The organism is Streptomyces sp. NPDC046759, assembly GCF_040645475.1.
Classification (GTDB): Bacteria; Actinomycetota; Actinomycetes; order Streptomycetales; family Streptomycetaceae; genus Streptomyces.
Map to the genome: position 1 here is coordinate 56,689 of NZ_JBEYYJ010000036.1, position 50,112 is coordinate 106,800.

43 protein-coding genes (1 of these 43 only partly in view) are annotated in these 50,112 nt (G+C 71.5%); 25 read left to right on the forward strand and 18 right to left on the reverse strand.

The window, feature by feature from the left end; translation table 11 throughout:
- On the forward strand, positions 1-552 hold the 3' portion of the coding sequence (gene htpX / locus ABZ919_RS35555; protein ID WP_361256411.1) for a zinc metalloprotease HtpX. Its footprint begins 369 nt before the window's first position; the window shows 552 of its 921 coding nt (coding positions 370-921); the start codon falls outside the window, past its left edge; it ends in the stop codon at positions 550-552.
- Between the two features lie 3 nt (positions 553-555).
- Positions 556-1,176: a hypothetical protein gene (locus ABZ919_RS35560; protein ID WP_361256414.1), complete on the forward strand. Its 621-nt coding sequence runs from the start codon at positions 556-558 to the stop codon at positions 1,174-1,176.
- 16 nt (positions 1,177-1,192) lie between these two features.
- Here ABZ919_RS35560 and ABZ919_RS35565 read toward each other — a convergent pair whose 3' ends face one another.
- A complete protein-coding gene (locus tag ABZ919_RS35565) occupies positions 1,193-1,471 on the reverse strand; it encodes a hypothetical protein (RefSeq protein WP_361256417.1) in 279 nt (92 codons plus the stop codon).
- Positions 1,472-1,606: 135 nt separating this feature from the next.
- On the opposite strand from ABZ919_RS35565, the gene ABZ919_RS35570 reads away from it, so the two are divergent.
- On the forward strand, positions 1,607-3,247 hold the full coding sequence (locus tag ABZ919_RS35570; RefSeq protein ID WP_361256420.1) for a phosphotransferase: 1,641 nt from the start codon (positions 1,607-1,609) through the stop codon (positions 3,245-3,247).
- Positions 3,248-3,315: 68 nt separating this feature from the next.
- Here ABZ919_RS35570 and ABZ919_RS35575 read toward each other — a convergent pair whose 3' ends face one another.
- The gene (locus tag ABZ919_RS35575; RefSeq protein ID WP_361256423.1) at positions 3,316-3,630 is read right to left on the reverse strand and encodes a hypothetical protein; all 315 of its coding nucleotides are present in this window, start codon (positions 3,628-3,630) and stop codon (positions 3,316-3,318) included.
- 221 nt (positions 3,631-3,851) lie between these two features.
- On the opposite strand from ABZ919_RS35575, the gene ABZ919_RS35580 reads away from it, so the two are divergent.
- Together ABZ919_RS35580 and ABZ919_RS35585 are read left to right on the forward strand one after the other, a co-directional pair.
- Positions 3,852-4,220 carry an ArsC/Spx/MgsR family protein gene (locus ABZ919_RS35580; RefSeq protein WP_361256426.1) on the forward strand — a complete coding sequence of 123 codons (369 nt, stop codon included), beginning with the start codon at positions 3,852-3,854 and terminating at the stop codon, positions 4,218-4,220.
- Positions 4,221-4,339: 119 nt separating this feature from the next.
- Positions 4,340-5,068, forward strand: a complete 729-nt coding sequence (locus tag ABZ919_RS35585; protein ID WP_361256430.1) for a hypothetical protein — start codon at positions 4,340-4,342, stop codon at positions 5,066-5,068.
- A 3-nt stretch (positions 5,069-5,071) separates the two neighbouring features.
- Here ABZ919_RS35585 and ABZ919_RS35590 read toward each other — a convergent pair whose 3' ends face one another.
- Positions 5,072-5,938: an alpha/beta hydrolase gene (locus ABZ919_RS35590; RefSeq protein ID WP_361256433.1), complete on the reverse strand. Its 867-nt coding sequence runs from the start codon at positions 5,936-5,938 to the stop codon at positions 5,072-5,074.
- A 69-nt stretch (positions 5,939-6,007) separates the two neighbouring features.
- Between ABZ919_RS35590 and ABZ919_RS35595 the strand changes: the two genes are divergently transcribed.
- The 8 genes from ABZ919_RS35595 (at position 6,008) to ABZ919_RS35630 (ending at position 14,049) form a co-directional block, all read left to right on the forward strand.
- Positions 6,008-6,484: a MarR family transcriptional regulator gene (locus tag ABZ919_RS35595; protein WP_361256436.1), complete on the forward strand. Its 477-nt coding sequence runs from the start codon at positions 6,008-6,010 to the stop codon at positions 6,482-6,484.
- 156 nt (positions 6,485-6,640) lie between these two features.
- Positions 6,641-7,672 carry a glutamine synthetase gene (gene glnII, locus ABZ919_RS35600; protein WP_361256439.1) on the forward strand — a complete coding sequence of 344 codons (1,032 nt, stop codon included), beginning with the start codon at positions 6,641-6,643 and terminating at the stop codon, positions 7,670-7,672.
- Positions 7,673-7,704: 32 nt separating this feature from the next.
- Positions 7,705-8,088: a hypothetical protein gene (locus tag ABZ919_RS35605; protein WP_361256442.1), complete on the forward strand. Its 384-nt coding sequence runs from the start codon at positions 7,705-7,707 to the stop codon at positions 8,086-8,088.
- A gap of 645 nt (positions 8,089-8,733) precedes the next feature.
- The gene (locus ABZ919_RS35610; protein ID WP_361256445.1) at positions 8,734-9,303 is read left to right on the forward strand and encodes a winged helix-turn-helix domain-containing protein; all 570 of its coding nucleotides are present in this window, start codon (positions 8,734-8,736) and stop codon (positions 9,301-9,303) included.
- 77 nt (positions 9,304-9,380) lie between these two features.
- Positions 9,381-10,445 (forward strand): NAD-dependent epimerase/dehydratase family protein, encoded by a 1,065-nt coding sequence (locus ABZ919_RS35615; protein WP_361256448.1) that lies wholly within the window; start codon positions 9,381-9,383, stop codon positions 10,443-10,445.
- Positions 10,446-10,476: 31 nt separating this feature from the next.
- On the forward strand, positions 10,477-11,739 hold the full coding sequence (locus tag ABZ919_RS35620; protein ID WP_361256451.1) for a sensor domain-containing protein: 1,263 nt from the start codon (positions 10,477-10,479) through the stop codon (positions 11,737-11,739).
- Positions 11,724-12,377, forward strand: a complete 654-nt coding sequence (locus ABZ919_RS35625) for a response regulator transcription factor (protein WP_361256454.1) — start codon at positions 11,724-11,726, stop codon at positions 12,375-12,377. Before ABZ919_RS35620 ends, ABZ919_RS35625 begins: the two co-directional genes overlap by 16 nt.
- A gap of 136 nt (positions 12,378-12,513) precedes the next feature.
- Entirely contained in the window at positions 12,514-14,049 is a 1,536-nt protein-coding gene (locus tag ABZ919_RS35630; protein ID WP_361256457.1) for a DUF1996 domain-containing protein, read from the forward strand.
- 105 nt (positions 14,050-14,154) lie between these two features.
- On the opposite strand, the gene ABZ919_RS35635 is transcribed toward ABZ919_RS35630, so the two are convergent.
- The gene (locus tag ABZ919_RS35635) at positions 14,155-14,547 is read right to left on the reverse strand and encodes a hypothetical protein (protein WP_361256460.1); all 393 of its coding nucleotides are present in this window, start codon (positions 14,545-14,547) and stop codon (positions 14,155-14,157) included.
- Positions 14,548-14,612: 65 nt separating this feature from the next.
- Between ABZ919_RS35635 and ABZ919_RS35640 the strand changes: the two genes are divergently transcribed.
- The 5 genes from ABZ919_RS35640 (at position 14,613) to ABZ919_RS35660 (ending at position 19,882) form a co-directional block, all read left to right on the forward strand.
- Positions 14,613-15,173: a tetratricopeptide repeat protein gene (locus ABZ919_RS35640; RefSeq protein ID WP_361256463.1), complete on the forward strand. Its 561-nt coding sequence runs from the start codon at positions 14,613-14,615 to the stop codon at positions 15,171-15,173.
- 50 nt (positions 15,174-15,223) lie between these two features.
- Entirely contained in the window at positions 15,224-17,146 is a 1,923-nt protein-coding gene (locus ABZ919_RS35645; protein WP_361256466.1) for a hypothetical protein, read from the forward strand.
- A 73-nt stretch (positions 17,147-17,219) separates the two neighbouring features.
- Positions 17,220-18,098 (forward strand): metal-dependent hydrolase, encoded by an 879-nt coding sequence (locus ABZ919_RS35650; protein ID WP_361256469.1) that lies wholly within the window; start codon positions 17,220-17,222, stop codon positions 18,096-18,098.
- Complete coding sequence (locus ABZ919_RS35655) at positions 18,098-19,156, forward strand: PDR/VanB family oxidoreductase (RefSeq protein WP_361256472.1); 1,059 nt, start codon at positions 18,098-18,100, stop codon at positions 19,154-19,156. Before ABZ919_RS35650 ends, ABZ919_RS35655 begins: the two co-directional genes overlap by 1 nt.
- 36 nt (positions 19,157-19,192) lie before the next feature.
- Positions 19,193-19,882, forward strand: coding sequence for a TetR/AcrR family transcriptional regulator (locus tag ABZ919_RS35660; protein WP_361256475.1), 690 nt, complete (start codon positions 19,193-19,195; stop codon positions 19,880-19,882).
- Between the two features lie 12 nt (positions 19,883-19,894).
- Here ABZ919_RS35660 and ABZ919_RS35665 read toward each other — a convergent pair whose 3' ends face one another.
- The 7 genes from ABZ919_RS35665 to ABZ919_RS35695 form a co-directional block, all read right to left on the reverse strand.
- Positions 19,895-20,254 (reverse strand): isomerase, encoded by a 360-nt coding sequence (locus tag ABZ919_RS35665; RefSeq protein WP_361256478.1) that lies wholly within the window; start codon positions 20,252-20,254, stop codon positions 19,895-19,897.
- Between the two features lie 32 nt (positions 20,255-20,286).
- Positions 20,287-25,659, reverse strand: coding sequence for a pullulanase-type alpha-1,6-glucosidase (gene pulA, locus ABZ919_RS35670; RefSeq protein ID WP_361256481.1), 5,373 nt, complete (start codon positions 25,657-25,659; stop codon positions 20,287-20,289).
- Between the two features lie 160 nt (positions 25,660-25,819).
- Positions 25,820-27,199: an alpha-amylase family protein gene (locus tag ABZ919_RS35675; RefSeq protein WP_361256484.1), complete on the reverse strand. Its 1,380-nt coding sequence runs from the start codon at positions 27,197-27,199 to the stop codon at positions 25,820-25,822.
- A 163-nt stretch (positions 27,200-27,362) separates the two neighbouring features.
- Entirely contained in the window at positions 27,363-29,045 is a 1,683-nt protein-coding gene (locus ABZ919_RS35680; protein WP_361256487.1) for a glycoside hydrolase family 13 protein, read from the reverse strand.
- Between the two features lie 166 nt (positions 29,046-29,211).
- The gene (locus ABZ919_RS35685; protein ID WP_361256490.1) at positions 29,212-30,132 is read right to left on the reverse strand and encodes an ABC transporter permease subunit; all 921 of its coding nucleotides are present in this window, start codon (positions 30,130-30,132) and stop codon (positions 29,212-29,214) included.
- A gap of 19 nt (positions 30,133-30,151) precedes the next feature.
- Positions 30,152-31,156: a sugar ABC transporter permease gene (locus ABZ919_RS35690; protein ID WP_361256493.1), complete on the reverse strand. Its 1,005-nt coding sequence runs from the start codon at positions 31,154-31,156 to the stop codon at positions 30,152-30,154.
- A gap of 107 nt (positions 31,157-31,263) precedes the next feature.
- Positions 31,264-32,535: an extracellular solute-binding protein gene (locus ABZ919_RS35695; RefSeq protein ID WP_361256496.1), complete on the reverse strand. Its 1,272-nt coding sequence runs from the start codon at positions 32,533-32,535 to the stop codon at positions 31,264-31,266.
- A gap of 378 nt (positions 32,536-32,913) precedes the next feature.
- Between ABZ919_RS35695 and ABZ919_RS35700 the strand changes: the two genes are divergently transcribed.
- Together ABZ919_RS35700 and ABZ919_RS35705 are read left to right on the forward strand one after the other, a co-directional pair.
- The gene (locus tag ABZ919_RS35700; RefSeq protein ID WP_361256500.1) at positions 32,914-33,948 is read left to right on the forward strand and encodes a LacI family DNA-binding transcriptional regulator; all 1,035 of its coding nucleotides are present in this window, start codon (positions 32,914-32,916) and stop codon (positions 33,946-33,948) included.
- Between the two features lie 108 nt (positions 33,949-34,056).
- Positions 34,057-34,926: a phosphatase PAP2 family protein gene (locus ABZ919_RS35705; protein ID WP_361256502.1), complete on the forward strand. Its 870-nt coding sequence runs from the start codon at positions 34,057-34,059 to the stop codon at positions 34,924-34,926.
- Here ABZ919_RS35705 and ABZ919_RS35710 read toward each other — a convergent pair.
- Together ABZ919_RS35710 and ABZ919_RS35715 are read right to left on the reverse strand one after the other, a co-directional pair.
- A complete protein-coding gene (locus ABZ919_RS35710; RefSeq protein ID WP_361256505.1) occupies positions 34,908-37,922 on the reverse strand; it encodes a bifunctional [glutamine synthetase] adenylyltransferase/[glutamine synthetase]-adenylyl-L-tyrosine phosphorylase in 3,015 nt (1,004 codons plus the stop codon). The two genes, ABZ919_RS35705 and ABZ919_RS35710, sit on opposite strands and share 19 nt — an antisense overlap.
- 855 nt (positions 37,923-38,777) lie before the next feature.
- Complete coding sequence (locus ABZ919_RS35715) at positions 38,778-39,665, reverse strand: DUF72 domain-containing protein (protein ID WP_361256508.1); 888 nt, start codon at positions 39,663-39,665, stop codon at positions 38,778-38,780.
- A gap of 130 nt (positions 39,666-39,795) precedes the next feature.
- On the opposite strand from ABZ919_RS35715, the gene ABZ919_RS35720 reads away from it, so the two are divergent.
- From ABZ919_RS35720 to ABZ919_RS35730, 3 genes are read left to right on the forward strand one after another with little or no spacing between them, the layout of a single operon-like run.
- Positions 39,796-40,683 (forward strand): alkaline phosphatase family protein, encoded by an 888-nt coding sequence (locus tag ABZ919_RS35720; protein ID WP_361256511.1) that lies wholly within the window; start codon positions 39,796-39,798, stop codon positions 40,681-40,683.
- A 1-nt stretch (position 40,684) separates the two neighbouring features.
- Positions 40,685-41,944, forward strand: coding sequence for an MFS transporter (locus tag ABZ919_RS35725; protein WP_361256514.1), 1,260 nt, complete (start codon positions 40,685-40,687; stop codon positions 41,942-41,944).
- A complete protein-coding gene (locus tag ABZ919_RS35730) occupies positions 41,941-42,960 on the forward strand; it encodes a TolB-like translocation protein (RefSeq protein WP_361256517.1) in 1,020 nt (339 codons plus the stop codon). Before ABZ919_RS35725 ends, ABZ919_RS35730 begins: the two co-directional genes overlap by 4 nt.
- A gap of 13 nt (positions 42,961-42,973) precedes the next feature.
- Here the strand turns inward: ABZ919_RS35730 and ABZ919_RS35735 are convergent, their stop codons facing one another.
- From ABZ919_RS35735 to ABZ919_RS35745, 3 genes are read right to left on the reverse strand one after another with little or no spacing between them, the layout of a single operon-like run.
- The gene (locus tag ABZ919_RS35735) at positions 42,974-43,948 is read right to left on the reverse strand and encodes an antibiotic biosynthesis monooxygenase (protein WP_361256520.1); all 975 of its coding nucleotides are present in this window, start codon (positions 43,946-43,948) and stop codon (positions 42,974-42,976) included.
- On the reverse strand, positions 43,945-46,671 hold the full coding sequence (locus ABZ919_RS35740; RefSeq protein ID WP_361256523.1) for a molybdopterin-dependent oxidoreductase: 2,727 nt from the start codon (positions 46,669-46,671) through the stop codon (positions 43,945-43,947). The genes ABZ919_RS35735 and ABZ919_RS35740 overlap by 4 nt, the downstream gene beginning before the upstream one ends.
- A complete protein-coding gene (locus tag ABZ919_RS35745; RefSeq protein WP_361256526.1) occupies positions 46,668-47,498 on the reverse strand; it encodes an FAD binding domain-containing protein in 831 nt (276 codons plus the stop codon). The genes ABZ919_RS35740 and ABZ919_RS35745 overlap by 4 nt, the downstream gene beginning before the upstream one ends.
- On the opposite strand from ABZ919_RS35745, the gene ABZ919_RS35750 reads away from it, so the two are divergent.
- Together ABZ919_RS35750 and ABZ919_RS35755 are read left to right on the forward strand one after the other, a co-directional pair.
- Complete coding sequence (locus ABZ919_RS35750) at positions 47,497-48,255, forward strand: hypothetical protein (protein WP_361256529.1); 759 nt, start codon at positions 47,497-47,499, stop codon at positions 48,253-48,255. The two genes, ABZ919_RS35745 and ABZ919_RS35750, sit on opposite strands and share 2 nt — an antisense overlap.
- 176 nt (positions 48,256-48,431) lie before the next feature.
- Positions 48,432-48,677, forward strand: coding sequence for a hypothetical protein (locus ABZ919_RS35755; protein ID WP_361256532.1), 246 nt, complete (start codon positions 48,432-48,434; stop codon positions 48,675-48,677).
- Positions 48,678-48,949: 272 nt separating this feature from the next.
- Here the strand turns inward: ABZ919_RS35755 and ABZ919_RS35760 are convergent, their stop codons facing one another.
- Together ABZ919_RS35760 and ABZ919_RS35765 are read right to left on the reverse strand one after the other, a co-directional pair.
- On the reverse strand, positions 48,950-49,690 hold the full coding sequence (locus ABZ919_RS35760; protein WP_361256535.1) for an alpha/beta hydrolase: 741 nt from the start codon (positions 49,688-49,690) through the stop codon (positions 48,950-48,952).
- A 207-nt stretch (positions 49,691-49,897) separates the two neighbouring features.
- Positions 49,898-50,112: transposase (locus tag ABZ919_RS35765; RefSeq protein ID WP_361256538.1), on the reverse strand; the 215-nt coding region annotated here is incomplete at its 5' end.

Sequence of the window (50,112 nt, forward strand, 5' to 3'; positions counted from 1 at the left end):
GGGCTGCTGCGGCGGCTGGAGCCGGCCGAGCTGGAGGGCGTGCTGGCGCACGAGCTGTCGCACGTGGCGCACAAGGACGTGGCCGTGATCACGATCGCGTCGTTCCTCGGTGTGCTGGCGGGCCTGATCGTGCGGTTCGCCTTCTACTCGCAGGTCTTCGGCGGAGGCCGCAGGGACCAGAACACCGCCGCCGTCTTCGCCGCGATCATGGGCGTCTCCGCGGCGGTGTACGCGATCAGCTTCCTGCTGATCCGGGCGCTGTCCCGCTACCGTGAGCTGGCGGCCGACCGGGCGGCGGCCCACCTGACCGGGCGGCCGTCGGCGCTGGCGTCGGCGCTCACCAAGGTCACCGGGGACATCGCCCGGATCCCGACCAAGGACCTGCGCACCGCCCAGGCCTTCAACGCCTTCTACTTCACCCCGGCCACCGGCAAGGAGCCCGGCATCGAGCGGTTCTTCTCCACGCATCCGACACTGGAGCAGCGACTGGACCAGCTGGGCCGGATCTCCGCGGAGCTGGGCGAGGCCACCGCCCCCGGGAAGGCGGGCTGAGCATTGGGGCTGCTGGACATCCTGCTGGGCCGTACGAAACCGGTCGCACCCGATCTCGACCAGCTCTTCGCGCTGCCGTCGGCGGCCGTGACCCTGCAGGTCGCGGCCGGTTTCACCGCGACCGGGACCGGCGCGGTGTGCTTCGCGACGGTGGAGGGCGCGGTCTTCGAGCAGACCCACCGGGAGGTGCAGGCGCTGCTCGACGCGGACACCGGGCGGGCGGGGGCCACCGGCTCGAGCGGAGCCGAGAGTGGGGGAAGCCCGCCGGTCGAGCTGCGCCGGGACGACTACGGCTACTCGTGGCTGGTGTCCCGGCGCCGCCCCGAGCAGCTGCCGGAGCTGGTCAACGACCTGCACGCGGTGAACAGCGCGATGGAGATCAACGGCTTCGGCCCGCAGCTGCTGTGCTCACTGGCCGGTTTCACGGACGACGGCGGCCGCAGGCTGGCGCTGGTCTACCTCTACAAGCGGGGCACGTTCTACCCGTTCGCTCCGCTGCCCGGCGCCGTCGAGCGGCGGGACAACGCACTGGAGCTCCAGGTGAAGGCGGCGCTCGTGAACGACCTGCGGATCGAGCAGGACCTGAGCCGCTGGTTCCCGGTGTGGGGCGCCCCCGGTCTGTGACCGGGGACGCCCTGGTTCACCTGCTCTTCTCACGCTCCTGCCGGCGCGCCTCGAAGGGGCGCTCCCGGCGGTAGCGGCGCTCCCACCGGGCCTGCCGGTCCCGGCGCTGGCGGTACGCGCGGTAGTTCTCCGGCGGGGACGGGGCGCCCACGCCGGCGGGTGGTGGCGTGCCGGGGGAACCACGTCCGTGCGTCGCGTACAGATACAGCAGCGCGACGGCGGCGAGCCACCACAGATGGTTTCCGATTCCGAGGATCACCAGGACGACGGTCCCGGACGCGACGATGCCACGCATGACGGACCTCCGTTGGGGTGAGGGCGACGGGGGTGGAGTGTGTCGGCTTCGTGCCGTTTGTTCAGCGTAGGGAGGGCGCCACCGCGCCCGCATCCCGTTTTCCGCGGGCCCGAGCCGCCGTGAGTGAATGGCCGCATGAGCGAACCGACCGTTTTCACCCAGGACTTCGACGGCGAGCGGCTCAACGGGGTGACCGCGGGTCCACCGGGGCGGGCGACGGCCGTGCTGCTGCACGGCGCGGGCAACGCCACCAAGGACCGCCTCCTGCCCCTGCTCACCGAGTTCACCGGGCACGGCTGCCACGCCCTGGCGTTCGACTTCTCGGGGCACGGCGAAAGCACCGGACTGCTCGGCGAGTCGAGCCTGCGCGGACGGTTCGAGCAGGCGATGGCGGTGATCGACGCCCACGCTCCCGCCGGCGCTCCGCTGGTGCTGGTCGGCTTCAGCATGAGCGGGCAGACCGTCGCCGATCTCGTACGGCACTACGGCCGCCGGGTGGCGGCCGTCGGCCTGTGCGCGCCCGCCGTCTACGCGCCCGGGGCCTGGGAAGTTCCGTTCGGGGACGGCCGGGGCCGGTTCACGCAGATCATCCGTACCCCGGACAGCTGGCGGGCCTCGCCCGCTCTGGAGGCGTTCCGGGCGTACGAGGGCCGGGCGGTGCTGGCGGTGCCGGGCACCGACGCGGTCGTCCCGCCGGCCGTGACCGAGGCCGTCCAGGACGCGCTGTCGGCGCGGGCGCAGTACAGCCGCTTCGACCTCCCGCGGGCGGAGCACCGGTTGGGCCTGTGGTTCCGCGACCACGGCGAGGACCGCCGGGAGTTCGTGACGGCGCTGGTGAGCGGGATCGACGGACGGCGCGGCTGGGCGGCGACGCGGACCTGGGTGGCCGAGCAGCTGCCCGCCGGCCGTACGGTCACCGGTGCCACGCCGCTGAAGGGCGGCTGGTCGTCGCAGATGCGCAGACTCACCCTCGACGACGGGCAGGAGCTGGTGCTGCGCAGCTTCGTGAAGCCGTTCTTCCGCCGTGCCGCGCCGGGGCTGCTGTCGCGGGAGGCGGCGGTCCTCGGCCTGCTCGCCGGGCAGGAGGGCATCGCGGTCCCGGCCCTGGTCGCGGTGGACGCCGTCGCCGAGCACTGCGACCACCCCTCCCTGCTGATGAGCAGGCTGCCCGGCCGGGTCCGGGTGGACGAGGAGGATCCGGCGGACCTGGACCGCCGGCTCGACCTCCTGGCGGCCCAGCTCGTCCGGATCCACATGGTGGACCCTGAGGACCGCCCGCGCACGTACGAGGCGTGGACGTCGGCGGACCGGGTGCGCACCCCGCACGGCGCGCCCTGGGAGCGTGCGGTGGAGGTGATCCGCCGGGACCCGCCACCGTACCGGGGCCGCTTCCTGCACCGGGACTACCACCCGGGGAACGTGCTCTTCACGGGCGTGGGCGACGGACTGCGGGTGGGTGGGGTCGTGGACTGGGTGGAGACGTCCTGGGGCCCGGCCGACCTGGACGTGGCCCACTGCTCGACGGCGCTGGCCCTGCTGCACGGTCCGGAGCACGGCTTGGCCTTCCGGGACCGCTACGAGCGGCAGGGCGGCCACGGCCTGGCCGACGGCCGGGACCACCTGTACTGGCGCCTGCTGGACGCGCTCGCCTACGCCCCCGACGCCGAGAAGCTGGCCGGGCCGTGGCGCACTCTGGGCCGCACCGACCTGACCTCCGAGGTGCTGTGCGCCCGCCTCGAGGCGTATGTGCGCGGGCTGCTGGAGCGCTACGGCTGAGCGGTGCGGCGCCCGTACCGGCGCCGGGTGCCCCGGCGGACCGGGGCGCCCGGCTCCGGTGGCGGGCGTCAGCGGCTGTAGCGCATGAACGCCCGGACCATGTGGCAGGTGGTGTCGGAGGGCGGGCGCATGCCGATGTCCTCCGCCGTGCTGCGGATCGTCTCGTCGCGGGCCTGGGCCGGTAGGTAGATGCCGGAGTCGAGCAGCGCTATGGCGAGGCGCATGGCCTTCAGGCGGCGGTTGTGGGTGACGTACCACTCGCGCGGCCGTCCGGCCGGCAGGGGCCGCTTCGTCATGGGCTCGTAGGGGGAGTCGAACAGTACCGGGTGCTGGGCGGTGGACTGGGTGGGCAACGGCTTCGGCTTCAGGGCGGCAGCGGGCACAGGCATCCTCCAGTCGCGGTCAGGGCAGCCTTCCGGGGTTCCGGCGACTGTCTCGAACACTGCTTCCAGTGTACCGGCGGCCACTGACAATGACAGGATCGCCGAGGCCGCCAAATGCCCAGGTGAACACGGCAATTGGAGCTGTGCGACAGGCGGTCACGGTGAGGCTGCCGGGGCGTCGGAAAAATCGAACAGAGCCGGTACCAAGTACCGTGTGCCGCATGGAAATCTGGATCAACCCGGCCTGCTCCAAGTGCCGTAGCGCCATCAGCCTGCTCGACGCCGAGGGGGCCGAGTACACCGTCCGCCGCTATCTGGAGGACGTGCCGGGCGAGGACGAGATCAGGGCCGTGCTGGAGCGGCTGAACCTCGAGCCCTGGGACATCACCCGCACCCAGGAGGCGGTCGCCAAGGAGCTGGGCCTGGCGGACTGGCCGCGTGAGGAAGGTGCCCGGGACCGGTGGATCGCCGTGCTCGCCGAGCATCCCGGGCTCATCCAGCGGCCGATCATCACCGCCGACGACGGAACGGCCCTGGTCGGCCGCTCCGAGGAGGCGGTCCGGGAGGCCCTCTCCCGCAGCGAGAGCTGAGCGGCGCTCAACTCACCTGTGACACAGCCCACTTCGATGACTCCTGCGACCGCTGAGTAACCTCGTTCGGTATCTCGTACATAGCGGCGTACGCTCCCCTACCTCTTCAGGAGGCGCGCATGTCGCGCAGGAGAACTCTCGGCACGAAGAAGAAGATCGCACTGCTCGTCAGTGCCGCGGCGGTGGCGGGCGGCGGGGCCTTCGCGCTGGCCACCACCTCCAACGCGGCCCAGCCCGCGCACAACGCGAAGACCCTGTCCGCCGGGGATTCCACGGTGTGCCAGGGGCTGGCCACGGCCCACGGCAACAACGACAAGTTCATCGCGGACCAGAAGGCCCATCCGGACGCCCAGTCGGCAGCCCGGATCGCCAACCGCGAGGCGGTCATCAAGCAGATCGAGGTCCAGCAGAAGGCGGCCGGCTGCACGGTTGGGGAGTCGGCTCAGGGCTCCCAGTCCGGTCAGCAGGCCGCCGGTCAGCAGGCCGCCGGACAGCAGGCCGCCGGACAGCAGGCGGGGCAGCAGGCGGGGCAGCAGAGCGCCCAGCCCTCGCAGAGCGCCGCCGGCGGCGGCAACGCCGGTGGTGCGGCGGCGGGTTCCGGCCAGCAGGTGTGCCAGGGCTCCACCGTCACGCTCTCCGGCGAGGGCGGCGCCCCGGCCGCCTCCAGCAACCAGTTCCCGGCGGGCACGTCCCTGAAGGTCACCAACCTGGACAACAACAAGTCCACGACGGTGAAGGTCACCTCCGTCTCCGGAAGCTGTGTGCTGCTCAACAACGCGGCCTTCGAGCAGGTCAGGGAACCGGGCAAGTTCCTCATCCGGCACGCCCGGATCGAGAAGGTGGGGTGAGGCTCAAGGACCGGACAGGAACGCGGTGAGGCGGCCGGCCAGATCGTCCGGCGCCGACTGGGGCAGCCCGTGGTGCGAGACGTCCGGCAGGACGGCGGTCTCCACGTGCGGCAGCAGCGCGCGGGCCCGGTCGGCCACCTCACGCGACGCATGGGTCCTGCTGTTCGCGGCCACGACCAGCAGGACCCGCGCCTCGAGCGCCCGCAGGGCGTCCGGTGCGGGGCGCGGGCCGGTCACCGGCCTCGCGGACGGGAAGCCCGCGGCCGCCTCCTGGAGGGCGAGCCAGTCCGGGTCCGGCGCCCCTCCCCCGCTCTCCCACTCCAGGAAGGCGCGCACCCGGCGGGGTGTGGGCCGCAGCAGCATCGGCAGGGCGCGCAGCAGATACGCCGCCTTGAACCCGGCGAAGCACTGGGTCGGGTCCAGGAGGAACAGGCGGCGTGTCCGCGCCGGCGCGCGCAGGGCGTAGTGCAGGGCGATCCAGCCGCCGTACGAGTGGCCGCCCAGGTCGGCCGAGGCGGCGCCCAGGCCGTCCAGGAGGGCGTCCAGCCAGAGCGTCAGGTCGGCGACCGTACGGGGGTGACGGTCGCCGGCCGGGACGCTCAGGCCCGGGGCGCCGGGCAGATCGACCGCGAGCACCCGGCGGACCCGGGCCAACTTCCCGGCCTGGGCGTACCAGGAGGCCGAGGTGGCCGCTCCGCCGCCCGGCAGCAGGAGCAGCGGGGGCGCGTCGCGCGGACCGCAGGCGTGGACGCGGGTGTCGCCGAAGGGCGTGGCGACCGTCAGCGCCTCCCGCCCGGCGGGCCATTTCGCCAGGACCCTGTCGTACGCAACCCGGAAGGCCTCACTGTCGTATCCGGTGTGTCCGGCCACGGGACCACCCCCTATTATCTCGCCGAGCAAGACATTCGCTGAGCGAGATGATAGCCCCGGAGGTCCCGCGTGCAGCCCGAACTGGAGACCGTCCACCTGCTGCGTGCCGTCGCCGTCGAACTCGGCCTGCACAGCGCCCGGTTCGCGCAGGCCAACGGCATGCACCCGACGGACGTGAGGGCCCTGATCGCGCTGATGGACGCGCGGCGCGCCGGCGAGGAACTGACCGCCGGGCGGCTCGGTGCCGCGCTCGGGCTCAACTCGGCGGGCACGACGGCGCTGGTCGACCGGCTGGAGCGGACCGGTCAGGTGCGCCGGGTGCGCGGGAGCACCGACCGGCGGAAGGTCGTCGTGGAGGTGACGGACGACGCCGTGGACCTGGGCCGGACGTTCTTCGGTCCGCTGATCGAGCGGTCGGTGGAGCTGCTGCGCGGCTACGACGCCCATCAGCGGGCCGCCATCCGGGACTTCCTCGACGGGGTGCGGCAGGCCGCCGCGGAGGGCGCCCATACCCCGCCCACCGGCACCTCACAACGTGAGGCCTGACACAGAACAACCAGGTAACACGGGGTTCACACACGAGCAACGGCCGGGAAACGGCCTGTTGACAGGCTGCCCGCCAGATCGACGCGGTGCCCCGGTGCCGCAGCGCCGCAGCACCCGCACCGAGCGCGCCCGACCCACCCCGAAGGATGTGGCCCCGTGACCTTCAAGGCTGAGTACATCTGGATCGACGGCACCGCGCCGACGGCCAAGCTCCGTTCGAAGACGAAGATCATCACGGGTGCTCCGGCCGGCCTCGAGGCGCTGCCGATCTGGGGCTTCGACGGCTCCTCCACCAACCAGGCCGAGGGCCACGCCTCGGACCGCGTGCTCAAGCCGGTCTTCACCTGCCCCGACCCGATCCGCGGCGGTGACGACATCCTGGTGCTGTGCGAGGTCCTCGACATCGACATGACCCCGCACCGGTCCAACACGCGGGCCGCGCTCGCCGAGGTCGCCGAGCGGTTCGCCGCGCAGGAGCCGATCTTCGGCATCGAGCAGGAGTACACCTTCTTCGACGGCTCCCGCCCGCTCGGCTTCCCCGAGAACGGCTTCCCGGCCCCGCAGGGCGGCTACTACTGCGGTGTCGGCGCCGACGAGATCTTCGGCCGTGAGGTCGTCGAGGCCCACCTGGACAACTGCCTGAAGGCCGGTCTCGGCATCTCCGGCATCAACGCCGAGGTCATGCCCGGCCAGTGGGAGTTCCAGGTCGGCCCGCTCGCCCCGCTGGAGGTCTCCGACCAGCTGTGGGTGGCCCGCTGGCTGCTGTACCGCACCGCCGAGGACTTCGGCATCTCCGCGACCCTGGACCCGAAGCCGGTCAAGGGCGACTGGAACGGCGCGGGCGCGCACACCAACTTCTCCACCAAGGCCATGCGCGAGGGCTACGACGCCATCATCACCGCCTGCGAGTCGCTGGGCGAGGGCTCCAAGCCGCTGGACCACGTGAAGAACTACGGCGCCGGCATCGACGAGCGTCTGACGGGCCTGCACGAGACCGCGCCCTGGGACAAGTACTCCTACGGCGTCTCCGACCGCGGGGCCTCCGTCCGCATCCCCTGGCAGGTCGAGAAGGACGGCAAGGGCTACATCGAGGACCGCCGCCCGAACGCCAACGTCGACCCGTACGTGGTGACCCGCCTGCTGGTGGACACCTGCTGCGCCGCACTGGAGAAGGCCGGCCAGGTCTGATCCGTCCGATGCCGAAAGGGGCGCCCACCGTCATGGTGGGTGCCCCCTTCGCGTGCCGTCGGCCGGTCGCGTCGTGTTCCCCGCGGCTGGTCGGGGTGCCGGCGGGGTGTCCCGAGGCGGCCGCGGAGGTGCTGGCCGAACTCGCCGCCCCGGTACGGGCGCATGCGGACCGGTACGACGGTGTCAACGTGCTCGGCCCGGCCGCCGGTGCCGTGAGCACGGAGGCACTGCGCGTGTCGGCGACCGGAGTCGCCGGCTCGGCGGGATCGCCGTCCGCCGCACCTGCGTACCACCGGGTGACCGGCGATCCGGGGCCCGCGCTCGCCTTCGTCGGCCGCCAACTCACCGGGGCGGCTTCGGAGCGGTGCGCCAACGCGGTGAACTCGCCTCCGGTGCCCGGCCGTTGCTGCCGCTGACCGAGCCCCTGCCGGACAAGGACCGCACGGTCGGCGGCCGGGGCCCGGCGGCACTGGCCGTGTGGCGCGTCGCGGCCGGACCGGGGACACGGTGGAGCCGCTCGCCCAGTAGCCGGTGGCTGGTGGGGCAGGGCTCCCGGTCCGGTTTCCGGCGTGCCCGCGGCACCGCCCGCGCCGACCGCGATCGGCCCGCTCCCCCGGTTCGCCGTGGACCCGTTGCGCGAGGCCGCCGAGTCCCACCGGCGGGTCTCCTCGACGTGTTCTTGGAGGACGGCCCTCACCCGGACTGTCCGCTGCCCTGCGTCGTACGGGAGTCGTGCCACGTCAACTTCACACCAAGGAAGCGTCCACGCAGTGAGAGGAGGCTCCTGTCCGGCGCCCGCGTCTGCTTCAATGGCTCCATGGCCAGCTTCCAGAAGTGCACCGCGACGGGTCGCCATGACCTCGAGCCCTTCTGGCCTTCCCGTCAGCACCACGACTTCGACCGGGTGTGTTGCCGCGCGAGGAACGCGCGGGCCCTCTAAAGCCGTAACTCCCGGCCTTCGGCCAGCGCGGAACGACGTACGTCCCCCCGGCGCGCCCCGACCACGAGTCGCGGCCGTCGCCTCGACCGACGAACCTCTCGCGCGAAAGAGCTGACCTCTCATGGCGACCACTCGTTCTGCCTCCTCCGTCCCCGCCCTCACCGCCCCGGCCCGGCACCGGCTGCGTGCCGTCGACCGGGACGAGGTGGTCGACGTCGCGGACTTCCTGCCGCCGGGCGCCACCTGGCTGCCCGCGCCGCCGCACACCCTGCCCACCCTCCCCGGCCGGCCGCCGATGGTCGGCTATCTGGTGCTGGTCCCGGCGGACCAGCACCCGCCGTTCCTGCCGGTCGCGGTGCCGGACGAGCCGGAGACGGCCGCCGAGGCGGGCGGCGGCGAGTCACTGGTGAGCATCGACCCCGTGCAGCGCGTCGCCAACGTCGACGGGCGCGAACTCGACCTGACCTACCTGGAGTTCGAGCTGCTGGCGCACCTGGTGGCCCATCCGCACCGGGTGCACACCCGCGACCAGCTGGTCACCACGGTGTGGGGCTACGGCCATGTCGGCGACGGCCGGACCGTCGACGTGCACATCGCCCGGCTGCGCCGCAAGCTGGGCGCCGAGCACCGCCGGACCATCCAGACGGTGCGCCGGGTCGGCTACAAGTACACCCCGCCGACCGGGCGCTGACCGGACGTCGGGAAGCCGGCTCTGCCCTCGGCAGAGACCCGTACCACCGCGCGCCCGGACCGGGCACGATCACCGGTATGAGACTTCTGGTGCTGGGCGGTACGGAGTTCGTGGGGCGGGCAGTCGTCGAGGCGGCGCAGGGGCGCGGCTGGGAGGTGACCGTCTTCCACCGGGGGCGGCACCGGCCCCCGTCCGGGGTGCGGTCGTTGCACGGCGACCGCACCGCGCCGGACGGCCTGGCCGCGCTCGCCGCCGCCGGCACCGGCACCGGCACCGGCACCTGGGACGCCGTGATCGACACCTGGTCGGGCGAGCCCCGTGCCGTGCTCGCGGCGGCCCGGCTGCTGCGGGACCGCGCCGCGCGGTACGCCTACGTCTCCAGCCGGTCCGTGTACGCCTGGCCCTGGCCGGCCCTCGGCGGAGGCGCCGAGGCGGGAGCGCTGGTGGAGGGCGCCGCCGACGCCGGGCCGAGCGACTACGCGCGAGACAAGCGGGGAGGCGAGCTGGCCGCCGTCGAGGCCTTCGGTGAAGCAAGGTCGCTGCTGGTGCGGGCCGGGCTGATCCTCGGCCCGCACGAGAACGTGGGCCGCCTGCCCTGGTGGCTGACCCGGATCGCCCGTGGCGGCCCGGTGCTGGCGCCCGGACCACGCGGTCTGCCGGTGCAGTTCATCGACGCCCGCGACCTGGCCGGCTGGCTCCTCGGCGCGCTGGAACAGCGGTTGAGCGGTCCGTACGACCTGGTCGGGCCGCCGGGCCACAGCACCATGGGCGAGCTGCTGGACCTGTGCGTCCGGGTCACCGGCGCGGACGCCGAACTGCGCTGGACCGACCCGGAGGTGATCCTGGCCGCCGGGATCGAGCCGTGGACCGAACTGCCGGTGTGGGTGCCGCCGGACAGCGAGCTGTACGGCTGCATCCACCGCACCGACGTGTCACGGGCGTTGGCCACCGGTCTGGTGTGCCGGCCGCCCGCGGAGACCGTCGCGGACACCTGGCGCCTGCTGACGGAGACCGGCGGGACGGCGCCGCTGCGCCCGGACCGGACGCCGCCGGGCGTCGATCCCGAGGTGGAGGCGAGGGTGCTGGCGGGGGGCGGGGGTGTACCTGGCACCACCCCCGAAGAGGCCACCTCGGACGACTGACGTGTGCACGGCCGTCGGCAAGACTGACGGCATGAACACCGACACGAAGAGCGACGGCTTCCGCGCGAAGGCCCGGGAGGCGCTGCTGGCCGCCGTGCAGGGGCTGGTGCTGGCCGTCGTGGTGCTGCCCTGCGCAGTGGCCTTCCTCGTCCTGACCCTCGTCTCCCTCGTACTCGTCCCGCTCGGGGTCGGGCTCTTCACGACTCCGGCGATCCTGACCGGCGTACGGGCGCTGGCGGACACCCGCAGGAGGCTCGCGGCGGAGTGGTGCGGAGTGCGGATTCCGTCGGTGTACCGGCCGCTGCCCGCGAGCGGCAACCCGTGGACGCGCACCTTCGCCCTGCTCCGGGACCCGCAGGTGCGGCGGGACGTGCTGTGGCTGCCCGTGGACTTCACCGCGGGCTTCTTCACCGCGCTGCTGCCGGCCGTGCTGGTGTTCTACCCGCTCGAGGGGTTCGCGGTGGCAGCGGGGATGTGGCGGGTGGAGGACGGGCCGTACTGGTATCTCTTCGTGCCGGTCGACGGCCCGCTGACCGCGCTGGCCGCCGCCGTGGTGGCCGCCGTGCTCCTGGTCGCCGCCTTCCGGTACACCCCCCGGGCGCTGACCGTGCACTTCCGGCTCACCCGGTCCGTGCTCGGCGGCGACGCGGAACTCGCCGAGCGCGTGAGGGTGCTGACCGAGACCCGGCGGGACGCCGTGGACACCTCCGCCGCCGAACTGCGCCGCATCGAGCGGGACCTGCACGACGGGGCGCAGGCCCGGCTGGTCGCCATGGGCATGGACCTCGGCACCATCGAGATGCTGGTGGAGCGGGACCCGGCCCGGGCCAGGCAGCTGCTCGCCCAGGCCCGCCGGAACTCCGCCGAGGCCCTGGAGGAGCTGCGCGACCTGGTGCGCGGCATCCATCCGCCGGTCCTCGCCGAACGCGGACTGGGCGACGCCGTACGGGCGTTGGCGCTGCGGCTGCCGCTGCCCACGGAGGTGACCGTGGAGCTGCCCGGCCGGGCGGACGCCCCGGTCGAGTCCGCGGCCTACTTCGCGGTCAGCGAGGTGCTCACCAACGCCGCCAAGCACTCCGGCGCCGACCGGGTCTGGGCGGACCTGCACCACACCGACGGCCGACTGCGGATCACGGTCACCGACAACGGCAGGGGCGGCGCGGCGATCGGCGCCGGGTCGGGTCTTGCCGGTGTCGAGCGCAGGCTCGGTACATTCGACGGCGTCCTCGCCGTCAGCAGCCCCGTGGGCGGCCCCACTCTGGTGACCATGGAGATTCCGTGCGCGTTGTCCTAGCCGAAGACCTCTTCCTGCTGCGCGACGGGCTGGTGCGGATGCTGGAGGCCTTCGGTTTCGAGGTCGCGGCCGCCGTCGAGTCCGGCCCCGAACTCGCGCGGGCGCTGGCCGAGCTGGAGCCGGACGTGGCCGTGGTCGACGTGCGTCTGCCGCCCACCCACACCGACGAGGGCCTGCAGTGCGCGCTCGCGGCCCGCGAGGCCCGGCCCGGGCTGCCGGTGCTGGTGCTCTCCCAGCACGTGGAGCAGCTGTACGCGCGCGAGCTGCTCGCGGACGGCAACGGCGGGATCGGCTATCTGCTGAAGGACCGGGTCTTCGACGCCGAGCAGTTCGTGGACGCCGTGCGCCGGGTCGCGGCGGGCGGTACGGCGATGGACCCGCAGGTGATCCGGCAGCTGCTGGCCCGGCGGACCGGCGACGACCGGCCGCTCGCCGGCCTCACCCCGCGCGAGCTGGAGGTGCTGGAGCTGATGGCGCAGGGCCGGTCGAACGTGGGCATCGCGGCCCAGCTGGTGGTGACGGAACGGGCCATCGCCAAGCACACCTCCAACATCTTCACCAAACTGGGCCTGGAGGTCTCGGACGACGACAACCGGCGGGTGCTGGCGGTCCTCGCCTATCTGGACCGGGATCGCTGACCAGCCAACTCCCCTGTTTCTGCGAGGAATTTGTGAGACCGGTGAACACCTCTGGGGCGGCGTCCGTATGGAAGGGCGCCGCTTCACTCCTGTCGGGCGCCTCGATGCTGCCCCGCAAGGAAGTCAGAGGAGTTCCATGGGACGCAACACACGAAAACGCCGTACGCCGCTGGCCGCCAAGGCGATAGCCGCATCGGCGGCCCTAGCGCTCGGTGGGGGCGGGCTGATCTGGGCGAACTTCTACGCCTCTGCGCATGAGTCGAACAACCAGTCGTGGGGGGGCAACCAGACGAAGGCCGCGACGGCGCAGGTCGCGACGATCTCCTGCCCGGACGTCGGCCAGAAGCTGACGAACGTGCCCTGGCGGGCCCGCCAGGGCGTGGCGACGGAGCTGGGCAACCTCGACCGGCAGATCACCGAGGCCTACAACCGGCTGGCCTCCACGCGCGACGCGCAGTCCAAGGATCCGAGCTTCGTGCAGAACTCGATCGTCGGTCCCCTCAAGGACAAGCGGTCGGCGACGATCGACCGGATCCGGATCGACATCCAGCGCGTCGGCGGCTCCTTCGACAACGCGCTCAAGCAGCTCGCCGCCTGTACGACGCAGACCGCCGATCAGACGACGTCCGGTGGTGGGGGGAACAACACCGGCCAGCAGCAGAACGGCGGCCAGCAGAACAACAACGGCAACACGGCCGCTCCCAGTGCGAGCGCGAGCGCGGGGCAGGCGCAGAACATCGGCGGGCAGGCCGGCAACGGCCCGGTCGCGGCGGACTTCGTCGACATCACGAAGGTCGCCCCGAACGTCCAGGGCAAGCCGGCCACGACCGGCAACGCCTCGACGGGCACGTTCACCACGCGCTGCGGTGTCAACGCCAACAAGAACCACAACACGGACAACGTGATCGTGGCGCCCGGTGTGACCAACGGCGCGCACCACCTGCACGACTACGTGGGCAACCAGAAGGTCAACGCCTTCTCCAGCAACCAGACGTTCCTGCAGGGCGGCACCAGCTGCCAGAACAGGAACGACCTGTCGGCGTACTACTGGCCGGTGGTCCGCGTCCAGGACGGCAGCCAGGACTTCGACCAGAACGCCGACGGCGGCGGCAAGGAAGGCAACGTCGGCAAGATCCTGACCCCGGTGCAGGCCCAGATCAAGTACGTGGGCAGCCCAGCCGCCAAGGTCGTCGCGATGCCGCAGTTCCTGCGCATCATCACCGGTGACGCCAAGACCACCACCAACGGTCTGGCCAACGCCAACGCGCACTGGAGCTGCACCGGCTTCGAGAACAAGGTCCAGCTGACGCAGCAGTACCCGATCTGCCCGCAGGGCAGCAAGGTGGTGCGCACGTTCGCCTTCCAGAGCTGCTGGGACGGGCAGAACATCGACAGCGCCAACCACCGCACGCACGTCGCCTTCGCCGACCCGGCGAGCGGTGTCTGCCCGAACGGCTTCAAGGCCATCCCGCAGCTGACGATGCGTCTGGTGTACAACATCACCCCGCCGACGATCCAGAACGGCCAGGTGAAGAACGCCTACGCGGTGGACGGCTTCCCGGAGCAGTTGCACAAGCCGGCCACCGACCACGACGACTTCATCAGCGTCACGACCGGCGGCCTGGCGAACCGGATCGCCAACTGCATCAACCGCGGCCAGAACTGCGCATGAGCGGCTGACCCGGGCCGTGCGCCCCGGCCCTGAGCGCCGGGCCATGAACGAGGCCGGTGACGGACCCCCCTCCCGTCACCGGCCTTCGCCGTGCGTGCGGCCGTCTCAGCCGTGGTGCGCGTGGTGGTCGACACCGATCTCCACGTCCCCGCCGAGGGTGCCGCGCAGCGCCTTGACGACCCCGTCGTCGCCGACGGCGACCCACTTGCGGCCGACGAGGTAGTACCCGCCGTAGTCCTTCGCGTCGTTGATCCACTCGCGCTGGCCGCGGTCGGTGGCGAAGGTCGCGAGGATGAACTTCCCGTCGCCGTTCGTGCAGATGGCCTGCCGGATCTCGTCGGCGTCGGTCTGCATGTTCGGCTTGCACTTCACCTCGGCGGCCAGGCTCTCCAGGCTGCCGGTCGCGGCGGGCGGGACCGACTTGGTCTCCCCGCCCGAACCGCAGCCCGCCAGCGCCAGTACGGCCGCGGCGGCCGGCAGCAGTCGTGTCACCCTCATCTGTTCCTCCGGTCCTGTGGGCCGAGCATGCCTCAGCTCCTTCGGATACGGCTCCCGGCCACCGGATGCTCAAAATCGCCGTGACGCTGCCGGAGCGCGTGTGCGAGGGTGACCCGGTGAACCAGAACTGGGAAGACCGTGTGGCCGCCGCCTGGGCCACCTTCGACGACTATCCGGAAGAACGCGCGCACGAGTTCCGCGCGCTGATCGACTCGCTGGTCGCCGAGCTGCCGGACGACAGCCCGCTGGGCGCCTTCGAGCAGGCCTGCGCCTGGGACTCGACCGGACACTCGGACAAGGCGGTGCCGCTGTACCGGGAGGCGCTGGCGCGCGGTCTGGGCGGGGTCAGCCAGTACAAGGGCCGCCGGGCCAAGATCCAGCTGTCCAGCTCGCTGCGGAACATCGGCGAGGCGGAGGAGGGCGTCAAGCTCCTCACGTCAGAACTGGACGCTCCGTCGGACGAGTTGGACGACGCGGTGCGGGCCTGTCTGGCGCTGTGCCTGTCCAGTCTCGGCCGGGACCGCGAGGGCCTGTCGCTGGTCCTCGGTGCCCTGGCCCCCCATCTGCCCCGCTACCAGCGGTCGATGGCCAACTACGCCCGGCTGCTGGTGGAGCCCGAGGACTGAGGACCACTCGTCCGGGGTGACCTCCCACCGGCTCGCTCGTTCTCCACGGCGTGCAGTCACAGGATGTAGCCCAGCGTCACGCAACCGCCTCCGCCCAGAGCGCCGGACCGGTGGACGTCGAGCAGGCCGAGGCCGTGCTCGTCGAGCACTATTCCCGGCTGGTCAGGATCGCCTACCTGGTGCTGCCGCCGGACCTCGGCCGCAGCCGCCGGGTGCTGACCGCACACGCCCTCGCCCAGCGCGCCCTGCCCACAGGCCGCCGCGGCGGGCAGCCCGCGATCCCGGCGCAGGCCTCGGCCGAGGAGGGCGACCCCGGATACGCCTTCCTGCGCGAGCGCGTGCTGCGCGCGGCCCTGGAGGCGGCCCGGCCCCACAAGGGCCTGCCACGGCTCTCCCAGCTGCCGCCGCTGCTGCCCCAGGTGTGGGGCCTGAGGCTGTTCCCGCGGTCGGGCGGCGCCGACGAGCTCGCCCTGGACCAACGGCTGTCCGCCCTGCCCGGCCCGGCCCGCGCCGCCTATGTGCTGCGCGGTCTGGAGAAGTTGTCCGACCCCGAGATCCGGGCGCTCCTGACAGCCGCCGGGGTGGCGGACGCGGGGGATGCGCTGGCCTCGGCGAACGGCGTCCCGACGCAGCCCGCGCTGCTCTCCTCCCCCGAGTTCGACCCCTGTCTGCTCCAGGCCCGGCCCACCGACCTGATGCGCCGCCGCCAGCACACCAAGGCCGCCCTCGCCGCCGCGGCGGCGCTCGCGGTGTGCGGGGCGCTGGTCGCCCTGCCCGGCGGCGGCTGGGGCCCGGACGGTGCCGCCGCGCCCGTGTACGCGGAGAACCCGGCCGCCGAGGCCGCCCTGGACCCGGCCCGGCTGGTCCGGGTCACCCCCACGGACTGGCGGTCCGCCGCACGCTCCGACTTCTCGGTGTGGCCCGCGCGCGGCACGCTCACCGAGGACTCGGCCCTGCTGCGCCGCGCCCTCGCCGTATGGGCCCGTCCCGGCCCGACGGTCCACGTCTCGGCGACCCCGGGCACGGAGACCGGCGGCCCCGCCGGCCCGCCCCAGCTGCTGTACGCGGGCCGGGTCGACAACGCCCGCGTGGTGATCCTCTACGACGGCCTGCGCATCGTCCGCTACGCCGAGCCGGCCGACGGAACCCAGGGCGCGGCCCTCGACCTCGCCCGGGTCGACGGCGCGACCGGCACCGAGGCGAGCGCGCTGGTGCTGGGCCGCTCCGACGGCAACGTGCGGTACCTGACCGCGCCCTGGGTGACGAAGGCGGCCTCGCGGGACCTGACGAAGCCGGACTCGGCCGCGACCCCGCTGAAGGTGACCGACGGCGTCACCGCTCCGCTGGCCGGCTCCGTGCTGCAGCCCGGCAGGTGCACGTCCTGGACCGTGCTGCAGCTGACCGGTTCCCCGGGGACCGAACTCGCCTCGGACCTGGGCGAGTTGGTGCCGGCTCACCTCACCGCCGGCCGGCCGGGCTCGGTCGGCGAGGCGTCCGGCAGTGAGGGGCTGCACGCCTGGGCGTCTTTCGCCTGCTCGCTGGCGGCGGAGCGCTCCGGCGGGGTGCGCAGCGTCAACGCATGGACGTTCGCCGACCAGCCGTTGCCCGACGGCAGCGGGTCCGCCTCGTGGGTGTGCGCCAGGGCCGAGACCTGGCGTGGCGACGGCACGGGTGCGCTGGCCCTGTTCGGCCTGCCGGGCCGGTCGGCCTCGGCGGTGGTCGCCAAGGGCACCGACGCACGGTCCTGTGGTCCGCGTGACCCCCACGCGCTCGCCGGGGTGCTGTGGAAGTCCTCGGCCGGGCACTGGTATCTGCTGGCGGCGGGTGACGAGGACACGGCGTCGATCCGCGCGACGGGCGGGGTCACCGCGTCCGGGCAGGGGCCGCTGCTGGTGGCCCGGGCCAAGCGGGGCGCGCGGGCCGACCTGAAGGGCACTCTGCAGGACGGGCGGACGGTCAGCGGTCTGCACTAGGTTGTTGACACCGGCGTAAACAAGGTGCGGCCCGGGGGTTCTCAGGCGGGCTACCCATCAGTACATTGACGCCATGTCTAACACGCAGGCCCGGGTGCCGCTCAAGGCACGCAAGGTGTCCTTCTCCTGGGACGGCACGCCGCTGCACTGGGTGCCGGGAGACCCGTTCACCACGCACACCATCAATGTGCTGCACCTGCTGCTGCCCGCCGGTGAGCGGTGGTTCGTGCACGTGTACAAGCAGGTACTGCCGTACATCCGCGACGAGCGGCTGCGCGAGGACGTGATCGGGTTCATCGGCCAGGAGGCCACGCACTCCCAGGCCCATGACGAGGTGCTGCCGCACCTGCGTGAGCAGGGGCTCGACCCGACGCCGTACACCGCGCAGGTCGACTGGTTCTTCGAGAAGCTGCTCGGCGACCGGACGCTGCCGCCGGGCAGGGCGCGCCGGTGGTGGCTGATGGAGCGGGTCGCGCTCATCGCGGCCATCGAGCACTACACCGCGTTCCTCGGCAACTGGGTGCTCAACGCCGGGGAACTGGACCGGCGCGGCGCCGACCCGACCATGCTGGACCTGCTGCGCTGGCACGGCGCCGAGGAGGTCGAGCACCGGTCCGTCGCCTTCGAGCTGTTCATGCACGTCGACGGCGGCTACGGCCGGCGGGTGCGGACCTGGGCCACGGCCTTCTCCGCGCTGGTGTTCCTGTGGCAGCGTGGGGCCCGCTTCTTCATGGAGAACGACCCGACCCTCATCGACGGCAAGGCCTCCATCAAGGACTTCTACGTCCGCGGCCGGCGCGGCCTGCTCCCGGAGACCGGGGACATGCTCAGGTCCATCCCCCGCTATCTGAGCCGCGACTACCACCCCTCGCAGGAGGGCGACACCGAGCAGGCCGTCGCGTATCTGGCCTCCTCCCCCGCGGCCACGGCGGCGGAGAAGAGGGCCGCCTGATGCCGAAGCTGCGTACGGTCGTGCTCGTCGCGGGCGCCGCCCTGCTGACCCGGCGGGCCCTGCGCCGCCGGGTCCAGGCCTCACCGCTGTGGCCGATGCCCGCGCTGGAGGAGCCCACCTCGGGCCGGCCGCGCTCGCGGGCCCTGCGGCTGTCGGTGACCTCGCACGAGACGGTGGCTGACGGGGTCGTCCAACTCCGGCTGGAGGGGAAGGACTTGCCGCGCTGGGAGCCCGGCGCACATCTCGATCTCGTTCTGCCGTCGGGACTCGTGCGGCAGTACTCGTTGTGCGGCGATCCCGAGGACACCTCCTCGTACACCGTCGCGACCCGGCTGGTCGAGCACGGGCGGGGCGGCTCGCGCGAGGTGCACGAGCAGGTGACGGAGGGCATGGAACTTCAGGTACGGGGGCCTCGGAACCGTTTTCCGCTGATCGATGCGCCGTCGTACGTCTTCGTCGCCGGGGGGATCGGGATCACCCCGCTGCTGGCGATGTTGCGGGCGCTTCCGGAGAACGCCGATTGGCAGTTGCTGTACGCGGGGCGCGGCAGGGCCTCGATGCCGTTCCTGGAGGAGGTCGAGAAGCTGGGCCGCATGGGGGTCCCCCCGGGCGGGCGAGGCCGGGCCCGGGGGAGGGTGACCATCGTGGAGGGCAGGCCGGATCTCGACGCGCTCGAGGTGTGCGAGGGAGCCGCCGTCTACTGTTGCGGCCCCGAGGGACTCATGACAGCCGTCGCGGCACGTTTCCCGGACGTCCGCCTCGAACGGTTCGCGCCACGCGCGTCGTCCGAGGGCAACGCGGACTTCGAGCTCGAACTGAGGCGCAGCGCACGGACGTTGACCGTACCAGCCGACTCCACCGTGCTGGCCGCCGTACGCCGGGAGCTGCCGGACACCGCCTACTCCTGCGAGCAGGGGTTCTGCGGCACCTGTCAACAGCGGGTGCTGGAAGGGGAGATCGACCACCGGGACGAGCTGCTGACGGACGAGGAGCGCGCCGACTCGATGCTGATCTGCGTCTCGCGGGCCAGAAGCGATCGTTTGGTGCTCGACATGTGAACGCCCGCGGCCGAATCCGATCGGTAAGGTGTGCCCATGAGTACCGGGGTTCGCCGCAGGATGGGCGTCGAGGAGCGGCGGCAGCAGCTGATCGGCGTCGCGCTCGACCTGTTCAGCCGACGCTCGCCCGACGAGGTCTCCATCGACGAGATAGCGTCGGCGGCGGGCATCTCACGCCCGCTCGTGTACCACTACTTCCCCGGCAAACTCAGCCTGTACGAGGCTGCGTTGAAGCGCGCCGCGGAGGATCTGGCGAACCGGTTCGCCGAGCCGCACGAGGGTCCGCTCGGCACCCGGCTGCTGCGGGTGATGGACCGCTACTTCGATTTCGTGGACCAGCACGGCCCCGGCTTCTCGGCGCTGATGCGCGGCGGTCCCGCCGTGGGTTCCTCGACGACGAACGCGCTCATCGACTCCGTGCGGCAGGCCGCCTATGACCAGATGCTGTCGCATCTGGGCGTCACGGAGGCGTCCCCGCGCCTGGAGCTGGTCGTCCGCTCCTGGATCTCGCTCGCCGAGTCCACCGCTCTGCTCTGGCTGGACGGCCGCCGTGTCCCGCGCGCCGAGCTGCAGCTGCAGCTCGTGCACGATTTCGCCGCGCTGGCCGCGGTCAGCGCCGCCTACGACACGGACATGGCCGGCCTGCTGCGCACCATGGTCAAGGACGAGCCGGCCGACGGCCCCTTCGCGGAGCTCGTCGGCCGGCTGATCACCCTGGGGTCCTGACCCCCGTCCTCCCTAGCCCTCGTACTTGCGGTAGGAGGGGTCGAGGTCGCGGACCTCGGCCGAGGCGTGCAGGGTGACGCCGTCCTCCGGTGGCACGTACCTGCGCAGCAGTTCGAGCGCCGTCTCCGTCAGCCTCGCCTTCGTCTCGTCGGTGCGTCCGGCGAGGAGCCCGAAGGTCACGTGGAAGATCGCGTGCTTCTCGGGGTCCTCGTACCCGAACGCGCGCCAGTCGCTGTACCGGAACAGCGTCTTGCACGCCTCGGGCCTCGCCCCGGCGATCTCGACGGTCGCCTCGTGCAGCGCCCGCGCGAAGCCGTGCAGGTCGAAGCGGTCCTCGACCGGGGACGAGTAGTCGACGGTGATCTGCGGCATGGGCACTCCTGTTCTACGACGACGCCCCGACCCTACTTCCCCGCCCGGGTGAACACCGCCACCGTCCGCGCCGGCACGGTGAAGGTGCCCGATCCGGCCGCGTAGGAGGCGGTCTTCACCACCGCGTCGGCGCCGGAGGCCTGCACCGGGTGCAGCCGGTAGCGGGCGCCGGCCAGGTCGGCGATCTTCTGCTCCTGCCGCTGCGGGGTGGCGTTGAAGACGACGACCAGGTCGCCCAGCTTCATCGTGATCACCCCGGGCGTCTCGTCCTTGCCCGACAGCGGGAAGGAGAGCCGGTCCTGCACCTCCGTGGCCGTGCCGAGCGAGAACGCCTGCTCGGTCGTTCGGATCTTCAGCAGGTCCTGGTAGGCGGCCGAGGCACCGGTGATCTGCGTGCAGCCCACCTTGACCGAGGTCAGCAACGGCTTGGCGTACTCCCACTTGGACTGGTTGTCAGCGGCCACGGGCAGCCCGCGCCCGAAGCCGTTGCCGTCGGCGCAGTTCCAGTGGATGGCGTTGAACCAGTCCCCGCTGTCGAAGGAGTTGCGGTCCAGGGACTTCGAGCGCAGCAGGTCGGTGCCCGCCTGGGAGAGGGCCGGGCCCTGCGAGAGGGCCGCCGTGGCCATCGCCAGGACCTGCATCCGGGCCCGGTCGGCGGCCGGGGTGTCCTTCGGCAGCTTGTAGGTCAGCGCGTCGAAGAGGGACTCGTTGTCGTGCGCGTCCACATAGGCGAGGGCGTCGCCGGGTGCGTCCGCGTAGCCGGCGGGCGAGCCGTTGTAGTCGATCTCGGCGCCGGTGACCTCCTTGCCGTCGGTGTCGGTGAAGCGGTACTTGGCGAGGTTGCCGCTCAGCCCGACCTTGATCAGGTCCTGGTAGTGCAGCAGCCGGGCCTTCTGCTCGTCCGTCGAGCCGTTGGCGGCGGACCCGTTGGGGTCGGTGTACAACCCGGACGCGAAGCCCTGGACGCCGGGGTCGGAGTCGAAGGGGCTGCCGCCGCGCACCGCGTCACGGGCGCGGTCGGAGAAGGTGGCGATGCCGGTGCCGGCCATGTTGGCCTGCGTCGCCTGCACGAAGCGGGCGTCGTTCGCGACCTCGCCGAAGTTCCAGCCCTCGCCGTACAGGATGATCTTCTTGCCGTCGACGCCGTCCTTCTTCAGGGTCAGCGCGTCCAGCGCCTTCCTGACCGCCAGGATGTTGGCCTTCGGGTGGTGGCCCATGAGGTCGAAGCGGAACCCGTCGACCTTGTACTCCTTCGCCCAGGTGACGATCGAGTCCACGACCAGCTTGCCCATCATCGCGTTCTCCGGCGCGGTGTTGGAACAGCAGGTGCTGTTCGCGACGCTGCCGTCGGCGAGGAGCCGCTGGTAGTAGCCGGGCACGATCTGGTCCAGCACGCTGGTGCCGGCCTGGCCGCTGGCCGCCGTGTGGTTGTAGACGACGTCCATGACGACACGCAGGCCGTCCTGGTTGAGCGCCTGGACCATCCTGCGGAACTGGACGGTACGGGCCGTGCCGTCCGGATCCGTGGCGTACGAGCCCTCGGGGACCGTGAAGTGGTACGGGTCGTAGCCCCAGTTGTAGGCGTCCTTCGCGGCGGTCCTGGCCACGCACGCCTGCTGCTGGTCCGAGTCGGCCGGGTAGGAGGCGAGGTCGCAGTCGGGCTTCGCCTGGTCGGCCTTCTTCTCGGGCACGGTGGCGAAGTCGAAGGCCGGCAGCAGATGGACGTACGACGTCCCCGCCTTCGCCAGCGCCCTCAGGTGCTTGGAGCCGTCGCTGTTCTTGTCGGTGAAGGCCAGGTAGGTGCCCTGGTCGTGGGCCGGCACGGTCTTGTCGGCGACCGAGAAGTCCCGGATGTGCAGCTCCTGGATCTGCGCGTCCTTCAGCGGTACGGCCTCGGGCTTGCGCAGGGCCGACCAGCCGTTCGGGGCGAGGGCCCTGTCGTTCAGGTCGACGACGAGGCTGCGACCGGAGTCCGCGGTGAGGGCGACCGAGTAGGGGTCGGTGACCTTGTTGGTGACCGTCTTGCGGACGCTGGGCGCCCAGACCTTCACGACGTACCGGTAGGGCTTGCCCTTCCAGGACGCCGGGCCGGTGACGGACCAGACGCCCGTGGTGTCGTCGCGGTGCATGGCCTTGACCGAGCCGTCCAGCTCCAGCGAGACGCTCTGCGCGGTCGGCGCCCACACCGAGAGGGTCGGCTTTCCGTCGTGGAAGACCGGCCCGAGCGCGGCCTTGGCGGCGCCGGGGTACAGGTCGTCCAGCACGCCGGCGATCTGCACACCGGTCGCGGCCGTCACGGCACCGTTCGCGGCCCGCTGCGAGGCGACGAGCTGACCCTTCAGCGCCTGGCGCACCCGGCCGCGGTCACGCGGGTCGACGGACCAGGCGGTGTAGTCCTTCAGGTACGGGAACTTCGCCTTCTGCGCGTCGGTCAGCGTGGTCTTCGCGAGCCGGATCCAGCGCTCGTCGTCGCTGGTCAGCGTCCCGTCCTTGACGGCGATCGAGCCGTCGAGGGAGTACAGCAGCTGGGTGGAGGCGGCGCCGTCCGCGCCGTTCCAGGCGACGGTGTCCCGGTCGATCCAGATCGCCTTGGAGGTGCTCAGGTCGAGGGCGGCCGAGCTGCCCGCCGGCTGCGGCAGCAGGTACTTTTCCTGGCCGTTCAACAGCCACACCTCGTAGCCGTTCGCCTTGAGGTCCAGCGACTGGTCGGCGGGCAGGTCCTTCTCGTCGCCCTTGTGGACGATGTAGCTGAGGCTGGTGGCACCCTCGGTGAGCGGCACCTCGAAAACCGCGCCATAGGCATCAGTCTTCACCGGCTTCAGCGGGTTCGACCAGTCGGTGGGGTTCGCGGCGCCCGTCCAGACGTGCAGGCCCCAGCCGTCGTAGTTCCCGTCGGCGCGGTGGTAGTGGAGGACCGCCCTGCTCCTGTCCTGCGCCGGGTAGCCGGGCTTCTGCGTCAGTACGTCCGTCTTTCCCTGCTCGACCCAGACCTCACCCGTCTTGGTGACGTCGATGCTCCGGTCGGCGGAGACGTCCTTGTTGCCGTTCTTGTCGATGACCAGGAAGCCGACGTTCGAGGCGCCGGGCTTGAGCTTGACGTAGGCGAAGGCGCCCCAGGCGTCGCGGCCGGCGAAGGGGTGGCTGGCCGGCCAGTTCGTGGCCTCGCCGTCGGCGATGTCGCCCCAGGCGTACAGGCCCCAGTTGTCGTAGTCGCCGTCGGTGCGCTTGTAGTGGACGATCGCGTAGTCACGGGAGGAGGCGGTGGGAGCCGCGGGCGCGGGCGGGGTGCCGGAGGAGCTGCTCGCCGTGGCGCTCGCGGTGTGCCCGGCCGAGTCGACCACGACGGCCTTGTAGCGCAGGGCGGTCCCGGCCGGCACGTCCTTGCCGAGGGTCTGGGTGACCTTGTAGGGGGCGTGGTCGGCGGAGCCGAGCACCTGCCACCTGGCGTTTCCGACCTGGGCGGCGAAGACGACCCGGTTCAGCTGACCGCCGTCGACGTCGGCGCCGGCCTCCACCGTGCCGGTGGCTCCGGCGGCCGGGGCCTTGAGGGTGATCGTCGGCTCCGCGGCGGGCTCGGCGAGGGTGCCGGTCGCCTTGTAGACGACGGCGGAGTCGGCCGGGACGGTGACATCGACCTTGCGGTCCCCGTCGGACTTCACGGAGTCGGTGGCGCCGTAGACACCCCGGTACGCCATGTCCGCCGACCCGGTCGCGAAGGTCGCCGTCCGCGCCGAGTCGGCGTTGTTGAGGGCGACGACGTATTCCTGCCCGGTCTTCGCGTCCGTACGGGTGAAGGCGTAGATGCCGGCGCCGTCGGCCGCGTAGCGCTGGGTCTGGACTCCGTCGGTCAGGGCCGGGTTGGCCTTGCGCAGCTCGGAGAGCGCGGCGATCTGCCGGTACAGCGGTGCGCCCGTGTCGTAGGAGTCGCGGGCGTGGGTGCGGTCGGTGCCGATCTCGTCGTCGTCGAGGTAGTCGGCGACCTTCGAGGCGAACATGGTCTGACGGGCGTCCTTGTCGCCTCCGGAGCCGGTGAAGCCCTGCTCGTCGCCGTAGTAGACGACCGGGTTGCCGCGGCTGAGGAACATCACCTCGTTGGCGAGTTCGTCCTTCTTGAGGATCTCGGCGTCGGTGGCCTTGGGGTTGTCCTGCTTCAGGAAGTACCCGATGCGGCCCATGTCGTGGTTGCCGAGGAAGGTGACCTGCTCGTACGCGTTGGCCCTGTCGGTCGTGTACTTGTAGTCGTCACCGAAGACGCTCGCCAGCTTCTGCGCGCTCGCGCCCTGGGAGGCGTAGGAGCGGGCCGCGTCCTGGAACGGGAAGTCGAGGGTGGCGTCCAGGCGGCCCTGGGTGACGTACGGGGACGTGACCGAGGTGTCGGCGGAGTAGGTCTCGCCGAACATGAAGAAGTTCTTCCGCCCGTGCGCGGCCGCGTAGGTGTCGAGCGCGGTCGCCCACTGGGTCCAGAACTCCATGTTCACGTTCTTGACGGTGTCGATCCGGAAGCCGTCGACGGCGAAGTCCTTCACCCACCGCTCGTAGATCTTCTCCATGCCGTGCACGACCTCGGGACGCTCGGTCCACAGGTCGTCCAGGCCGGAGAAGTCGCCGTAGGTCGCGGACTCGCCGGCGAACGTCGAGTCGCCCCGGTTGTGGTACATCGTCGGGTCGTTGAGCCAGGCCGGTACCTTGGCCTGGCTGGTGACCTGCGGGGTGTACGGGAAGGAGCCGGTGTCGACGGCCGGGAACTTCCTGTTCCCGTCGGCGTAGTCGGCGTCGTCGAAGGGCCTGCCGTCCTCGGTCAGATAGGGGAAGGCGCCCTTGGAGAGGTAGTCGGAGGACTTCTCCTTGTAGTCCACGACGTCGGCGGTGTGGTTGGTGATGACGTCGAAGAAGACCTTCATGCCCTTGGCGTGCGCCTTGGAGATGAGGGTCGTGAGGTCCTGGTTGGTGCCGAAGTGCGGGTCGACCTGGGTGAAGTCGGTGATCCAGTAGCCGTGGTAGCCGGCGGAGGCGTTGCTGCCCGTGCCCTGCACGGGACGGTTCTTGAAGATCGGCGCCATCCAGATGGCGGTGGTGCCGAGGCCCTTGATGTAGTCCAGCTTCTTCGTCAGGCCCTTGAGGTCGCCACCTTGGTAGAAGCCCTTGTCGGTGGGGTCGTAGCCGGTGACCGTGCGGGAGCCGGTCAGGCCGCCCCGGTCATTGGACTTGTCCCCGTTGGCGAAACGGTCCGGCATGACGAAGTAGAACTGCTCGCGGGTGTCGTCGTGCCGGGCCGGCCGGGCGGCGAGGGCCGCGTCCGAAGGGGGCGCGGGCGGGCTGGCGGCGTGCGCGGCCAGTGGCTGGATCAGTGCGGCGGCGAGGGCTGCGGCGGTGAGGGCCGCGGCCCGTCTCGCTCTCGGTATCACAGGCGGTAACTCCTAGCGGATGCGGCTCTCTTGGGTCCGACCCCGCGCGACCGTATCGCCGTCGAAAGGTTTACAGCAAGAGTCCTGAAACCATCGGTAAGGATTTTCAACCCGGATCGGTCCGCACCGCCGTGGGCAGCGGTGCGGACCACCGTCCGGTTCAGCAGGACGACTTGCCGGCGTAGAGCGCCAGCGCGGTGTTCGAGCCGAGGGTGGTGGTGAACTGGCCACTGGAGTTCACCGTCACCGTCGTGTTGTTCTGGACGTTGCAGTACGTGCCCGCGGGGAGCGACGTCTGGTACGTCCTGGTCAGGCTGCCGGACTCGTGATTGATCGCCACGTAGCCCTTGCTGCCCCGGCCGAAGCCGATCGCGTTGTTGCCGTCGTCCCACCAGTTCGTGACCGACTGGCCGCGGGTCGCGTTGCGGAACGCGACCATGCGGATGATCTCCGGCCAGGCGTGCTGGCACTTCCAGCCGTCCTGCCAGCAGGCGTTGACCTGGCCGTTGTTGGGCGGGCCGGCGTCAGCGTCGGACCACTCGTAACCGGAGTTGATGTCCGGGGCGCCGTAGGGCCAGGCGAGCATGAAGACGTTGGCCAGGGTGTAGTTGGCGCCGTCCTTGTAGTTGAGGGTGGAGCCGTTGCGCTCGGTGTCGTGGTTGTCGACGAAGACGCCGGCCACCGAGCTGCTGAGGTAGCCCCAGCCCTCGCCGAAGTTGGTGAGGTAGGCCAGCTTCTCGTTGGTGAAGACGCGCTTGAGGTCGTAGGCGTAGCGGAACTCCTGGACGTCTCCGTTGCCGGTGTACTCGGAGGGCTGGACCGCTTCGTTGGCGCCGTAGATGACCTCCTGTTTCCAGTAGACGGACGGGTTGGTCAGGCGGCTCTTGATGTTGGCCAGGTCCTCGGCGGGGATGTGCTTGGCGGCGTCGATGCGGAAGCCGTCGGCGCCGAGGGAGAGGAGGTCGTTCATGTAGCCGGCGATGGTCTTGCGGACGTACTCCTCGCCGGTGTCCAGGTCGGCGAGACCGACCAGTTCGCAGTGCTGGACGTTCCAGCGGTCCTGGTAGTTGGTGACCTGGGAGGTGCAGTCGTCGAAGTCGGGGTACGAGTACAGGCCCGGGTAGTCGTACTTGCTGTACGTCGAGCCGCCGGTGCCGGTGCCGGTGCCGCTGCCCGCCGACATGTGGTTGACGACGGTGTCGACGACGACCTTCAGGCCGGCCGCGTGACAGGTGTCGATCATGTTCTTGAAGGTGGCGCGGTCGCCGAGGCGGCCGGCGATCCGGTACGACACCGGCTGGTACGAGGTCCACCACTGCGAGCCCTGTATGTGCTCGGCGGGCGGGGAGACCTGGACGTAGCCGTAGCCGGCGGGGCCGAGGGTGGTGGTGCACTCGCGGGCCACCGAAGCGTAGTTCCACTCGAAGAGGACGGCGGTGACGTCCTTGCTGCCGGGCGGGGAGGCCTCGGCAGTGGTCGTTGGGGTCATGACAAGGGCGGCGGCGAGGGCGACCGCCCCGGAGAGGGCTCTGCGTGCCATGTGGGGGTTCCTTCGTCGTTGAAGGCACTTGAAAGGCCGGAAGACCGCTGAAGAGCTTGCTGCAACGTTTCAGCAAACTTGCGGTGACGCAGATGTTAAAGGCCCGCCGCCTGAAAGGCAGCGGGCCGATGTGAAGTTGATGCAAGAAATTTCAGCCGGGCCGTCAGACCGTGGTGAACCAGACCGTCGTGTCGGCGGGCACCTTCGTCTCGTCGTCGGCCTCCGTCACCTCACCGCTGGCGAGCAGCAGACGGCCGTACGCCGGGGTCGTCACCGACTCCCCCGTGGTGTTCGTGACGCAGACGAAGTCGCCGCGCCGGAGGGCGAGGACGCCCTCGGGGGCGCGCAGCCACTCCACCGCGTCGCCGGCGCCCAGGTCGGGGTGCGAACGGCGGGCGAGCAGGGCGGCGCGGTACAGCTCCAGGGTGGAGCCGGTGACGCCGGTCTGGGCCTCCACGCTCAGCTCGGACCAGCTCGCGGGCTGCGGCAGCCAGCTGTCGCCGCTGCCGAAGCCGTACGAGGACCCCTCGCGGGTCCACGGGATCGGCACGCGGCAGCCGTCACGGAAGCCGTCCTGGCCCGCGCCGCGGAAGTACGCCGGGTCCTGGCGCACCTCGTCGGGCAGGTCGACCACGTCCGGCAGGCCCAGTTCCTCGCCCTGGTAGACATACGCCGAGCCGGGGAGCGCGAGCATGAGGAGGGTGGCCGCCCTCGCCCGGCGCAGGCCCAGTTCCCGGTCGCCGGCCGTGCGGATCTGGGTGCCGAGGCCGGGCGGGTTGGCGAAGCGGGTGGCGTGCCGGGTGACGTCGTGGTTGGACAGGACCCAGGTGGCGGGGGCGCCGACCGGGCGCATGGCCTCCAGGGTGCGGTCGATGACCGTACGGAGTTCCTTGGCGTCCCATTCCGTCGCCAGGTACTGGAAGTTGAAGGCCTGGTGCAGCTCGTCCGGGCGGACATAGTTGGCGGTGCGCTCGACGGTCGGGGTCCAGGCCTCGGCCACGAAGATGCGCTCGCCCGCATATTCGTCGAGGATCGTGCGCCACTGGCGGTAGATCGTGTGCACACCGTCCTGGTCGAAGAACGGCATGACATCGTTGCCCAGCAGTTTGAGCTGATCGTGGGAGCCGAGGTCGGGCAGGCCGTCGGCCTTCACCAGGCCGTGGGCCACGTCGATGCGGAAGCCGTCCACGCCCATGTCCAGCCAGAAGCGCAGGATGGAGCGGAACTCGTCGCCGACGGCCGGGTGCTCCCAGTTGAAGTCGGGCTGCTCGGGGGCGAAGAGGTGCAGGTACCACTCGCCGGGGGTGCCGTCCGGCTCCGTCACGCGGGTCCAGGACGGGCCGCCGAAGATGGACTCCCAGTCGTTGGGCGGCAGTTCGCCGTCCTTCCCCTGGCCGGGGCGGAAGTGGTAGCGCTCGCGCAGCGGGGAGCCGGGGCCCTCGGCCAGGGCGCGCTTGAACCACTCGTGCTGGTCGGAGGAGTGGTTGGGCACCAGGTCCACGATGATGCGCAGGCCGTGCGCGTGGGCGTCGCGGATCAGCGCGTCGGCGTCGAGCAGGTTGCCGAACATCGGGTCGACGGCGCGGTAGTCGGCGACGTCGTAGCCCGCGTCGGCCTGCGGGGAGGCGTAGAAGGGGCTGAGCCACACGGCGTCGACACCGAGGTCACGCAGATACGGCAGGCGGGAGCGCACGCCTTCCAGGTCGCCCATGCCGTCGCCGTTGCTGTCGGCGAAGCTGCGTGGATAGACCTGGTAGATGACGGCGTCCCGCCACCAGTCGCGGCGGCGGTCGGCGACGGCGGCTGCGGAGTGGTGGGCCGGTGCGGCGGGGTGCTGCTGGCTCATGGCGTCCTTGGGAGGTAACGGTGTTCGGGTCATGGGCGCGTGGGTACGGCGGCGGAGGCGGGCCGAAGCGGGGTGCGGGGCGGCCGCGGTGACAGCGGGGTCGGATGGGCACCGCGGCCGCCTGCCCGCGCAGTGAGGCGCGCGGGAGCCCTGGGCGGAAAGGGACTCAGCCCTTGGTGCCGCCGGCGGTGAGGCCGGTGACGAGGTTCTTCTGCACGAGGTAGAAGAACACGGACACTGGTATCGCGATCAGCACCGCGGTGGCGGCCATGTAGTTCCACTCGGCGTCGTGCTCGCTGACGAAGGTCTGCAGGCCGACGGCGAAGGTGTACTTCGAGTCGTCCAGCAGGAAGGTGGTCGCGAAGGCGACCTCGCCGACGGCGGTGATGAAGTTGTAGAAGGCGGCCACGGCCAGGCCCGGGCGGGCCAGCGGCAGGATCAGCCGGAAGAAGGTGCCGAAGGGGCTGAGCCCGTCCACGCGTCCGGCCTCGTCGATCTCGAAGGGGATGGTGTCGAAGTACCCCTTGAGTAGCCAGGCGCTGTACGGCACGGCCGTCGTGCAGTTGATGATGATCAGCGCCCAGTAGGTGTCGATGAGGCCGAGCCGGCTGAAGATCTCGTACATCGGCACGATCAGGATGGCGATCGGGAAGGCCTGCGTGAGGAGCAGGACCCACATCAGCTGCTTGTAGCCGGGAAAGCGCATCCGGGAGACCGCATAGCCGGTGGTGGCGGCGACGAAGACACCGATCAGGGTGGTGCCGAGGGCCACGATCATCGTCGACTTGAACCAGTCGAAGAAGCCGGTGTGCTCGAGGACGTAGCTGTAGTTGGAGAAGGAGAGCTTCTTCGCGATCCCGCCCGGGTGCAGGTAGTCCTCTTTGTCCGGGCCGAGGGACAGGTAGAACAGCCAGGCCACCGGGGCCAGGGCGATGAGGCTCGCCACGGCGAGGCCGCCGTGCAGCAGGGCGGCACCGAGCGGGCCGCGCTCACCGCGCCGGCGGACCGGGCGGATGCGCGAGGCGGTGAGGACCTGCGGGGTCACCGGGCGTCCCGGCTCGATCTCGGAGGTTGTCGTGGTGCTCATGGTGGCGGCTCCTGCGGCGTCAGACGGCGAGCTGGTCATTGCGCTTCAGCCAGCGGAAGTAGAAGGAGGTGAAGACGGCCAGGATCGACAGCAGCAGCACGCCGTACGCGGCGGACTGGGCGAAGTCTCTCGGCTGCTGGCCGAAGCCCAGCTCGTAGGCCCAGGTGACGAGGATCTGGGCGTCCGGGGCGGAGTTCTTGCCGAACAGCAGGAAGATGATGACGAACTGGTTGAAGGTCCAGATGATGCCGAGCAGCACGACGGTGGAGCTGACCGAGCGCAGGCCGGGCAGGGTGACGTGCCGGAAGCGCTGCCAGGCGCTCGCGCCGTCCATCTCGGCGGCCTCGTAGAGCGAGGAGTCGATGGACTGCAGGCCGCCGAGCAGCGAGAGCATCATGAACGGCACACCGCACCAGGTGTTGACCATGATCGCGGCGAACCGCTGCCAGAAGGTGTCCTCCAGCCACTGCGGCTGGGGCAGGTGCAGAGCGTGGAGGATCTGGTTGAGCACGCCGGAGTCGGCGAGCATGATCCGCCAGGAGAAGACGGTGACGAAGGTCGGCACGGCCCAGGGCAGGACCAGCAGCAGCCGGTAGAAGGTCCGCCCGCGCAGCTTCTGGTCGAGCATGAGCGCGAGGCCGAGGCCGATGGTGTAGTGCAGGAACACACAGGCGGCGGTCCAGAAGACCGTCCACAGGAAGTGCGACCAGAACCGGTCGTACGAGGTCGGGCCGAACAGGATGTCCTTGTAGTTGTCCAGGCCGATGAACTTGTAGGTGGCCGCGATGTGGTTGACGCCGATCGTCCGCGCCGAGTTGAGGCTGTTGGCGTCGGTCAGGGTCAGGTAGACGCCGCGGATCAGCGGATAGACCACGATGACGGCGAGCACGACGACCACCGGGGCGATCATCGCGTAGGCGTACCAGTGCTTCTGGTACCCGCTCTTGATGCGCTGCCCCAGCCCGGGCCGAGGCGCGCGGTCACCGCGGCGCTTGCCGGACGCGCGGTCGATGGCGACTGTCATGGTTCGACACCTTCAAAGGATCAAGGAGTTGGGCTGGGCACAGGCCGGTGGCCGCCGGATCCTTCCCCCCCTTCTCGTGCAGGGAGGATCCGACGGCCACCCGGGCATCACTTGCTGAAGTCGGGCACCAGCTTGGCGATGGCCAGTTCGGCGTTGCTCAGGCCGGTGTTCAGCGACTCCTTGCCGCCGGCGATCTTCGGCAGCTCGGTGTCGAGCGGACCCCACAGCGAGCTGTACTCGGGCAGGGCCGGGCGGGGCTGGGCGGCGGACAGGACGCCCTGGTAGCCGGCGATGCCGGGGTCGGCCTTGACCTGGGCGGTGTAGGCGTCGGAGCGGGTGGGCAGGGTGGAGTTCTTCAGGGCGATGGTCTCCTGCGAGGAGGCCGACGTCATGAAGTTCACGAACTTCAGGGCCGCCGCCTGGTGCGCCTTGTCGGAGCCGGCGTAGACCGCGAGGTTGTGGCCGCCGGTCGGGGCGCCCGCCTTGCCGGTGGAGCCTGCCGGGACGGGGGCGATGCCGAGGTTGGACTTGTCCGTGAAGGCGCTGCCCTTGTAGAAGTTGGTGATCTCCCAAGGACCCTGGACGATCATGCCGACCTTGCCGTTGACGAACGCGTCCTGGATGTGGGCGTAGGCGTCGGCGGTGGTGTCGGCCTTGTGCAGGCCCTTGCCGGAGAACAGGCTCAGCCAGGTGCCGTAGGCCTTCTTGGCGGCCGGCGAGTCGACCGTGATCTTCTTGGCGCTCGCGTCGACGGTGTCGGTGCCCTCGCCGTAGAGGAAGGGCATCCCGTAGTAGGCCTGGGTGGAGCCCCAGTAGCCGTCCTGGCCGGTCTTCGCCTTGATCTTGGCGGCGTCGGACTTCAGCTCGTCCCAGGTCTTGGGCGCGTCGGTGATGCCGGCCTTCTTGAACAGGGCCTTGTTGTACACGAGGGCGAGGGTGTCGGTGACCAGCGGCACGCCGTAGGTCTTGCCCTCGTACTGGGCCTGCTTGATCAGGTTCGGGTTGAACTTGGCCTGGTCGGCGAGGGCCTCGGTGCCGTCCAGCGGCAGGAAGTAGCCCTTCTTGGCGAAGGCGGGGGTCCAGCCGACCTCCGAGCGCAGTACGTCCGGGGCACCACTGGCGCCGGCGGCGGTGTCGAACTTGTTCTGCGCCTGGTCGAAGGGCACGTCGACGTACTTGACCTTGATGTTCTTGTTGGCGGCCTCGAACTTCTGGACCAAGGCCTTGTACGTCGGCGACTCGTTGGTCGCGTTGGAGGTGTCCCACCAGGTGATGGTGACCGGGCCGTTCGACTTGCTGTCGCTGCTCCCGCCGCCGCAGGCCGTCGCCGCGAGGGCGAGGGACGCCACCAGCGCGGAGGCCGCTATGCCACGCCGCATGAGTTCTCCTTGAGGGTTAAGCCCGTCTGATGCAGGAAGCGGTCCCGCCCGCTTCCTGCCGTCTTGCCGACTGCGCCGTTGCGGCCGCCGGGCGACCAGGAACGTAACAGCGATGTAAGCGTTGCGAAAGGTCTTGCAGAAAAAAAGTGCAAGAGGCCACGATGGTTATCCGCCCGTGACCTGTCGTCGATCCCCGCGCAACCGCGATCGAAGCCGTTGGGCGGCCCGGCCGACACTTGTGAAAGACTCTGCAAGCTCTTGCCGCAACGACTTCGAGGGAGCGCGATGACGCAGCAATCCACGGCGGGCCGCTCGGCCGCGCGCGCACGGCGTCCCGTCGGTGTGCAAGGCACGGTGCGGCCGGTACAGTCCGGTGGCGTGACCACACGGCTTGCCGACATCGCAGCGCAGGCGGGGGTGAGCGAGGCGACGGTCAGCCGGGTCCTGAACGGGAAACCGGGCGTCGCCGCCACCACCCGCCAGTCCGTGCTCGCCGCCCTGGACGTCCTCGGCTACGAGCGTCCGGTACGGCTGCGCCAGCGGAGCGAGGGCCTGGTGGGCCTCATAACGCCCGAGCTGGAGAACCCGATATTCCCTGCCCTCGCGCAGGTCATCGGCCAGGCGCTGACCCGGCAGGGCTACACCCCGGTGCTCGCCACCCAGACCCCGGGCGGGTCGACGGAGGACGAGCTGACGGAGATGCTCGTGGACCGCGGGGTGGCCGGGATCATCTACATCTCCGGACTGCACTCCGACACCACCGCCGACATGCAGCGCTACGAGCAGCTGCGGGCCCAGGGCGTGCCGTTCGTGCTCGTGGACGGGTTCTCGCCGAAGGTGCAGGCGCCGTTCATCTCCCCCGACGACCGCGCCGCGATGACCCTCGCGGTGACCCACCTGGTCTCGCTCGGGCACACCCGGATCGGGCTGGCGCTCGGGCCGAAGCGGTTCGTGCCGGTGCAGCGCAAGATCGAGGGCTTCGTCCGGGCCGTGCAGGACCAGTTGGGGCTGAGCGCCGAGACGGTCGAGACCGAGCTGATCCAGCACTCGCTGTACACCCTGGAGGGGGGTCAGGCCGCCGCGACCGCGCTGATCGACCGGGACTGCACGGCCGTGGTGTGCGCCAGCGACATGATGGCGCTCGGTGCGATACGGGCCGCCCGGCAGCGGGGCCTGGAGGTGCCCCGGGACGTGTCGGTGGTCGGCTTCGACGACTCGCCGCTGATCGCCTTCACCGACCCGCCGCTGACCACGGTCCGCAAGCCGGTGCCGGCGATGGGGCAGGCCGCGGTGCGCACGTTGCTGGAGGAGATCGGCGGGACGCCCGCACCGCACAGCGAGTTCGTGTTCATGCCGGAGCTGGTGGTGCGCGGTTCGACCGATTCCGCCCCGAGTGACCGCGGTCGCGGCTGATTGCGGGGCGTACGGCACGGGAATCGTCCGTACGTCGTAGAAGGTGCGTCGCGGACCCGCCCTTGGGATGATCGGGCGAAGGAGCCTTGTCTGGCAGACTTGATGCCTATGAGTGACTGGACCGTGACGCAGCCGGAAGGTCGCGAGGGGGTGGCCGTTCCGCGCACCGTCACGGACGAGGCCGGGCGCGGTCCGCGAGGTCGGGTGAGCCGACTGCGGCGGCCACGGCGGCCCCGGCTCTGGGTCGAGATCCTTCTGATCGCGGTGAGTTACTGGACGTACTCACTGATCCGCAACGCCGTCCCGGAGCAGCGGGGCAAGGCGCTGCGCGACGCCGACTGGATCTGGCGCGTCGAGCACCAGCTGGGCGTCGCCGTCGAGCAGTCCGTCAACCACGCCCTGAACTCGGCGACTTGGTTGATCATCGGTATGAACTACTACTACGCCACACTGCACTTCGTCATCACGCTCGGTGTACTGGTGTGGCTGTACCGGTGGCATCCCGGCCGGTACGCGGCCGCCCGGCTGGTGCTCTTCGCGACGACGGGTGTCGCGCTGGTCGGTTACTACCTGTTTCCGCTCGCCCCGCCCCGGTTGATGCGCGGCGGGCACTTCGTCGACACCGTCATGGTGCACCACACCTGGGGCTCGATGGCCTCCGGCGATCTGAAGGACATGTCGAACCAGTACGCGGCGATGCCGTCGATGCACATCGGCTGGTCGCTGTGGTGCGGGCTGACGATCTTCGCGCTGGCGTCCGTGCCGTGGGTGCGGGTGCTGGGGCTGCTCTACCCGGCGACGACCCTGCTGGTCATCGTCGCCACGGCCAACCATTTCTGGCTGGACGCGGTGGGCGGCATGCTGTGCCTGACCTTCGGGTTCACGGTGGCACGGGTGTGGTACGGCGCGCTGCCCCACCGGCTGCCCAGGGTGACGCCGGGTGCGGCGCCGAGGCCTGCTCAGGCTCCGGCGCCGTAGAACAGCTCCTCCACCACCGTGCGCGCCCGGCGGGTGGTACGGCGGTACGCGTCCAGCATGTCCCCCGCGTGCCCGGCGCCGTAGCCCAGGTAGCGGCCCACGGCGGCCAGCTCGCGCGGCTCGGTGGGGAAGGTGTCCCCCGCCCGGCCGCGCACCAGCATCACCGCGTTGCGCACCCGGGTCGCCAGCACCCAGGCCTCGTCCAGGATCTCCGCCTCCTCGGCGGACAGCAGCCCCGCCTCGCCGGCCGCGGCCAGCGCCGCGCGGGTGCGGGTGGTGCGCAGGCCCGGCTGCTCCCACCCGTGCTGGAGCTGGAGCAGTTGGACGGTCCACTCGACGTCGGACAGGCCGCCCGGGCCCAGCTTGGTGTGCAGCTTGGGGTCGGCGCCGCGCGGGAGGCGCTCCGACTCCATACGGGCCTTCAGCCGGCGGATCTCGCGTACGGCGTCCTCGCCGAGGCCGCGCTGCGGGTAGCGGAGGGGGTCGATCAGCTCGGTGAAGCGGCGGCCCAGGTCCTCGTCACCGGCGACCGGCTCGGCCCGCAGCAGCGCCTGGGACTCCCAGACCAGGGACCAGCGGCGGTAGTACGCCTCGTACGACTTCAGGGTGCGCACCAGCGGCCCCGACTTGCCCTCCGGGCGCAGATCGGCGTCGATGAGCAGCGCCGGGTCCGCGCTGGGCAGCTGCAGCAGCCGGCGCATCTCGGCGACGACCCTGTTCGCGGCGGCGGCCGCCTCGTGCTCGTCCACGCCGTCCTGCGGTTCGTGCACGAAGACGACGTCCGCGTCGGAGCCGTAGCCCAGCTCGTGACCGCCGAAACGGCCCATCCCTATGATCGCGAACCGCGTGGGGAGCATGTCGCCCCAGCCGTCGCGGACCACCGCGCGCAGGGTGCCCGCGAGGGTGGCGGCGGTGAGGTCGGAGACCGCCGCGCCGACCCGGTCCACCAGGGCGCCCTGGTCGGCCTCGGCGGGGCTGGTCTCGGTGCCGTAGGAGCCGACGATGTCGGCGGCGGCGGTGCGGAACAGTTCACGGCGGCGGACGCCGCGGGCCGCCGTGACGCCCTGCTCGGTGTTCTCCGCGCGGCCCACGGCGGCCAGGATCTCCTGCTCCAGGGGGGCGCGCCCGCGGGGCGCGAGACCGCCGCCGCCCGCGCCGGTGCCGTCGCTGTCGCCCAGCAGGGCCACCGCCTCGGGAGCGCGCATGAGCAGGTCCGGGGCGAGGCGACCCGCCGACAGCACGCGCGCCAGGTTCTCCGCCGCCGCGCCCTCGTCGCGCAGCAGGCGCAGGTACCACGGGGTCTTGCCGAGCGCGTCGGAGACCTTGCGGAAGTTCAGCAGGCCCGCGTCCGGGTCCGCCGAGTCGGCGAACCAGCCGAGGAGGACGGGGAGCAGGGTGCGCTGGATCGCCGCCTTGCGGGTCACCCCGGAGGCCAGGGCCTCCAGGTGGCGCAGGGCGGCGGCGGGGTCGGCGTAGCCGAGGGCGACCAGGCGCTCGCGGGCCGCCTCGGCGCTCAGGCGGGCCTCGCCCGGCGCGAGCTGGGCGACCGCGTCCAGCAGCGGGCGGTAGAAGAGCTTCTCGTGGAGTCTGCGTACGACGCCGGTGTGCCGCTTCCACTCCCGGTTCAGCTCGGCCACCGGGTCGGTGCGCAGGCCCAGTGAGCGGCCCAGGCGCCGCTGGTCCTCCTCGGCCACCGGGACGAGGTGCGTGCGGCGCAGGCGGTAGAGCTGGATGCGGTGTTCCATCGAACGCAGGAAGCGGTAGGCCTCGTCCAGGCGGGCGGCGTCCTCGCGGCCCACGTAGCCTCCGGCGGCCAGGGCCTGCAGGGCGCTCAGGGTGGTGCCGCTGCGGAGGCTCTGGTCGGTGCGGCCGTGGACCAGCTGCAGCAGCTGTACGGCGAACTCCACGTCCCGGAGGCCACCGGGGCCCAGTTTCAGTTCTCTGTCGATCTCGGACGCGGGGATGTTCTCGACCACGCGCCGGCGCATCTTCTGGACGTCCGCCACGAAGTTCTCGCGCTCGGCCGCCTTCCAGACGAGGGGTTCGAGCGCGTCGACGTACGCCCGGCCCAGTTCCGCGTCGCCCGCCACCGGGCGGGCCTTGAGCAGGGCCTGGAACTCCCAGGTCTTCGCCCAGCGCTGGTAGTAGGCGAGGTGGGAGGAGAGGGTGCGGACCAGGGGGCCGTTGCGGCCCTCGGGGCGGAGGTTGGCGTCCACCGGCCAGATGGAGCCCTCCACGGTGGTCTCGGAGCAGATCCGCATCAAGTGCGAGGCGAGACGGGTGGCCGCGGTGAGCGCCTTGGCCTCGGTGGTGCCTTCGGCCGCCTCCGCCACGAAGATCACGTCGACGTCGGACACGTAGTTCAGTTCGTGGCCGCCGCACTTGCCCATCGCGATCACCGTGAGACGGCAGGCCGCGGCGTCCTCGGGGGCCTTCGCCTGCGCCATGGCCAGAGCCGCGCGGAGGGTGGCGGTGGCGAGGTCGGCGAGTTCGGCGGCCGTCTCGGCCACGTCGGTGGTGCCGCAGACGTCGCGGGCGGCGATGGAGAGCAGACAGCGGCGGTAGGCCACGCGGAGGGAGACGGGGTCGGCGGCCCCGGCCAGGCCGCGTTCGAACTCCTCCAGGCCGGGGTGCAGGTCGCGGGGCTCGTAGGTGACCAGGGCCTGCCAGTCGCTCGGGTGGCGGGCCAGGTGGTCGGCGAGTGCGGCGGAGGCGCCGAGGACGCCGAGGAGGCGGTCGCGCAGCGGCTTGGCCGCGATGAGGGTGTCCAGCAGTTCGCGGTGGGCGGTGGGGCCGTCCTGGACCTCCAGGAGGCGGACCAGGCCGTGCAGGGCGAGGTCCGGGTCGGCGGTGGCGCCCAGGGCTTCCAGGAGGACGGGGTCGTCACGGACGGGGGCGAGCTCCGGGCCGTCGAGGAGGCGCTCCGCGGCGGAGGGGTCGGTGAAGCCGTGTCGGAGCAGGCGGGTGAAGGTGCTGCTTCTGCGCCCCGGCGTCATGTCCGTGGCCTCCCCTTGCGTACGTCTCGGATCTTGCGTGCGTCTTCGGCCGGACCGGAATCGTCCTGGCCAGAGCCTAACCGGCGGGCGGCCGGGGGGCTGTGCCGCGGGCGACGGGGTGACGGTTGCCTGCGGCGCCTTGCGGGGGATGGCTGGTCTTCGGGTGCCGTGCGGCGCCCTGCGGGCGCTGCCTGTGGCGCGTTGGGGGGGATGGCTGATCTTCGGGTGCCGTGCGGCGCCCCGCGGGCGCTGCCTGTGGCGCGTTGGGGGGGCGGGGGCCGCCGGGGTGCCAGCGGGACCTCGTGGGGGGGGTGGGCGACTGCCGCCCCAGGTTGCGTCCGCCTCTGGGCGCCCACGCACGTTGCGGGTCCGGCTCGGCCTTCCGCCACGGTTGCGGGCCGGATGCAGGCGTGGCGCGCGACCGAGTCCGGCACGCATGCCTGTGCCCGCCCCGCGTGCGAGACAGGCCCGGAACGCCTCCCCCACCCTGCGGACCCGCTTCAGGCGCCTGCCGCACGGCCGGGTCCGACCCTGACGCCTGCGCCCGCCCCATGTGCGCCCCGGCACGCATGCCTGCACCCGCCCAACGGGCGCCCGCCCCCGTGCGATTCCGGCACCGGCTTCTGCCCCACCCCCCGTACAAGTCCGGCCCGGAAGACCTCCCACACAACGCGCACCCGCCTCAGGCGCCTGCCGCACGGCCGGATGCGGCCTCAGTGACCCTGCCGGCCCCCGTGGGTGTGTCGTGGCTCGGGTTGCACCTGCGGGGGGCGCGGCGGGTCGTGGCCGTCCTGGGCCGGGGGTGTGGTGCGGTGCGGGGGGCGCCGGCCGCGGCGGGCGGTGGCGGCCGCCGTGTCATCTGCTCGCCGGGCGCGGTCGCGGGGCGCGACCGGTCTGGTGCGGCAACTTCGTGGCGAGCAGGGTGCGCAGGGTCTCCGCCGCTCTCGCCGCCGCGTCCGCGCAGCAGTTGTTGAACAGGATGTGGAGCTCGTCGGTGGCCGCGGCCAGGGCGTGGATGCGGGGCAGCCACTCGGCCAGTTCCGGGGCCGTGTAGGCGTGGCGGAAGCGTTCCTCCTTGCTGCCGGTCCCCCACTGCGGGCTGCGGCCGTGGAAGCGGACGACCGAGAGGCGGGGCGTGGTGACGGGTGCGGCCGGGGGGAGGGAAGCCGGGAGGCCCTGCGGCGTGTCCACGGCCACCGCGGTGGCGTCCAGGTCCGCGAGGAAGGTGGTGGTGCGGTCGCCCTGCCACCAGGCGGGGTGCCGGAACTCCACCGCGAAGGGCCAGTCGCGGGCTCGTTCCCGGGCCGCGCGGACGAAGGCCTCGGCGTCCGGGCCGGGGGCCAGGCTCGGTGGGTACTGGAAGAGGAGCGTGCCGAGGCGGCCTGAGCGGCGGAGGGGCTCGAGGGCTTCGGCGTAGCGGTTCCAGACCTCGGTCAGCAGGCCCTGGTCCCGGGGGCGGCCCCGTAAGTCCTCGGGCAGTGCGGAGGGACGGGTGGGGTGGCCCGTGAGCAGGGCGTGCGCCTTGACGTCGAAGCGGAAGCCGTCGGGGGTGCGCTCCGCCCAGAGGGCGGTGGTGCGCGGGCTCGGCAGGCCGTAGTACGGGGAGTCCGCCTCCACCAGGGGGAAGCGGGTGGCGTAGTGGCGCAGACGGCTCTCGGGGTCCCGGTGGCCCGGTGGGTACCAGCCGCTCGTGAGGAGGGCCCGGTCCGTCCAGCCGCAGGTGCCGATGAGGATGTTCGCCATGCGGGCACGGGTACCCAGCAGTTCACCGGCTCTTCATCCGCAGGGTTGGCTGCCGTGGGTCCCGGGAATGTTGACGTGTGCATGCTCTGTCCGCACCGCCAGCCCCGTCCCGCCCCCATCGGAGGTTGATGTGTCCGGCAGTTCCGTGTACCGCCGCGCCCGTACCGTCGTGGCATCCGCAGCGGCCCTCGCCGCGGCCGCGGTCGGGCTGTGGACCGGGATCGGCGAGGAGTCCGCGCACGCCGCGGGCGCTGTGCCGAGCCCGGACCACGTGGTCGTCGTGGTCTTCGAGAACCACGCCTACAGCCAGGTCATCGGCTCCTCCAGCGCCCCGTACATCAACTCGCTGAAGTCGGGAGGCGCCAACCTGACGCAGTCGTACGCCGAGACCCACCCGAGCCAGCCCAACTACTTCGCCCTGTTCTCCGGTTCGACGCAGGGCATCACGGACGACAGCTGCTACACGCCCGGCTTCTCGTCGGCGCCCAATCTGGCGTCCGAGCTGATCGCCGCCGGGCGCAGCTGGGCCAGCTACAACGAGTCCCTGCCGAGCCAGGGTTCGACGACCTGCAGCAGCGGGAGGTACGCCCGCAAGCACAACCCGTGGTTCGGGTTCAGTAATGTGCCGACGTCCAGCGCGAAGACGTTCGCCCAGTTCCCGACGGACTACTCGACGCTGCCCCAGCTGTCGTTCGTGACCCCGAACCTGTGCAGCGACATGCACGACTGCTCGGTGTCCACCGGTGACACCTGGCTGAAGAACAACCTGGGCGCGTACGCGACCTGGGCCAAGACCCACAACAGTCTGCTGGTCGTCACCTTCGACGAGGACAACTCGCTGAGCGGGAACCGGATCCCGACCGTGCTGTACGGGCAGCCCGTGGCCGCGGGCTCGTCGAGCTCCACGACGTACGACCACTACGACCTGCTGCGCACCCTGGAGGACAGCCAGGGGCTGACCACGCACGCGGGCAACGCGGCCGGCGCCGAGGACATCAGCGGCATCTGGGCGTCCTGACGTGTACGTAGCGGACAGCCGCGCCAGTACGCCGGCGTCCGCGGACGGTGCCGTCCGGCCACCGGCCGGGCGGCGCCGTGCCGCGATCGCCCCGACCGTGCTCGCGCTCGGAACGGTCAGTCTGGTCACGGACGTGTCGTCCGAGATGGTCACGGCCGTGCTGCCGTTGTACCTGGTCACCGGGCTCGGTCTGTCACCGCTGGGCTTCGGGCTGCTCGACGGCGTCTACAACGGTTTCTCTGCGCTCGTACGGCTCGTCGGGGGGCATCTGGCGGACCGTGGCGGCGGACGGCACAAGTGGGTCGCCGGGTTCGGGTACGCGGTCTCGGCGGTGTGCAAGCCGCTGCTGCTGGTGGCGCACTCGCTGACCCCGATCGGTCTCGTGCTGGCCGCCGACCGCACGGGGAAGGGGTTGCGGACCGCTCCGCGCGACGCGCTGATCTCCCTGTCGAGCACGGCCGAGTCCCGGGGCCGGTCCTTCGGGGTGCACCGGGCCATGGACACGGCGGGCGCACTGCTCGGGCCGCTGGTGGCCTTCCTGATCCTGCGGGCCGCGGTCGACGGGTACGACGCGGTGTTCACCGTCAGCTTCTGTGTCGCGGTGGCCGGCGTCCTGGTGCTGGTGCTGTTCGTGCCGGGCGGGCGGGCCGGAGTGGTCGTGGACGAACGGCCGACGCCGGGTGCCGCGCTCCGTCTGCTGCGGGGACGCGGTCTGCGGCGGATCACCGTGTGCGCGCTGCTGCTGGGGCTCGCGACGGTCAGTGACTCGTTCGTCTATCTGCTGCTCCAGCGCCGGGTCGGCGTGCCGGACCGCTGGTTCGCGCTGCTGCCGCTCGGTACGGCCGCCTCCTTCCTGCTGCTGGCGGTGCCGCTCGGCCGGCTCGCGGACCGGATCGGCAGGTGGACGGTCTTCGTGGCCGGGCACGGCGCCCTGCTGATCGCCTACGCACTGCTGCTCACGGCCTGGCACGGGTGCGCGGTGCCGTACGTCGTCCTCGCCCTGCACGGCGCCTTCTACGCGGCCACCGACGGGGTGCTGATGGCGGCGGCTTCCGACGGAGTGCCGCAGGCGCTGCGGTCCTCCGGGCTCGCCGTCGTACAGACCGGGCAGGCGCTGGCCCGGTTCGCCTGCTCGCTGCTGTTCGGCACGGCGTGGACGGTCTGGGGCGACCGGGCGGCACTCGCGGGCGCGGCCGTGGCACTGGCCGCGTGTGCCGTGTTCTCCCTCACCCTGCGCCCGAAGGGAACGGTGGCCGCATGACCGTACGCAGCCGCATCCTCATCCTGGTCGCGGCCGTCGCCGCGCTCACGGCGGTCGGGCTGGCGTCCGTCCTGCACGCCTCGGCCCGCGCCGACCGCCGTGACCACACCCGGGCGGGCGGCCCCCGGGTCGCCGAGGGGCCCCTGACGCTGACCGGGCACGGGCGGATGCTGTTCCGGAACATGGCGTGGGGCCCGCACCGGGACGAGGTCGTCGGCGTGCCGGCATCCGATCCGTCAGGCCCGCGTACCGCCTCCGGCGTCAAGTGCCTCCGCTTCTACGCCGCCTCGGGGACGGGAGTGTGCCTGCAGGCCGTGCACGGCGCGGTCTCGGACACCTACCGGGCCCTGGTCCTGGACTCCCGCCTGCGCACCGAGCACCGCTACGACGTGCCGGGCATCCCCTCCCGCGCCCGCGTCTCCCCCACCGGTCACTTCGCCGCCTGGACGGCGTTCGTGGGCGGTGACAGTTACGCCGGCACGAACTTCTCCACGCGCACGGCGATCGTGGACACCCGCAGCGGCGAGCTGATCCCCTCCCTGGAGGGCTTCCGGATCGTCGAGGGCGGGCACCCGTACCGGGCCGCGGACACCAACTTCTGGGGCGTGACGTTCGCGGCGGACGACCGCACCTTCTACGCGACGCTGGCGACGAAGGGCCGTACGTACCTGGTGCGCGGGGACCTGCGGGCCCGTACGGTCACGACGCTGCACGAGAACGTCGAATGTCCCTCCCTGTCCCCCGACGGCACGCGGATCGCCTACAAGAAGCGGGTCGAGGGACTGCCCAAGGACGCCCCCTGGCATCTGTACGTGCTGGATCTGCGCACCATGCGGGAGAGCCCGCTGGCCGAGGCGAGGAGCGTCGACGACCAGGCGGTGTGGCGGGACGCCCGCACGATCGTGTACGCGCTGCCGGGCGACTACGGCGCCGACCTCTACCAGGTCCCGGCGGACGGGTCGGGGACGCCCCGGCGGATCAGCACGGCCGCGGTGTCCGCCGCGTACCTCGGCTGATCCGCCGGGTGGCTCAGGGCAGGGTCCAGAACCGCACCGTGACGAGATAGAAGACGGCCGCCCAGAAGGCCATCAGCGCCACGACGAGGGCGAGGCCGCGGACGTTGGTCCGGACCGCCGCCTCGTCCGGTGGCGGGCGCAGCCACCGCCCGAGCAGCGGGTTCACGTAGAAGGGCATCGTCACGAAGCTCATGATGAAGCTCGACAGCAGGTTGCCCACGAGCAGCCCGATCCAGATCGGCAGGTGCGCCGGGAACAGCGCGAGCGTCAGCAGCACGACGGTCGGGTACAGGCCCACCCACACGGCGAGGGACGTCTTGGTCTCGGAGGGCGGCGGCGGTGCCTCCTTGCCGTCGCCCTCGAAGGCGAACCAGCTGCCGAACGAGTTGTCGATCGTGCGCAGTCTGAAGTCGTTGAACTTCTCGCCCTCGGCCAGCACCCGCTGCCGTTGCGGCGACGTCAGCCAGGCGTCGAGGTGCTCGGCGCTGTCGTAGCGGTACAGCGTGGTCCACTCCTCCTGGAGCCCCTCGATGGGACGGAAGAGCTCGGTCCCGCGAAACCCCTCGAACTTGCTCTCCTCCTCGACCATGTGGTGCTGCCACTCCAGGAAGTCGTCGACATGGTCGGGGTGGACACGGTGGGTGACCACCACGGTCACCAGGGGATCCAGTGCCTGGGTGCCGCTGCTCACCACCTGCTGGGTCGCCGGGCCGTCGAAGTACTTGGCGCCGACGTCGAGGTACGTCTGCCGGGTCGCGCTGTTGATCCAGGTCTGCAGGTGCGCGACCGAGTCGAAGCGGTAGACGACGACCCAGTCGGGCTGCAGCGGTGTCGGCGCGGAGGTCTCGGCGCCCAGGAAACCGGGGTAGTAGGCGGCAGCGGCGTTGAGGTCCTCCTGCCACGCCGCGTACTCCTTCTCCGCTCCGGGCAGGACCCTCTGCCCGATGATCGCCGTGGCCGCGGCGGCCACGTTCCTGTCGGTCCTCATGGTGCTCGGCCTGCCGACACCGACTGCTGTGCGCGGAGCCGGCCGTAGATGCGTTCCGGGGTCAGCGGCAGTGCGCGGTAGCGGACGCCCGTGGCGTCGTGGACCGCGTTCGCCAGCGCCGGGGCCACCGGGTTGATGCAGCACTCCGCCATGCCCTTGGCCCGCATGGGCCCCACCGAGTCCGCCGAGTCCACCAGGAGGACCTCGGTGCGCGGGACGTCGGCGAAGGTCGGCATGCGGTAGTTCCGGAAGTTCGGGTTGGCCATCACGCCGTTGTCGTCGATGTGGTGGTTCTCGGTCAGCGCGAAACCGATCCCCTGGGCGACCCCGCCCTCCACCTGGCCGCGGACCTGCGCCGGGTTGATGATCACCCCGGCGTCCGCCGCCTGCACGCTGTACAGGATCCGTGTCTCCCCCGTCACGCGGTGCACGGCGACCCGGAAACCCTGGGTGTTGGAGGTGACGCTGCGCGGTGAGCCGTACGCCTTGCGGGCGGCGGTGAACCGGATGCCGCGTGCCCTGGCCAGCGCGACCAGCTCGGCCAGCGAGACCCGGCGGTCCCCGCAGACGACGCCGTCGTCGTCCATGGAGCACATCACGACGTGCTCGCCCGTGTGCGCCGCGGCGAACTCCAGGATGCGGTCGCGTACCGCGCCCGCCGCGCGCAGGACGGCGTTGCCCGCCACGAAGAGGCCCGCGCTCGCGAAGGCGCCGGTGTCGAAGCCCGTGCGGTCGGTGTCGGACTGCACCAGGCGGATCCGCCCCGGCGTGGTGCCCAGCTGGCCCGCCGCGATCTGGACATGCGCGGTGGACGTGCCCTCCCCGAACTCCACGGTCCCCACGGCCACTTCGTAGACGAGGTCGTCGCCCAGCGTGACCCAGGCCTCGGAGAGGTGCTCGGTCGGGGGCGCCGTCTCGTGCAGGGAACTCGCCACGCCGGTGCCGACGAGCCACTCGGGTCCGGGCGGCGGCTGACCGGCCGTACGGGCCAGCGCGTCCCCCACCAGGTCGATGCACTTGGCGAGGCCGTCCTCGGTGAAGAGCACGTCGTCGGGGCCGTCGTGCAGGGCGACCAGGGGTTCACCGGGCCGCACGATGTTGCGCCGGCGCAGCTCCAGCGGGTCGAGGTGCAGGGCGCGGGCCAGTTCGTCCATCGCCGACTCCACGGCGAACGCCGGCTGGGTCATCCCGTAGCCGCGCAGGGCCCCGCTGGGCACCGTGTTCGTGTAGACGGAGTAGGCGTCGTACTTCTTGTTCGGGCAGCGGTAGATCATGGCGGCGGCGCCGCCCGCGTACAGCGTCTCGCCGCCGTGGTTGCCGTAGGCGCCGGTGTTGGAGACGTTGCGCACCTGGAAGGCGGTGAGCGTGCCGTCGGCCTTGGCGCCGAGCCTGACCGTCAGGGTCATCGGGTGCCGCGGCGAGGCCGTGGTGAACTCCTCCTCGCGGGTGTACTCCAGGCAGGTGGGCCGCCCGGTGTCCAGCGTGGCGAGCGCGACCAGGTCCTCGGCGATCACCTCCTGCTTGCCGCCGAAGCCGCCACCGACCCGCTTGCAGAACACCCGTACCTGGTCGGGACGGAGCCCGAACAGGTACTCCAGTTTGACCTTGGCGATGGACGGTGACTGCGAGCTGGTGCGGACGTTCAGCCGGCCGTCCTCCATCCAGGCGATCGAGCCGTGGGTCTCCAGATGCCCGTGCTGCACCCGCGGTGAGAAGTAGGTGCCCTCGTGGATCACGTCGGCCGCGGCGAAGCCCGCCTCGACGTCGCCGATGTGCGCATGGAGTTCGATGAGGATGTTGTGGACGGGGTCACGGACGAACGGGTCGTGGGACCCGTGCAGTTGGGGCGCGCCGTCCGCCATCGCGTCCTCGGGGTCGAACACCGCCGGCAGCACCTCGTACGCGACCGCCAGGCGCCGGCAACCCTCCTCGGCCGCCCCGACGGTGTCGGCCAGGACCGCGGCGACGCGCTGGCCGGCGAAACGCACCGTGTCGTCGAGGATGTAGGTGTCGTCCGGGTCCACCAGGTGGTCGGTGTGGATCGCCGTGGTGAAGCGCTTTTGCGGCACGTCCTCCCAGGTGTACACCCGGTGCACGCCGGGCACGGCCAGTGCGGCGCTCTTGTCGACCGAGAGGATCCGGGCGTGCGGGTGGGGCGAGTGGAGCACCTTCAGGTGCAGCAGGCCCTCGATGCGGGTGTCCATGGTGAACTCGGCGTGACCGGTCACGACGTCCTGGCCCGCGGGTGCGCCGACGCTCGTCCCGACGGCCTTGCCCGGTGCGGCCGTCCGCACCGCGCCGACGCCCCGCACCGCGTCCTCGATCGCGCGGTAGCCGGTGCAGCGGCACAGGTTGCCCTTCAGCGCCCGCGGCAGATCCGCCTTCTGCTCCTCGGTGAAGGTCGCCGAGGTCATGATCATTCCAGCGGTGCAGAAACCGCACTGGAAGCCCGGGGCGTCCCGGAACTGGCGCTGCATGGGATGCAGGGCGCCGGGCCGCCCCAGACCCTCGATGGTGGTCACCTCATGGCCGTTCGCGCGGAACGCGGGGGTGATGCAGCTGTGGACGGGTTCGCCGTCCAGCCACACCGTGCAGGCCCCGCAGTCGCCCGCGTCGCAGCCCTTCTTCACGCCGAAGTGGCCGAGTTCCCGCAGGAAGGTGCGCAGACACTGGCCGGGTGCCGGTTCCCGGTCGAACTTGTTGCCGTTCACTAGGTAGGTCATGCCAGGTCCCCAGCCGTGAGTTCGCGGCGAATCTCTTCGGCGAAGTGCTGTGTCAGATGGCGACGGTGGTCAGGGGTCCCGTTGGGGTCGGCGAACCAGACGTCGGCCGGAAGGGCGTCGATCCTCTGCCGCAGGGTCCGGGCGTCGGGCATGGTGTCGAAGGCGATACGCACCGGTCGCGTGGTACCGGCGGTGAGGGTGAGCAACAGATCGTCGCCGCCCCGCCGTTGGCTGCCGACGAGGAACACCGTCGAACGGCCGAGCCGGGTCAGGGAGAAGCGGCGGTGCGCGGTACGTCTGCGCAGCGCGTGCGCCGGAATGGTGACACGCCGCAGGATCTCTCCCGGCGCGAGGACGTTGCGGTGCTCGCCCGTCACGAAGTCGAGGGCGTCGACGACGCGGACGGTGCCGTCCGCGGCCCAGAGTTCGTACTGCGCCTCCAGCGCCACCGTCAGTGTGATCATCGGTCCGGCCGGCAGGGACATGCAGATGTTGCCGCCGACGGTCGCCGCGTTCCAGACCTTGAACGAGGACAGGAACGCCTCGCAGCTCGCGCGGAAGAGGATGCCCGCGGTCCGGTCCAGGGGGTGGGCGATGGCGTACAGATCGCGGATCGTGCAGGTGGCGCTGATCTCGAGTCCGCCGTCGTCCCTGGGGACGAGAGGCTCCCAGAGCAGTGCCGTCAGGTCGATCAGCCGGTGCAGGTCCGGCTGCTCGACGGAGTAGAGCCAGGTTCCGCCGGCGAGCCAGGCGTCGCCCTCGTGCCAGTCCGCGCCCGGCCGATCGGACGGCTGCCGGACTACTTCGGTGATGGTGTTGAGGTCCATGACGAACGACCTTGGGGGGCGGCTGGGCGTACGTGTCGCGCTCGGCAGCAAGGGCGCGCTCGCCGGATTCCGGAGGGATGGTGGCCGCCGCGGCCGAACCGTTTCCGGGGGCGCCGGCGGGTACACGTGCGCTCGGCGTCCCTTTTCGGTCAGCGTATCGCAGCACGCCGACGACGGCCCTCGGGGCGAGGGGAGCACGACGTGGCCGACGCACTCCGGACAGCCGCACCGGCGTCCCGTCGACGAGGCCCCGCCGGAGCTGCTGCGCACCGCGCAGTCCTGCCGGCCGCCGGAGCCGGGCGCCGCCTGGCACGACTTGCCCGGGCCGGCCGAGGGCCACTGCACGCTCGACCCGGTCAAGGTCACGCTGACCTGCCCGGGCATCACGGCCACCGGTGCGATCGCCGAGGAGGGCATCCCGGTGCGCGTGCTGACGGCGTACCTCGCCATGCGGAACAACGTGGACAGCGCGTTCCAGCGGCTGCCGGAGCCGGTCTTCCCACCGCAGCACCGCTACCAGCGGCTGGTGCGGGGCGGCACCGAGCGGGTCCGGATCGCCGAGGCGGCGCACCGGGTCGCGGCCGCGAGGGTGACGGTCACCCCGCCCGGCACCCCGGTCCTGATGCCCGGCGAGTCCACGGGCACCGCCGACGGCCCCCTCCTGCGGTACCCCACGGCCCTGGAGATCTTCGACCGCACCTTCCCGGGCTTTCCGCAGCGAGACCCACGGCGTGACGGTCGAGGAGGCCACCGGTGACTACGGGATCGAGTGCCTGAAGACCTCCTGGCGGCCGGAACGGGGCTCCCGCACCGGCAGGTTGAGACTCCGAGCACCGCTGCCTCCGACACCGATGCCGATCGGCCCTGAGGACGGCTCACCCTCTCGGATGCGCTCGGCGGGCACCTGATCGCGAGGCTGTGCATGGTGAGTGCATGAACACTGCACCTCACCCCAAGAAGACCGTTTCCCGGATCCCGCGAGCACTCGCGGTGGCTGCCGCCCTGGGCATCGCCTGCGCGGCGGGGGTGGCGACTGCCACGTCCGCCGTGGCCGCGACGCCCGCCACGCACGTCGCCACCAAGGCGGTCCCCGCCTACGGCCACGGTGGCGGCGGCGGGGACGGCGAGCACTTCCAGTGCGGCAACGGCCTCCTCGACCTGCTCAACTTCTGTAACTGATAGACACCAGGCGGCAGTTCCCGCACACCGACCGCACCACCCACAACCGCACATGGAAGTAGTCCACCCACCCCCAGGGCGGTCGGGGACAGGTCCGGAATCCCTGTCCCCGACCGCCCTGCCGACGGCAGGGGACACTGCCGTCTCGACACGGAGATCGAGGCGCGCCCGGCCCCCGGCCTCGCCCTGGCTCGGCTGAGGGCGGGAACCGGCCCGCGGCCAGTGCTGTGACCGGAAAGGCCTGCGCGAGCCGGTGAACCTGGGCCGCAGCACTAGCGCAGGTGCCGGGCGAAGAACCGGGCCGCGGCGTCCCCCGCGAACCGCGGGACGCCGGTGTGTCCGCCCATGTTGGCGTGCAGCGTCTTCTCCTTGGAGCCGAAGGCGTCGAACAGGTCCAGGGCCGCCTGCCGGTCGTTCCCTTCGTCGTCCCACTGCAGCAGGACGTGCAGCGGAATGCTGACCCGGCGGGCCTCCTCGAACATGGCGGCGGGCACGAGGCTCCCGGCGAACAGCACGGCGGCCGAGATGCGCGGCTCGACCACCGCAAGCCGGATGCCGATGGAGATCACTCCTCCCGAGTACCCGACCGGGCCGCCGATCCCGGGCAACGCCAGGAGGGCGTCCAGGGCCGCCCGCCATTCCGGGACCGCCTTTTCGACGAGCGGGAGGACGAGGGCGTCGATGATCTCGTCGCCGACCGGCTCGCCGGCCTCCATGGCCCGGCGCAGGTCGGCGCGGGCCTGCTCGGCGGCGGCCCAACGGGGCCGGTCACCGCTGCCGGGGAGCTCGATGGTGGCCGCGGCGAAGCCATCCGCCGCGGCGTGCCGGGCCCGCTCCGCCAGCAGGGGATACATCTTGCGCAGTCCGAGCGGGGGGTGGCCGAGCAGGATCAGCGGCGCCGGTGCGGAGGCGGAGGCGGATGCGGGCGTCCACAGGATGCCAGGGACCTCGCCGAGGGTGAATTCGCGTTCGAGGACGCCGTCGTCGAGGCGCTGCTCAGAAGTGAATCGCATGGTCGTGCCTTTCGGGAGTGCGCTTGAACGGCGCTCCCGGACGACCTATCGCCCGACCGTGACCCCGGAGGGGAGCACCCATGTCGATACTGCGTTCACGGGTACCACCTCCTCGTTCTCTCGCACGGCCTGCCGGAGAATACCAACGGTCGCCGTGGCCGCCAACGGGTTTTCACACAGGCTCCGGCCCAGGGGCTGTAAGAGCTCCTAACGGAATGCGGTTCGCAGGCGCCGCCAGCAGATCAGCGAGCAGGCGAGCTTGAGGAACGCCTCGTGGATGTCATCGCGGATCTCCCAGCGGATGCGCAGGCGGCCGAACCAGTGCAACAGCGCAATCGTCTGCTCGACGACCCACCGCTTGGTGCCCAGGCCGGAACCGTGCTCACTACCACGCCGGGCGATCACGGGCTTGATGCCCTTCG

Coding starts and splice junctions, on each gene's coding strand:
- ABZ919_RS35750 (WP_361256529.1), top strand. CDS start 47,497: ATGACGAACGACCTTGGGGGGCGGCTGGGCGTACGTGTCGCGCTCGGC.
- ABZ919_RS35705 (WP_361256502.1), top strand. CDS start 34,057: ATGAGTGACTGGACCGTGACGCAGCCGGAAGGTCGCGAGGGGGTGGCC.
- ABZ919_RS35690 (WP_361256493.1), bottom strand. CDS start 31,156: ATGACAGTCGCCATCGACCGCGCGTCCGGCAAGCGCCGCGGTGACCGC.
- ABZ919_RS35640 (WP_361256463.1), top strand. CDS start 14,613: ATGCTCAAAATCGCCGTGACGCTGCCGGAGCGCGTGTGCGAGGGTGAC.
- ABZ919_RS35570 (WP_361256420.1), top strand. CDS start 1,607: ATGAGCGAACCGACCGTTTTCACCCAGGACTTCGACGGCGAGCGGCTC.
- ABZ919_RS35755 (WP_361256532.1), top strand. CDS start 48,432: ATGAACACTGCACCTCACCCCAAGAAGACCGTTTCCCGGATCCCGCGA.
- ABZ919_RS35745 (WP_361256526.1), bottom strand. CDS start 47,498: ATGGACCTCAACACCATCACCGAAGTAGTCCGGCAGCCGTCCGATCGG.
- ABZ919_RS35660 (WP_361256475.1), top strand. CDS start 19,193: ATGAGTACCGGGGTTCGCCGCAGGATGGGCGTCGAGGAGCGGCGGCAG.
- ABZ919_RS35680 (WP_361256487.1), bottom strand. CDS start 29,045: ATGAGCCAGCAGCACCCCGCCGCACCGGCCCACCACTCCGCAGCCGCC.
- ABZ919_RS35585 (WP_361256430.1), top strand. CDS start 4,340: ATGTCGCGCAGGAGAACTCTCGGCACGAAGAAGAAGATCGCACTGCTC.
- ABZ919_RS35735 (WP_361256520.1), bottom strand. CDS start 43,948: ATGAGGACCGACAGGAACGTGGCCGCCGCGGCCACGGCGATCATCGGG.
- ABZ919_RS35580 (WP_361256426.1), top strand. CDS start 3,852: ATGGAAATCTGGATCAACCCGGCCTGCTCCAAGTGCCGTAGCGCCATC.
- ABZ919_RS35715 (WP_361256508.1), bottom strand. CDS start 39,665: ATGGCGAACATCCTCATCGGCACCTGCGGCTGGACGGACCGGGCCCTC.
- ABZ919_RS35665 (WP_361256478.1), bottom strand. CDS start 20,254: ATGCCGCAGATCACCGTCGACTACTCGTCCCCGGTCGAGGACCGCTTC.
- ABZ919_RS35635 (WP_361256460.1), bottom strand. CDS start 14,547: ATGAGGGTGACACGACTGCTGCCGGCCGCCGCGGCCGTACTGGCGCTG.
- ABZ919_RS35655 (WP_361256472.1), top strand. CDS start 18,098: ATGCCGAAGCTGCGTACGGTCGTGCTCGTCGCGGGCGCCGCCCTGCTG.
- ABZ919_RS35740 (WP_361256523.1), bottom strand. CDS start 46,671: ATGACCTACCTAGTGAACGGCAACAAGTTCGACCGGGAACCGGCACCC.
- ABZ919_RS35605 (WP_361256442.1), top strand. CDS start 7,705: ATGGTGGGTGCCCCCTTCGCGTGCCGTCGGCCGGTCGCGTCGTGTTCC.
- ABZ919_RS35730 (WP_361256517.1), top strand. CDS start 41,941: ATGACCGTACGCAGCCGCATCCTCATCCTGGTCGCGGCCGTCGCCGCG.
- ABZ919_RS35610 (WP_361256445.1), top strand. CDS start 8,734: ATGGCGACCACTCGTTCTGCCTCCTCCGTCCCCGCCCTCACCGCCCCG.
- ABZ919_RS35620 (WP_361256451.1), top strand. CDS start 10,477: ATGAACACCGACACGAAGAGCGACGGCTTCCGCGCGAAGGCCCGGGAG.
- ABZ919_RS35565 (WP_361256417.1), bottom strand. CDS start 1,471: ATGCGTGGCATCGTCGCGTCCGGGACCGTCGTCCTGGTGATCCTCGGA.
- ABZ919_RS35710 (WP_361256505.1), bottom strand. CDS start 37,922: ATGACGCCGGGGCGCAGAAGCAGCACCTTCACCCGCCTGCTCCGACAC.
- ABZ919_RS35650 (WP_361256469.1), top strand. CDS start 17,220: ATGTCTAACACGCAGGCCCGGGTGCCGCTCAAGGCACGCAAGGTGTCC.
- ABZ919_RS35615 (WP_361256448.1), top strand. CDS start 9,381: ATGAGACTTCTGGTGCTGGGCGGTACGGAGTTCGTGGGGCGGGCAGTC.
- ABZ919_RS35675 (WP_361256484.1), bottom strand. CDS start 27,199: ATGGCACGCAGAGCCCTCTCCGGGGCGGTCGCCCTCGCCGCCGCCCTT.
- ABZ919_RS35695 (WP_361256496.1), bottom strand. CDS start 32,535: ATGCGGCGTGGCATAGCGGCCTCCGCGCTGGTGGCGTCCCTCGCCCTC.
- ABZ919_RS35630 (WP_361256457.1), top strand. CDS start 12,514: ATGGGACGCAACACACGAAAACGCCGTACGCCGCTGGCCGCCAAGGCG.
- ABZ919_RS35685 (WP_361256490.1), bottom strand. CDS start 30,132: ATGAGCACCACGACAACCTCCGAGATCGAGCCGGGACGCCCGGTGACC.
- ABZ919_RS35760 (WP_361256535.1), bottom strand. CDS start 49,690: ATGCGATTCACTTCTGAGCAGCGCCTCGACGACGGCGTCCTCGAACGC.